The following is a 57,671-nucleotide window of genomic DNA, read 5'->3' on the forward strand; positions in this document are numbered from 1 at the left end:
TCCCGGGCCACCTTCAGTTTGAAACGCCTTTCGTATTGGATCATGAACAAATTCCAGAGGTTGGATGGGCGTCCAACTTCTGGGGGTCAGTTCAAGTGCGTGGCGCTACCCGGGGCGCTTTACCGCACCCGCTGCGCCGTGCCGTTGGCCAGGGCCTGGTCGATGGCACTGCGCACATCGCGCGCCACCTTCGCCGATGCCACGCTCTGGCGCGCTGCCAACGCCTCCTGCTGGCGGGCCAATCCTTCCTGCTGAAGCGCAAGCTGCGCCTGTTGCGCGGCGGCCTGCTCGATCTGCTGCTGGCGAACGTGCCCGCTGGCACGGCGTGCCGCGGCCGGGGCGTCCACCGTACTGCGTCCGGAGCGCGCCGCCTGGTTGGCCATTTCCGCCGCGTCGGTCGCCATGACGTCGCGGCTGGCCGCCAGCGCGTCAAGGCTGGCCTGCTGCGCGATGGTTGAGATGCGCTCGCCCAGGCGACCCTGCTGCTCGCCCAGCCGGCCCTGCTGCTCCCCCAATTCGCCCTGCGCACGGCCCAGCGCAGCGACTTCCTTCTGCGACTGGCTGAGCGAGCGGATCAGCGCCGGATCGCGGATCACGTAACGTTCGTTGCCGCGGCGCACCCACAACACGGATTCCCCCTTGCCCGTGTCGCGCTGCGACTGCTTCAGGTCAGCCATCGACGCGTCCACGAAGTTGTCCTCGCCCATCCGCAGCACGTAGGCCTGCGAGGATGAGTGCGACAGGTCGAGGCGCCCATGGGTTACCAGCGTGGTGCTGCTGTCGGTGTGATCAACCTGGTTGCGGCCCATCGCGTCCAGATGCGGGGCCGCCGGCGTGCGGGGTGCAGCCGGTGCGGCCGGCGCCGAAGGAGCGGCCGGTGCAGCGGGCGCCACTGCCGGGCGCGGTGCAGCTGCGGGTCGCGGCGTCGGCGCCGACGTGGTCGCCGCCGGTGCCGACGGTGGCTTCGGTGCGGCGGGCACGCTCGTCAGCGCCGGAACGGCCTCCAGGGTGGGCGGTGCGGGCGGTGCGGGCGGTACCGCCGCGACCAGGCGCAGCGGGGCCACGCCGATCAGCACGAACACGACCGTCACCGCCACCGACACCGCGCGTGGCAGCGAACCGGTCTGTTGCAGGGTCAGCAGTCGGCGCTTCAGCATGCGGAAGTTAGGCGATGCACTGGCCACGCCCACCGCCGGACGGGGCGCCACGCCCAGCTGCACGAGCAGGCGGCCATAGTCATGGCGGCAATGGCCATGACCTGCCACCACCGCGCTGTCGCAAGCCTCTTCGCGCGCCAGCGCGTACTCGCGCGCCGCCAGGTGTACCAGCGGATGGAAGAACAGCAGGTGCTGCGCCAGCGCGGGCAGCAGGCCCCACCACAGGTCGCGGCGTTGCAGGTGCACCAGTTCATGCGTCAGCGCCATGTCCAGATCATCCGCCGCCATCGCCGGCAGCTCGCGTGCCGGCAGCAGCAGCACCGGATGCCACGGCCCGATCAGCTGCGGCGAGGTGATCTGGGCGGAAATTTTCAGCTGCGGCGCGCTTGCCAGCCCATGGGCTTCGGCGGCCAGCTGCAGCGCCTGCTGCAGGTTGGAGTCGGTGCACGCCGCCGCGCTGCGCACCAGGGCGCGGCTCTGCCGATACGCGCGCAGGCTGTGCAGCAGCATCACCAGCACGCCGGCGGCCCACAGGGCGAACAGCGCCGTCTGCCAGGACAGCGCGGGCAGCAGCGCGCTCGCGACCGCCGGCGGCGCCACCTCCACCATCGCCCCGGTCAGTTCCATCTGCACCGGCACCATCGGCTGCGCAGCCATCGTGGCGGTGTCGATGCCCGGCGCGGGCAGCACGGCCAGTTCCAGCGGACTGCTCCACACAAGCCCCAGCACTGCCTGCAGCGCAACCAGCCACCAGAGACGGCAGCGCGTGGCCGCGGGCAGGCGCGGCAGCAGCCGGCACACGCCCCACACCAGGGCGACCAGCACGCCACTCTGCACGCTGGTCCAGGCCAGGCGGGTCAACAGTTCCATCATCGCGGTCTGCATGGCTCAGCCCTCCCGCTTGCGTGACTGCAGCTGCGCGACCAGCGCTTCCAGCTCGGCCAGTTCGCTGTCGCTGACGTCGGCCTTGTGCGACATGAACGCCACGAACGGCGACACCGAGCCCTGCAGGGTCTTCTCCACGAAGCTGGCCACCGCCCCTTGGACCACGCTGTCCTGTTCGCCGGTCGGCGAGTAGCGGTACACGCCCTCGACCTGTTCGCGTCGCAGGTAGGCCTTGCCGCGCAGGCGTTCCATCATGGTCAGCACGGTCGAACGGGCCAAACCGCGCTCCTCGCCGAAGCCGGCCGCCACTTCGCCCACGCTGGGTCTGTTCTGTTCGGTTATGTACTGCAGCAGGGCCAGTTCCTGGTCCCCGATGGTCTTGCCGCGCATGGCACACTCCATTGACTACACGTGTCGCCACCATGCCCGTGACTACAGATGTCGTCAAGTGCCGGACGGCGGCGGCCGACGAACGGTAATGGGGAAGCCGCCGCGTCGCGTGACGTCGGAAGACGCCGGTAGAGCGGACTGTTAGTCCGCTGGCTTTTCGCAGGGAACTCAATGCTCCCGCCAAAGGCAGCCGACTGACAGTCGGCTCTACCGCGTCGTTCCCTTCGGCCTGGCCTTTACCCCCTCGGACCGCCCATCACCGGCAGGATTACCCCGCTGATGTAGCTGGCGGTGACCGGCGAGGCCAGGAAGACATAGGCCGGCGACAGTTCCTCCGGCTGTGCCGGCCGGCCCATGTCGCTGTCCTTGCCGAATTCGGCCACGTCCGGCGCCTGCTTGTCGGCCGGGTTGAGCGGGGTCCACACCGGGCCGGGGGCCACCGCGTTGACGCGGATGCCGCGCGGCAGCAACTGGCTGGCCAGCGCCTTGGTGAAGGCATGGATGGCGCCCTTGGTGGACGAATAGTCGATCAGCGCCTTGCTGCCGAACAACCCGGTTTCCGAACCGGTGTTGATGATGCAGTCGCCCGCTTCCAGGTGCGGCAGCACCGCGCGGGCCATCTGGATGTAGCCGCCGATGTTGGTCTGCAGGGTTTCCTGCAGGTGTTCGTCCTCCAGGTCTTCCAGGCGTTCGCAGTGCAGCTGGAACGCGGCGTTGTTGACCAGGATGTCGATACCGCCGAACGCCTTGGCTACCTGCTTGACGGCCTTGTTGCAGAATCTGGGATCGCGCACGTCACCGGCGATCACCACGCAGCGGGTGCCTTCGGCGTCCACGTGCTGGCGGGTGACTTCGGCGTCGTCGTGTTCGTCCAGATGCAGGACGGCGACATCGGCGCCTTCGCGGGCGAACAGCACGGCCACCGCGCGGCCGATACCGGAATCGGCGCCGGTGATGATGGCGCGCTTGCCCTTGAGCTTGCCGCTGCCGACGTAGTCCGGCGCCAGGAAGCGCGGCGCAAGATCCAGTTCGTGTTCGTTGCCCGGCTTGGCAATGTGCTGCGCCGGCATGGTTTCAGGCTGCTTGCGGCTGCCGGCCTGGGTGGCCTTCTTCGTGGCCTTCTTGCTGGCCTTCTTCGCTGCGGCGCGCGCGTCCTTTGCCTTTTCCTGGTCCTGCAGGCGGCGCTGGCGGGCGGCCACGCGCGCAGCGCGCGGATCGGTAGCGGCGGCCTTGCGGGTAGCGGTCTTCACCACCGGGGTGCGCGTGCGCGCTGCCTTGGGTTCGGCGGAGGTCGCGGCGGGGGCGGTGCGTTTGCGGGTCTTCTTGGCCGTGGCCATGGTCAACTCCTTCGTAGCGTTGCCTCGATGCGGGTGGAGGGCGAGGCAAGGGCAGTGTGGCGTCCGGGCCGGTCGCATCCGGTGAATGGCATGTCGCCATGACGTGTACGGCTTCATCCGCCGCATACGCACGCAGCGGCATCGTGGGCGCCAGAATCCGCGCTGGAGTGCCCCCATGTTTCGTCCCCTGCTTGCCGTTGCCGCCGTGACCCTTCTTTCCGCCTGCAGCAGCACGCCGGTCGCGCAGGTGCAGCCCATCGATGGCGTCATCTCCGGCCAGTGCCACGTGGACAAGGTGCGTGGCGCCGTCGGCCTGGCCGCATCGGCCGCCACGGTTGAACGCGCGCGGGTGGACAGCGACAGCCTGGAGGTGGTGGTGGTGCGCGGGCAGCGCGCGGAGAGCGGTGCTACCGCCAGTGGGGCGGCGAACGCTGCGCCGGGTCCGGAAAGTGGCGGGCAGCGGCTGACCGTCGAGACTGGGCGTACCAACAACATTACCGCTGTTTTCTGCGGTTGATTGGGGCTGCCGGGCGCGGTTGGACCGCTTGGGCCGACCAACGGTCGGCGCTACCGGCCAGCCGTGGGGTTACCGGGGAGCCGTAGCGTTGCCGCGAGCCGTGACGTTACCGGGGAGCCGTGGCGTTATTTTGAAGGCGTGGCGCCATCGGGAAGCGGTGGCGTTATCCATGAGCCGTGGCATTACCGGCGAGCCGTGGCGTTATCGCGGGATGGCGGTGGACCTTGCCGGGCGGAATCAGCGGGCCTTGCGGGTCTTTTTTCGTGCCATGCGCAGGAACTTGAGCGTGGCCTGCTCCCACTGGCGTTCGCCGCGCAGGGTGGCCAGCGTCACCAGTGAACCGGCGCGCCAGCCGTCGAACACGCTGGGGTCGATGTAGGCCTTGCGGCACACCGCCGGCGTGTTGCCAAGGCGTGCGGCGACCTGGCAGATGACCTCCTTCTGCAATGCGGCCAACGCACGCTCGCTGGGCGATTCCGGCAGCGCGGTGGCCGCGAAATGGCGCAGCGCCGCCACGGTTCCGCCCCACGTGCGGAAATCCTTGGCGCTGAAGTCCTCGCCCATCGCGTCACGGAGGTAGGCGTTGACCTGGCCCGAATCCACCGGCTGCAGGGTGCCGTCGTCGTCGCGGTACTGGAACAGGGCCTGCCCCGGCAGCTGCTGGCAACGGCGGATCAACTCGACCAGGCGCTTGTCGCTGATCTCCACGTCGTTTTCCTGGCCGGACTTGCCGCGGAAGCGCATGCGCGCGCGCCCGCCGCGCACCAGTTCCAGATGGCGGTTGCGCAGGGTGGTCAGCCCGTAGGAGCGGTTGTCACGGGCATATTCGGGGTTGCCCACGCGGACCAGGGTCTCGGCCAGCAGCGCCACCACGATGGCCAGGACCTTGTCCTGGGGGAACCCCGGCAGCTTGAGGTCGCGGCGCAGGCGCCGACGTAGCTTGGGCAGTGCCTGGCCGAAGGCGATGACCCGGTCGAACTTGCCATCGCCGCGCACCCGCGCCCAGTCCGCGTGGTAGCGGTACTGCTTGCGCCGGCGCGCGTCGCGCCCGGTGGCCTGCAGGTGGCCGTTGTCCAGGGCGCAGATCCACACCTCGGTATAGGCCGGGGGGATGGCCAGCGCGCGGATCCGGGCCAGGGTGGACGCATCGCGCACCGCGTGCCCGTCGGCATCGCGGTAGCTGAAGCCTTTGCCTGCCTTGCGCCGGGCAATCCCGGGCTGGTCGTCGCTGACATAGCGCAGGCCGGCCTGGCGGGCGGCGGCGACTTCGGGGGTGGCAAGGCGTGCGGGCATGGAGGCAGCTGCGGAAACGGGCCTGCAGTGTGGTGGGTGGCGCAGCGATGCCGCGTCAATAACAGAAGACAAACACCTCACGCGGCGGCTCGGGATATGCTCTTGCCCTTCCTGGTTTCAATCTTCCGGAGTCTCGATGTCGTCCTTGTCGTCCCGCCGCGTGCTGCCCTCCACCGCTCCCAGACTCCTGGGTGCTCTCCTGCTCCCGACCGTGCTGCTGCTGTGCGCCTGCAAGGCCCCGCCGATGGACGAACAGGACGCGGTCGGTGCCCACGCACAGAAGGCGGCGGAAGAAGCCGCCGCGCCGGCCGATGCCACCGCGGGCAAAGCGACCGAAGCGCCGCCGGTCGGCAACTGCGACGCCAACCAGGTGCAGAGCCTGATCGGCCAGACCTTCAACGATGAAATCGGCGGCCAGGCCCAGCAGGACGCCAGCGCCCGCGAACTGCGCGTGCTCAAGCCGACCGACATGACCACCATGGAATTCGTGGGCGAGCGCCTGAACGTGGAGATCGACGAAAACGGCGTGGTCACCGGCGTGCGCTGCGGCTGAATTGGCAGCACCTAAAACCGGGCGGATCGCCCGGTTTCCAACGGGTTTGGTTGCGCGTGCAACCGTGTATTGCGGCGTTGCAACAACTGTGATCTAGTCGAAGCATCCGGTGCCTCCAGATGCGCTCAACGGATTGAGCGGGGACGAGTGTCGCCGCTCACCCGACTTTGAGGCAGAGATGGCCCCCCGCAACCGCCAAGGGCTTTACGACCCGCAAGACGAACGCGATGCCTGTGGTTTCGGCATGGTGGCGCAACTGGATGACCAGCCCTCGCGGCTGCTCGTGGATACCGCCATTGCCGCGCTTTCGCGCATGACCCACCGCGGTGGCGTGGCCGCCGACGGCGTCACCGGTGATGGGTGCGGCCTGCTGCTGCGCCGCCCGGATGCCTTCCTGAAAGCACTCGCAGCGGAAGCCGGCATCCAGCTCGGTGCGCGGCATGCTGCGGGCGTGGTGTTCCTGCCGCACGATGCCACTGCCGCGCAGGCCTGCCGCGACACGCTCGAACAGCAACTGCGCGACGCCGGCTGCCAGCCGCTGGGCTGGCGCGTGGTGCCGACCGACCCCAGCGTGTGCGGCCAGCTGGCGCGCGATACCCTGCCCCACATCGAACAGGTATTCGTCGATGCCGGCCATGGCCAGGACGAAGCCGCCTTCACCCTGGCGCTGTTCCTGGCCCGCCGCCGCAGCGAACAGCAGCTGCGCGAACACGCCGACTACTACGTCACCACGCTCAGCCCCAACGCGATCAGCTACAAGGGCATGGTGCTGCCGGACAAGCTGAGCCGGTTCTACCCGGACCTGCAGCGCAACGACCTGGCCTCCAGCGCCATCGTGTTCCACCAGCGCTTCTCCACCAACACGCTGCCGCGCTGGCCGCTGGCGCACCCGTTCCGCATGCTCGCCCACAACGGTGAGATCAACACCATCGAAGGCAACCGGCGCTGGGCGCAGGCGCGCAGCAAGGTGTGGAAGACCCCGCGCTTCGACATCGGCGAGTTCGATCCGGTGATCTCCATGCACGGCTCGGATTCGCAGAGCCTGGACAACATGCTGGAGCTGATGGTCAGCGCCGGCATGGAGCTGATCCAGGCGCTGCGCATCCTGGTACCGCCGGCAACCCAGTCGCTGGAGTTCAAGGACGCCGACCTGGCCGCGTTCTACGAGTTCTACGGCCTCAACAGCGAGCCGTGGGACGGCCCGGCCGGCATCGTCGCCTGCGACGGACGCTATGCGGCCTGCACGCTGGACCGCAACGGGCTGCGCCCGGCGCGCTGGATGCTGACCTCCGACCGCCACTTCCTGGTCGCCTCCGAAGCCGGCGTGTGGGAAGTGCCGGCCGAACGCGTGGTGCGCAAGGGCAAGCTGGGCCCGGGCGAGATGATGGCCATCGACCTCAAGCGCGGCGACCTGCTGGATTCGGATGCGATCGACCGCATCAACCGTGGCCGCGCGCCGTACAAGCAATGGCTGCAGCAGGGCGTGACCTACCTGCAGACCGAACTGATCGACCCGTCGCTGGTGGAAGAACCGTTCGACGAACGCACCCTGCGCAGCTACCACAAGCTGTTCCAGCTCAGCACCGAGGAAGTGGAGCAGATCCTGCGCCCGCTGGCCGAGACCGAGCAGGAAGCCACCGGCTCGATGGGCGATGACACCCCGATGGCGGTGCTCAGCCAGCAGAGCCGCCCCCTGTACGACTACTTCCGGCAGGCCTTCGCGCAGGTCACCAACCCGCCGATCGACCCGCTGCGGGAAGACTGCGTGATGTCGCTCACCACCCAGCTCGGCAAGGAGACCAACATCTTCCATGCCGGCGCGGAGACGGTGAACCACGTCATCCTCAATTCGCCGGTGCTCAGCCAGCGCAAGCTGCGCCAGCTGATCAAGATGCCGCAGTACGTGGACCGCAATCGGCTCATCGACCTGTCCTACAGCCTGGACGAAGGGCTGAAGGCGGGTATCGAGCGCATCTGCGCCGAAGCCGAAGCAGCCGCGCGCGAAGGCATCGTCATGCTGCTGCTCAGCGACCGCTACCCGGTGGCCGACCGCCCGATGGTGCATGCGCTGCTGGCCACCAGTGCGGTGCACCACCACCTGTCCAACGCCGGGCTGCGCTGCGACGTCAACCTGATCCTGGAAACCGGCACCGCGCGCGACCCGCACCACATGGCCTGCCTGCTGGGCTTCGGCGCCACCGCGGTGTACCCGTACCTGGCCTACCAGACCCTGTTCGACCTGGGCCGGCGCGGCATCCTGCAGCTGAAGAAGGGCGGCGAGCAGTCGCAGATCGGCCGCAGCTACCGCAAGGGCATCTACAAGGGCCTGTCCAAGATCATCTCCAAGATGGGCATCTGTACCGTGGCCAGTTACCGCGGCGCGCAGCTGTTCGAAATCGTCGGCCTGGACGACGAGGTCGTTGACCTGTGCTTCCCGGAAACGCCCTCGCGCGTGGCCGGTCTCGGCTTCGCACGGCTGGACGACGAGGCCCGCGAACTCACCGTGCGTGCCTGGAACGACCTGCTGCGCCCGGACGTAGGCGGCGTGCTCAAGTACGTGCACGGCGGCGAGTACCACATGTACAACCCGGACGTGGTCATGACCCTGCAGCGCGCCGCGCGCAGCGGGGATGCCGGCGACTGGCAGCGCTACTGCGAGGCGGTGCACGGGCGCCCGGTGTCGGCGCTGCGCGACCTGCTGCAGCTCAAGGCTGCACCTACCCCGACCCCGCTGGACGAGGTGGCGCCGGCCGAAGACCTGTTCCGCCGCTTCGACACCGCCGCGATCAGCCTGGGCGCGTTGTCGCCCGAAGCGCACGAAGCACTGGCCATCGCCATGAACCGGCTGGGTGGGCGCAGCAACTCCGGCGAAGGCGGCGAAGACCCGGTGCGCTATGGCACCCACAAGCGCAGCAAGATCAAGCAGGTGGCCTCAGGCCGCTTCGGCGTGACCGCCGAATACCTGGTGAATGCCGAAGTACTGCAGATCAAGGTAGCCCAGGGCGCCAAGCCCGGCGAAGGCGGGCAGCTGCCCGGGCACAAGGTCAACGAACTGATCGCGCGGCTGCGTTATGCCAAGCCGGGCATCGGCCTGATCTCGCCGCCGCCGCACCACGACATCTATTCCATCGAAGACCTGGCCCAGCTCATCTACGACCTCAAGCAGGTCAACCCGGATGCACTGGTGTCGGTGAAGCTGGTCTCGCATGCCGGGGTGGGCACCATCGCCGCCGGCGTGGTCAAGGCCGGTGCGGACCTGATCACGGTGTCCGGCCATGATGGCGGCACCGGTGCCAGCCCGGTCAGCTCGATCCGCTACGCCGGCGTGCCGTGGGAACTGGGCGTGGCCGAATCGCACCAGGCGCTGGTGGCCAATGACCTGCGCGGACGCACCCTGCTGCAGACCGACGGCGGCCTGAAGACCGGCCTGGACGTGATCAAGGCCGCGCTGCTGGGCGCCGACAGCTTCGGCTTCGGCACCGCGCCGATGATCGTGCTGGGCTGCAAGTACCTGCGCATCTGCCACCTCAACAACTGCGCCACCGGCGTGGCCACCCAGGACGAGCGCCTGCGCGCGCAGTATTTCACCGGCCTGCCCGAGCGCGTGGAGAACTTCTTCCGGCTGCTGGCCGAGGAAGTGCGCGGCTGGCTGTCCTACCTGGGTGTGCGCTCGCTGGACGAGATCGTGGGCCGCACCGACCTGCTGCAGCAGCTGGAGGTCGCGCCGCGCCCGGGCGTCAAGGTCGATCTGTCGCGCCTGCTCAACCCGGCCCAGTACGGCGGCAGCCACTGCGCCGCGCAGCGCCTGTACGAATCGCCGGACAGCCTGGCCACGCAGATGGATGGCCTGCTGGCCCCGGCCATTGCCGGCAAGCTGGGCGGCGAACACCGCTTCCTGATCCACAACACCGACCGCTCCATCGGCACCCGCCTGTCGGGCGCCATCGCGCGCGCGCATGGCAACCAGGGCATGAGCGACGCGCCGCTGACCCTGCGCTTCCGTGGCACCGCCGGGCAGAGCTTCGGCGCGTTCAACGTGGGCGGCCTGCAGCTGGAAGTGGAAGGCGAAGCCAACGATTACGTGGGCAAGGGCATGGCCGGCGGCCGCCTGGTGGTACGCCCGCCCCGCGGCGCACGCTTTGAAGCCCGCAACACCGCCATCATCGGCAACACCTGCCTGTACGGCGCCACCGGCGGTGAGCTGTTCGCCGCCGGCCGCGCGGGCGAACGCTTCGGCGTGCGCAACTCCGGCGCGCTGGCGGTCATCGAAGGCGCCGGCGACCACTGCTGCGAATACATGACCGACGGCATCGTGCTGGTGCTGGGCAAGGTGGGCTTGAACTTCGGTGCCGGCTTCACCGGCGGGCTGGCCTACGTGCTGGACATCGACCGCGACTTCGTGGACCGCTACAACCACGAACTGATCGACATCCACCGCATTTCGGCCGAAGGGTTCGAGAACCACCGCCAGCACCTGCACACGCTGATCAGCCGCCACCGCGAGCTGACCGGCAGCATCTGGGCGCAGCAGATCCTCGACGAGTTCCGCGATTACGTGGGCAAGTTCTGGCTGGTCAAACCCAAGGCCGCCAGCATCGAGTCGCTCACCGACTCGCTGCGCCGCGCCGCGTGACGCCACGCCGGTTTCCGGACCGGCCCACTATTCGGTAGCGCCGGCCGTTGGCCGGCACCAGGAAATTCCAGGGCCTACACATGAGCCGCAAGCACGCTTTCCAGTTCCTCGACCTGCCCCGGACCATGCCGCAGCGCATTCCGGTGGAGCTGCGCACCTCCGGCGACTGGGGCGAGCTGTACGGCAAGTTCGGCAAGGAAGATGCCCAGTACCAGTCCGGTCGCTGCCTGGACTGCGGCAACCCGTACTGCAGCTGGAAATGCCCGGTGCACAACGCCATTCCGCAGTGGCTGCAGCTGGTGCAGGAAAACCGCATCCACGAAGCGGCCACGCTGTGCCATTCCACCAACCCACTGCCGGAAGTGTGCGGCCGCGTGTGCCCGCAGGACCGCCTGTGCGAAGGCAGCTGCACGCTGGAGGAATTCGGCGCGGTCACCATCGGCGCGGTGGAGAAGTACATCGTCGACACCGCCCTGGCCACCGGCTGGCGGCCGGACATGACGGCGGTGGAACACACCGGGAAGCGCGTGGCGGTGATTGGGGCCGGCCCGGCCGGGCTGGCCTGCGCCGACCGGCTGGCGCATGCCGGCGTGCAGGCGGTGGTGTACGACCGCTACGAACAGATCGGGGGGCTGCTGCAGTTCGGCATTCCCAGCTTCAAGCTCGACAAGTCGGTGATCAGCCGCCGCCGCAACGTGCTCGAAGGCATGGGCGTGCAGTTCCGGCTGGGCGTGGAGGTTGGCCGCGACATCACCTTGGACACCTTGCTGACCGACTACGACGCGGTGTTCGTCGGCACCGGCGCGTACCGCTACACAGACGGTGGCCTGCCCGGCCAGGACCTGAAGAACGTGCTGCCGGCCTTGCCGTTCCTGGTGCAGAACAGCCGCATTGTCGGCGGCAGCGATGCCCACGGCCGTCCGATTGCCGGCTGGGAAGACACCCTGGCCCTGCCCGATCTGGAAGGCAAGCGCGTGGTGGTGCTGGGCGGCGGCGACACCGGCATGGACTGCGTGCGCAGCGCGGTGCGGCTGGGCGCGGCGCGGGTGACCTGCGCCTACCGCCGCGACGAGGCCAGCATGCCCGGCTCGGCGCGCGAGGTGGCCAATGCCCGCGAAGAGGGCGTGCGCTTCCTGTTCAACCGCCAGCCGCTGTCGATCGAGGCCGGTGCCGATGATGAAGCGATCGGGGTAACCGTGGTGGAAACCCATCTGGGCGAACCGGACGCGCAGGGCCGGCGCAGCGCGGTGCCGATCGACGGCAGTGAGTCGCTGCTGGAAGCGGACGTGGTGATCATCGCTTTCGGGTTCTCGCCCACCGCACCGGCGTGGCTCACCGCGCAGGGCGTGGAAGCCGGCAGCAATGGTCGCATCCTCGCCGGTGGCAGCGGCCGCCTGCCGTTCCAGACCGCCCACCCGAAGCTGTTCGCCGGCGGCGACGCGGTACGCGGTGCGGACCTGGTCGTGACGGCCGTGGCCGAAGGCCGTGACGCCGCAGCGAGCATCGTCACGCTGATCAGCGCCTAGCGCCGGCGGATATCCGTGGGCCGGCCGTTGGCCGGCCCGCGCAGCGCTCGCATCAGGCTGCTGCCCGCAAACCAGCGCGTTCGATCTCCAACGCCAACAGCAGCTGGATCTCATCCAGCTGGTCGCGGATGCGGGCATTGCCCGCGTCGTCGTCGTGGTCGCACGCGATATGCGCGTCCAGCATGCGCGCCAGCCCCACCAGCAGCACGTCGGCATCGCCGTGGGCGGCATGGCGCAGCAGGCGACCCAGCGCGCGGATGCGGGCACTGCGATCGTGGGTCAGCATCTGCACGGGCGATACGGCGGGGGAAGCGGTCAAGGGCATGCGGGAAAGCCGGGTGGCATAGGGCGGGCGCCAATGTCGGTTATGACCCCTATTGGGGGCCATGCAATTTTTACGAAAAGGCGTGAAGGCGGTCGGGGGCGCGGCGCCGCCGGGTTGTGCGTGGGACACGCATGGCGTGTCGCTACGCAGCACCGCGACACGCCCCGATGCCGGCACCCGCACCCTTGCGCGCCCGCGTAGCGACACGCCACGCGTGTCCACGTAGCGCTGGCGATCCAGGCGACACAAAATGCGCCATAGAATGTCGCTTCCAGCTCAACCAAGGATCCTCATGCGCATCGGCCTGGCCGCCAATCGGCTGCACCACCACGACAAGCACGCCGCCCTGTTCCGCTGGCTGCGCGCCAGCGACACCGGGCTGCGCGAGCTGGGCGTGGAACTGCATGCGGTCGGGCGCACCTACGATGCCATCCAGCGGCTGGGCTTCCTGCCCGACTTCCCCGCCCTGCGCCGCTATCCCAACGGACGCGAGGGCGGGCTGATGAAGCTGGTCGCCGAGGTGGTGGGCATGGGGACGCCGGAGCGCACCCTGGACGGCGCGATCTACCTGATGGACCCGGTCGACCCCTCGTCGGTGTTCCCCGAAGCCACCGCGCTCAAGCGGCAGTGCGTGATCCACGGCAAGCCGTTCATCTCCACCGTGGCCACTGCGCGCGATTGGGTGGAAGTGGAGCGTGTGCACGCCGGCCTGGCCGCCGACCCGGGCGCCAACGACCTGCATGCCTTCGAGCAGCAGACCCTGGCGCTGATCGCGCACGATGCAATGAAGCCGGCCATGCTGGCCTTCGCCGATGAGCATTTCGACCTGCTGTCGCGCTTCCGCAGCCGCATGGGCACCGGCACGACCGGCCAGCGCCTCAACGAACTGGCCTGGAGCCGCGGCTGGGCCCGGGACCAGGAATGGGTCAGCCGCTACCAGAGCGGCCCGATGGGCGGCGACGCGCAGATCGCCGACCAGGTACTGGAAGGCCGCTGCCAGCGCGCGATCTTCTTCGAAGACCCGCACGTGGCGCGCCAGCACGAGGCCGACATCCAGCTGCTGGAGCGTGCGGTCACCACCGTGACCGACCAGGCCGTGTGCATCACCGCCCCCCGCGTGGCGGCGCGCTGGGCGCAGGCGGCCGCGCTGCGCGCGCAGCCGTCGCGCTGATCGCACGCCGCATCCTCTGATTCGCGGCGGGTAGCCAAAGGCGCTGCCGTTGCATCGCCTCGCGCGGCGAAAGCATGCACGCCCTGCCCCCGCCGCCAGTCGCTTCGGCCACTGCGGCCATCGGCACTGGCGATGTAGCTGCCGCACCAATGGTCCTCGCTTTCGCGTCGATCCATCCCATGCGCGGCGATGCTGCCCTGGCGGCGCCCGGTTTCGCGGAACAGCAGGCGGAAGCGCTTGCGATGGAACACGCTGCCATACAGGCCGCCGCTGACCTCCACGCGTGGGCGTTCCGGCCCCCGCAGCGGCCGCAACGGCCCGTGGCCCGCACGCCACTGCACGCATTCGGCAACCCCTTCCACGCGCGTGCCGCTCTGCGACAGCATCACCAGGTACACCGCGTCGACCGCGCCCCCGGGCGCATGGCGGGTCAGCGTCCAGACGCCGGACACGTCCGGCACCCGCGTGCGCAGCAGGGCCACCGTGCCGAGCACGGCGGCAGCGATCACGTTGGTGAGCACGTCGAAGGCAACGGAGGCCATCGTCGACATGGGCGTTCCGGGTGACGGCAGAAGCCGCCAGCTTCCCGCGCGCCATGCAGTAATCCCATGCAACAAGGTCGAAAGCAGCCACGCAGCGCGTGGCCCGGCGGCCGGATGCGTAGTGCCACGCCCTGCGTGGCAAACCACCGAAGCCGGGTTACAGCAGCTGCCGCAGCATCGCCTTGAGCCTGCGCCCTTCCAGCTGGAAGTAGTCCCGCTCGGCACGCCAGGCGGGGAAACGCTGCTCCACTTCCGCCCAGAACGCCGGCGAATGATTGGCCTGGATCAGGTGGCAGAGCTCATGCACCAGCACGTATTCGAACGCCGACGGCCGCCCCAGCACCAGCGCGAGATCCAGCGCCATGCTGCCATCCGGCGCCAGCGAGCCCCATTGCGACGACATCACCTTCAAGCGCAGCCTTGCCGGTGCGCGCGGCAGGCTGGGCAGGTAACGCGGCAGCCACTGGCCCACGTCGGCCCGGGTCTGCGCTTCGTAGAACTCGCGCAGCGTGCGCTTGACCGTGGCATCGTTGCCGCGTGCAGGCAGGTGCAGGCACGCCCCCTCCTCGTCCAGCGCCAGGCGCGCGTAGCGCCCGGTGTCCCAGCGCAGCGGCAGCAGTTCCCCCCGCAGCGGAAGCACCCCGGCCTCGCCGATCACCAGCGGCGGCGGCAGGTTCTGCGCCTGGTAGTTGCGCAGCTGCGTGGCCAGCCATTCCCGATGCTGCTGCAGGAAGCGTTCGCCCATGACCAGGCTGGCGCGTGGCGGCAGGGTCAGGCGTACACCGCGCTCATCCACGCTGAGCTTGATACGCCGCGCGCGCGGGTCGCGCACGCGCAGCACGTCGATCTCCGCGTCATCCTCCAGCCGCAGGCGCACGGTGTCGCGCTGCAGGGTCGGGGCGGCGGCCGGGGAGATCAGGCGGCGGAGGAATCCGGGCATGGGTACAGCATAGCGCCGACAGCGCGGCGGACATGACTGCGGGGCTCTGCCCCGCTGCCGGGATCGGCGCACGGCGGGCTCCCGTGCAGCGGGGCAGAGCCCCGCTCTACGGCGTTGGGCGGGTCAATCCGCCTTGCTGAGCTTGAACGCGTCTTCCAGCAGCAGGAACAGGCGGCGCACTTCGCCGCTCTGCAGCGCGAAACGGGCGTCCAGCTCGGCGCGGCGGCCGTCTTCGTCGGCATGCTCGAGCTGGTCCAAGGCGCCGTCCAGGAACTTCAGCTTGCGCACGATCAGGTCATCCCCGAGCACGAAGGACAGGTTGTCCTCGAACACCAGCGCCAGCTTGGTCACCTGCTTGCCGGCGTCCAGGTGCTTGTCGATCTCGTCGCAGCGCAGTTCCTGGTGCTGGCACTTGACCACCGCACCGCCCTCGGCCGGGTCCTTCATCTCGCACTCTTCGCCCAGGCTCAGACCGGTAGGCAGCGGTTCGCCGGCGATCCACCCGGTCAGGATCGAGCGCGGTGCCACTTCGGCGTTCAACGGCATGGCCGGGAAGCTGCCCAGCAGGCCGCGGATGTCGGACATCATGTTTTCGCCCTTCTTGCTGCTCGAGCAGTCCACCGCCACGTAGCCGTGGGTCAGGTCGACCAGCGCGTCGGTACGCGAGCTCTTCACGAAGGCACGCGGCATCAGCTCATGCAGCAGGTCGTCCTTCATGCGCTTGCGCTCGCGGCCCCCCGGCTTGCGGCCTTCCTTTTCCTCGATTTCCTCCAGCTTGCGCGCCAGCAGGTCGTTGACCACCGCGCCCGGCAGGATCTTGTCCTCACCGCCCACGGTCAGCCATAGCGCGTCGCCGACGCGGTGCGAGAAGACTTCCTTTTCCTCCCGCCCAAACGGCGAGATGAAGCCGCGCGAAGACATTTCAAGCGGCCCCACCGGCTTGAGCAGGACCTGCGGCAGCAGGGTGTCGACCTCGGAGAAATCGGTGGCGGTGGGGAAGCGGAACAGCGTCAGGTTGCGAAAGAACATGGAGATCCGGGATGAAGTCGTGAAGGGAAATGGCGACGGCAGCGGTGGCGCTCAGGCCAGCGCGTCGGCCTCGCCAGGGTCGGCGGCGGCGTCGGTCCAGGCCGACGGCGCATCAGGCGCAGGCGCGGTGCGGCCCAACGCCATGAAATCGAACAGGGCCGGGTCGGCCAGCTGCGAGGGATGAATGTTGCCCAGCGCGCGCGCGATCTGGTCGATGCGCCCGGGGTGCTGCTGCTCCCACTGCTGCAGCATCTGCGCGACCTGGCGGCGTTGCAGGGTGTCCTGGCTGCCGCACAGCGTGCACGGGATGATCGGAAACGCGCGCGCGTCGGCGTAGGCCTGGATGTCGCTCTCGCCCACGTACGCCAGCGGCCGGATCACCACGTGCCGGCCATCGTCGCTGCGCAGTTTCGGCGGCATCGCCGACAGCTTGGCGTGGTGGAACAGGTTGAGGAAGAACGTGGCCACGCTGTCATCGCGGTGGTGGCCGAGCGCGATCTTGCTGAAGCCGTTTTCCGCCGCGTGCCGGTACAGCGCGCCGCGCCGCAGCCGCGAGCACAGCGAGCACATCGTACGGCCTTCGGGAATCACCCGGCTGACCACCGAATAGGTGTCCTGTTCGATGAGCTGGTAAGCCACGCCAATCGAGGCCAGGTACGCCGGCAGAACGTGGGCGGGGAAGCCGGGCTGTTTCTGGTCCAGGTTCACCGCCACCAGCTCGAACGCCACCGGCGCCTTCTTCTGCAGCTGCAGCAGCACGTCCAGCAGGGTGTAGCTGTCCTTGCCGCCGGACAGGCAGACCATGATGCGGTCACCGTCCTCGATCATGCCGAAGTCGGCGATCGCCTGGCCGACCTGGCGGCGCAGCCGGCGCGCGAGCTTGTCCTGCGCGGCCGCGGCCGCGCGCGGGGCGCGCGGGGTTGGATCGGGCAAGGGCAGGACGGCGGACATCCCTGCATTCTACCGGCTCGCAGCCACGGCCATCGGTGCCTGGACGTGACTGCGTTCACTCCCGGTCGCCACGCCGGGTGTGTATGCTCCATCTCTGTGGATACCTATACGCCCCAGGAGATCGCAGAGCGACTTGTCGTGCTCCGGCAGGAGCACCGCGAGCTCGACGTCACCATCGAGCGCATGGCCGCCAACGGCCAGGACGAGCTGGAAGCCAAGCGGTTGAAGCGGCGCAAGCTGCAGTTGAAGGACTGCATCGCCAGGCTGGAAGACATGCTGATTCCGGACGAGCCGGCCTAGACGGGCAACCGGGCGTCCACGCGGCATGCGGCGACCGGGACGGTCGCCACCCCCCTTCAATCCTGGGCCACCGGTTCCTCGGGTTTTGCCGCTTCCGGGCTGACCCGTTCGATGGTGTGGCGCAGCTCGCGGCCCAGGATGAACTTGGCGTCCTTCGCCCAGGCATCCAGGCGTTCGTCGAACAGCAGCTTGCTGTTCTCGTCCGGCCACACCAGGCGCAACTCGCGCATCTTCTGGATGAAACCACGGAACAGGGTACGGTCGAAGAACTCCGGCGCCGCTGGGGCGTACAACAGGCTCAAGCGCTGTGCGGCCTGCTGGCACAGGCTTTCCAGTTCGGCTGCACCGAGCGTGCCCGGGCCGTTCTTCACCAACACTGAAATCGCGATGTAATAGCGCTCGAATGCCTGCTGCAGCGAATGGCCGATGGCACGCAGGCGGAACACCTCGTCGGTCTGCCCGGTGTTGCGCGCCAGGATGCCGCCGTCGTCGTCATTGACGTTCTGCAGCAGGCCTTCGCGCACGAACACTGCGATCGTCTGCTCGATGCGCTGGGCGAACTGGTCTTCGGTCCACGGCAGGAACAGCTCGGCCTGCAGGAACGGGTACACGGTACGCCCCAGCTGCACCAGGCCGGCGCGGCTCATGCGACGGTTGTTCTGGAAGCAGCACGCCACCCACGACGACGCGGTGAACAGGTGGATGACGTTGTTGCGGAAGTAGCTGAGCAGCACCGCGGTATCGCCACTGACGCTGAGCACGTCGCCGAGCGGGTGCTTGACCCGGGTCAGCACGTTGATTTCCTCGGCGTGCGCGATGATCCGCTCCGGCGAATGCGGTGTGACCGTAACCCGGTCCGAGTACGGCATCTCGACCAGCAGGGTCTTGCACAGCTCGATCTGGGCGATCAGGTCCGCTTCGCCCATCGCGTGCTTGGGCGTGGACAGCAATGCCAGTGCCAGCAGGTTGATCGGGTTGACGTCGGCGGCGCCGTTGATATGCACCTGGATGCGTTCGGCCAGGTGGTCCACCGTGCCCGACAGCCAGGCCGGCTTCTCGTCCTCGCCCACCGGCGCGCCATCCCAGTCCGGCGCCTGCCTGGCCAGCACGTCGTTGAGCGCGATCGGCTCGCCGAAGTTCACCACCACCTGCCCATAGTTCTGCTTGAGCACCTTGGGAATGGACCACAGCAACTGCCAGATCGATTCCTTTTCCTTCGGCCGCCCGGACAGTTCGTCCAGGTAGCTGCCGCCTTCCATCAGCTTCTCGTAGCCGATGTACACCGGCTGGAACAGCACCGGCTTGCGCGGCTGGCGCAGGAACGCGCGCAGCGTCATCGAGATCATGCCGCCCTTGGGCTGCAGCAGGCGCCCGGTACGCGAACGCCCGCCTTCGACGAAGTACTCGATCGAGTAGCCGCCGGCCACCAGCTGCGCCACGTATTCGCTCAGCACCGCCGAGTACAGGGCGTTGCCGCGGATCGAGCGGCGGATGAAGAACGCGCCGCCCTTGCGCAGCAGCGTGCCCACCACCGGAAGGTTCAGGTTGATGCCGGCCACGATGTGCGGCGGCACGATGCCACGGTCGTACAGCAGGTAGGACAGCAGCAGGTAGTCCATGTGGCTGCGGTGGCTGGGCACGTAGACCACTTCATGGCCCGGTGCGGCGGCCTTGAACTTGTCCAGGTGGTGCACCAGCACGCCGGCGTAGATCCGGTTCCAGACATGGCTGAGCATGAAGCTGGCCGAACGCACCACTGGGCTGGAATAGTCGGCGGCGATTTCCCAGGCGTAGGCGTGCGCCTTCTTCCAGGCATCGGCCGGCTTGGAGTTGTCCCGCTTGGCCTGGGAGGCGATCGCCTCGCGCACGGTGTCCGCTTCCAGCACCTTGTCCACCAGCAGGCGACGGGTGGACAGGTCCGGCCCGATCACCGACTCGCGGATGCGGCGGAAGTGGGTGCGCAGCACGCGCTGCAGCTTGCGCACGGTGCGTTCGGGGTCCAGCCCCTCGTCCACGGTGGCGCGCAGCGAGATCGGCGGGGCGAAGCGCACGATGGTGCTGCGGCCATTGAGCAGCACCGCCAGCAGCCGGCGGAAGCGGCCCACCAGCGCCCAGTTTTCCGAGAACAGCACCGCGAACCAGCCGCTCTGCTTGTCCGGCGCACGGCCGACGAAGATCGATACCGGCACCAGGTTCACGTCCAGCTCGCCACGCGCGCGGTGCGCCTGCAGCACTTTGGCCAGCGAATCGGAATGGGTCTTGGCGCCACGTTGTTCGGGAATCAGCGAATTGCTGCTGCTGCGCCGCGACAGCGCCAGATAGGCGCGCCTGCGCCCGGTCGGATCGCCGGCGATGGGCACCAGCGGCGAGGGCAGGCCGGCCTCGCGGCAGGCCTTGTCCAGGATCAGCGCGTTGGACAGACCGTAGTCTTCCAGCACATACACCACCGGGCGGCCATCGTCGTACTGGCCGGGGTGTTCGGGTTCGATCTTCAGCGACAGCCACGGTTCGACCAGCCGGCCAAGCAGGCGCGCCCACCAGGGGCGGCGACCGGACGGCGCGCGGGCGACCGGGCCGAACGGGCTGGGCACGATCACCGCAGGGTCTCTGGCGTCCACCGACGCAGGCACGGTGTCGGGCGGCGCGGACGGAGCGTCCGGCGTCCTGGGCGGCTCTTCGCCGGGAAAAGGCAGGGGATTCTGGTTCGGCATCGGCTTCATTATGGCTTAGCCGGTGCGGAAGCACCTTCCTTGACCTGGGCGGCGGCCTCTGCATCGGCGGCGTTCCGTGCTTCTTGTTCAGCTTTTGCGGCCGCGGCGGTGGCTGCATCGGCCGCAGCCAGCAGCGCGTCGGTCTCTTCCAGGGTACGCGACAGGTACCAGTGGCCGTCCCGGCGGGTCATGCGGACCTGGGCCTCGATCTGTTCGCCGGCCAGGGGGTACTGGATCCGCAGCAGCGCGCTGTCGCCCTCCTGCGACACCACTTCGCCACGCAGCCCGGCCATCGCGTCGTCCAGCGACAGCCCATAACTGGCCAGCGCGGTCTTCAAGCCCTTGGCGAACGGCCCCAGCCGGCGCAGGCTTCCCTCCATGCCTGCGGCCTGCAACTGCGCGTCGGTGGACAGCCCGGCGGTGCGTGCGGTCGCGGTCAGCAGGGTGATGGTGGTCCTGGCGCGCTGCTTGTCGGTCAGCGGGGCGGCCGCGGCCCAACGGCTCAGTGCGTCCACCACCTGGCTGTAGTGGGCGCGTTCGGTCTCGCTGTAGTCGGTCTGGTTGCGAAGGTACTGCACGCCAAACAGCCCCATCGAATGCGCGGCCTGGCGCACGCCGGCGGCCTGCCCGGCGATCTGCGCGTCGAACGAGCGCTGCAGGCGCTGCGGCGCGTCCGGGGCCGACAGCGCCGCCAGCATGGGCAGCAGCTGGCCATCCAGCGGCAGGTCGGTCAGCGGCCAGCGGCTGTGGCCATTGGCCCAGGCGGCCTGCAGGCGGGTGTACTGGGCGGGCGGTACCGACGCGCGGGCGTAGCCGACCAGATCATTGTCGACCACGTGGCGGGCGATCTGCTGCAGGGCCGCGACCGGTTCGGCCGCAGGCGCGTCCGGGTCGATCGTGTCGCGCTTGCACGCGCCCAGCAGCAGCACGCCGCACAGCGACAGCGGGATCAACCAGGGTCGGTAACGCCCTGTCATCAACGGCATGGACATGAATTCGGACTTCCCCGGACCGGTCCGCATCTTGCGGCCTGCGTCCCGCAGCGGCAAGCCACCCTGCCCGCCGGGGCCGGCAGGGGGAGTGCAACGTGTTGTTTCTGCTGGAATTCAGTCACCCGTCCAGGTGGTTTGTAGGAAATCGCGCACATAGCCATGCGACAACCGCGCATACACCCCGGGCAGGCCGGGCAGGGCGCAGCCCTCACCCCAGCTGACCGTGCCCAGCACCGTCCAGCGGCCCTTGCGCTGCACCAGCAACGGGCCGCCGGAATCGCCCTGGCAGCTGTCGATGCCTTCGGCTCCGGCACAGATCACCGTACCGGCCTGCAGCTGGGGGTAGGCCCGGCGGCAGGCACTGAACGCCACGAAGGGGGTCTGCACGGTCTGCAGCACCGTGGGCCGGGCATCGGCGGGGAATTCGGTCGCGCCCCACCCGACCACGGTGAAGGCGCGCCCCGGACGCAGGTAGGCGCTGTCGCGACCGAGCAGCGGCTCGGCCGGTTCGACGCCCTTCACCGGCCGCTTGAGCTGGATCAGCGCGACGTCGTTGAGCAGGTCGCGCGCGTCGAACGCGGGGTGCACGTGGATCGCCTTGATGTTGGAGGCGCGGCGGCCGGGGGATGTCTTCAGCGTGGTCTGCCCGACCAGCACCGCCAGCTGTGCCGGCTGCGCGTCTTCCACGCAATGCGCGGCGGTCAGCACCCAGGATGGCGAGATCAGCGTGGCCCCGCAGATATGCCGCGCACGGTCGGAATCGCCCCGCCCCAGCTGCTGCAGGCTGGCCATGAACGGATACTGCCCGGGCTCGGCATCGGTGCCGCCAATGATGCGGGGCGTGGCCTCCGGCTGTGGCGAGGCGAATGCGGGAAGGGAAACAGCGGAGACCATCAGGCCGAACATCCAGGCCGGCCGGAAACAGATACGCATGCAGCAACTCCTTTGCGGAAAGTGGAAACGACAGGCACGGCACCGAAGGCGCGTGCCGGTTCGATTCGACGGCAAAGGAACGGACGGGACTGCGGTGTACGTCCCGTTTCCGCGCCGGCACGGACGTGCTGGCGATTGATGGTTTCTTTTCTGCAAACCAGCGCACTACTCAACCGGGATGGCGTTCCATCCCGGCGCGCGCGGATCAGCCGCGCGCGCGGCGGATTTCGTCCTGGATGGCCAGGGCGGCGGCACGCGGATCGCTGGCCAGACGGATCGGGCGGCCGACCACGATGGCATCGGCGCCGTCGGCAAACGCCTGGGCCACGCCCACGGTGCGCTTCTGGTCATCGCCGACCGGGCCGCCGGGACGGATGCCCGGGCACACGATCGAGAACCCCGCGCCGGTGGCGGCGCGGATCGGGCCGGCTTCCTGGCCGGACGCGATCACCCCGTCGATGCCGGCGGCCTGGGCGGCCAGCGCGCGCTCGACCACCACCTCCACCGGCTCGCGGTCGATGCCCATGCCGCGCAGGTCATCCCGGCCCATCGAGGTCAGCACGGTCACTGCCAGCAGGCGCATGTCGCTGCCGTTGGCGGCCGCGCAGGCCTCCATCATGGCCGGGTGCCAGCCGTGGATGGTGGCGTAGCTCACCGGCCACTGCGACAGTCGCTTGATCACCGCCGCAGCGGTGGCCGGGATGTCGAAGAACTTCAGGTCGACGAACACCCGCTTGTCGCGTGCGGCCAGCGCGTCGAGTACGTCGAAGTACTCGCCCGATGCCAGCAGCTCCATGCCGATCTTGTAGAACGACACCGCGTCGCCCAACCGGTCCACCCAGGCCAGGGCTTCGTCGCGGCCTGGCACATCGAGCGCGAAGATCAGCCGTTCCTCATCGCCCAGCGTCAGCGGCGCCCGGCTCACGGCGCGTAGTCCAGGGCTGCGCGCTTGGCGTCATGGCGGGCCTGGCGCGACTGGCTGTAGTCGTTGTTGAACTGGGCCGGCTCGAAGCCGCCGTAGGTCGGGTTGGGCAGCATCCACCAGCGCTCGCCGAACCAGTCGTGGTATTGCTGCAGCAGGGCATCGCGACCGTCGTTGGTGTTGGCGGTGACTTCCACGAAGTCGCCCAGCTGGTCGCCGAACTGCATCAGCACGCGGTACTGCTGTCCGGCCAGGCGGCGGCGGCAGTTCTTTTCGCTGCCGGCCTGCTCGCAGTCCTTGACCACGGTGCCCAGGCCCAGGAACACGCTGTCATCGGCCACCGGCAGGCCTTCGGCGCGCAGGTTGGCCAGGGTGGCGTCCTTCAGGTGCACGGCGCGGTTGGAGATGTACAGCAGGGTCACGCCCTTGGCGTTGGCCGCCTTGGCGAAATCGACGACGCCGGGAATGGCCCTGGCCTTCTTTTCGGCCACCCACTGGTCCCAGCTCATTTCGTCGTACTCCCTGCCGTCGCGGACCAGGCGGGCCTGGTAGGGCGAGTTGTCCAGCACGGTCTCGTCCACGTCCAGCACCACGGCCGGCTTCAGGCCCTTGGCGGCATTGCCGCGTTCCTCGGGGACCAGCGCATCCCAGTTGGCTTCCTTCAGCGCCTTGTCCAGGTGATCGGCGGCGGCGCGGTAGGTCTGTTCGGTGATCGCCCGGTACTCCTGCGAACGCTGCATCCACAGGACCGCGTTGAGGTTGTCGTTGGCAGCCACGGCGGCATCGGCCTTCGCGGCCGGCGCAGCGGCAGCGGCAGCCGGGGCCGGCGGGGCGGCGTCGGCGGGGGTTTCGGTGCGCTTGCACGCCGCCAGCGCCATCACGGCACAGGCAAGCACGGACAGGGAAACAGCGGTACGACGCATGGGAATCACCAGAACGGAGTGGCGCCAGTTTACCGGCTTGGCCGCTGCGGTTCATGCCGGTCGCGGGGCTCGGCTATGCTGCACGCCCCAGAAACACCCGGAGCGCCCCGATGACCGATGACACCCAGACCCCTGCCCTGCCCGTGCTCAGCGCGGCTCAGGCGCGCGCCTTGGGCTGCCTGATCGAGAAGGAGGCCACCACCCCGGACGCCTACCCGCTCACCGTGAATGCCACCCAGGTGGCGGCCAACCAGAAGACCGCGCGCGAACCGGTGATGCAGCTGTCCGCCGGCGATGTGCATCACGCACTGCGCCAGCTGGAAACCCTGGGCCTGGCCCGCCAGCAGTTCTCCTCGCGTGCCGAGCGCTACGAGCACCGCGCCGGCAGTGCGCTGGACCTGACCCGCCAGCAGCTGGCGATCCTGGGCCTGTTGCTGCTGCGCGGCCCGCAGACGGTGAACGAACTGCTGACCCGCAGCGAGCGCCTGTTCCAGTTCCAGGATGCGGACGAAGTGCGGCATCACGTGGAGCGGATGATCCAGCGCGGCCTGGCGGTGCAGCTGCCACGTGCCGGCGGCCAGCGCGAAGACCGGTACATGCACCTGCTGGCCGGCCCGGTGGATGTGCAGGCGCTCGCCGAGCAGTACAAATCCGCACCCTCCAGCGGCGGCGGCAATGCCGCGCTGGAAGCGCGCGTGCAGGAGCTGGAAACCACGGTGGCCGCGCTGCAGGAACAGGTGGCTTCTTTGAAGGATCAGATTGGTCCCGTACACTGAACCAATCACTGGAGCAACAGCGACCATGAGCCGAAAAAATGCAATTTCGAAGCTCACTATCAAAGGCTTTAAATCGATTCGCTCACTCGATCGATTTTCCTTGTCCGATCTGAATGTGTTGCTCGGCGCAAATGGTGCCGGCAAGAGCAGCTTCGTGTCTTACTTTCAGATGCTTAGTGCCATGATGGATGGTCAGCTGAAGGCGTGGACGCTGAAGCAGGGATCCGCGGATCGGGTACTTAGCTTTGGAGTGAAAGAGACACAGGAGATTAGCTCCTTCGTCAAGTTTGGCCTAAATGGCTACAAGTTCACGTTGCACCCGACCAGCGAAGAGACATTCGTTTTTGAGCGCGAGCGTCTCTTCTTCGACGGCCCACTCCATGGACCAACGTGGATTCCTCTGGATGCCGGTTACACCGAAGCACGCCTACCCAAGGTGTATGAGAAGGAAACGCTGGAAGCCGGATTCAGACGGGATGCCGCCAAGTATTGTTATGAGTCCATCTCGAACTGGAAGGTGTATCACTTCCATGACACTAGCGACACCGCATTGGTGAAGAGATCCAGCTCGGTTGCCAACGGTGAGGAACTTGACTCAGATGCAGGGAACTTGGCTGCCTTCCTTTATCGTCTCCAAGAGGAGGAGACGGAGGTGTACGAGAACATCCGGCGCACTATCAAACTGGCGATTCCGTATTTCGAGGATTTCCGCCTTCGGCCCCGCAAGGGTAAATCCGACGACGAAGTGGTACGGCTGAATTGGCGACAGACTGATAGTCGGTATATTTTTTCGCCTAGCCAGCTTTCAGACGGCTCAATACGCTTCATTTGCCTTGTCACCGCGCTATTGCAGCCCGACCCACCTTCAACGATCATCATTGACGAGCCGGAGCTTGGCTTGCATCCCTATGCAATCACTCTGCTAGGGGCGCTTCTTAAGTCCGCCGCAAGTCGTATGCAGGTAATTGTTTCAACTCAGTCAGTTCCACTCGTGAATGAGTTCTCGCCGGAAGATCTGATCATCGTTGAGCGCGATCAGGGAGAGACTGTCTTCAAACGGCTGGATGAAGATAGCTTGGCGAGTTGGCTGGAAGAGTACTCATTAGGCGAGCTTTGGGCTAAGAATGTGCTTGGGGGGCGGCCAAGGACATGACCAGGGTGCACGTAATCTGCGAAGGCCAGACCGAAGAAACGTTCGTAAATGAAGTTTTGCAGCCGGCTCTTTCTCCGGCGGGCGTCTACCTGTTCCCGGCTCTCCTTGGCCGCCCAGGCCATAAGGGAGGAAATGTGGGCTTTGAAAGGGCCCTCCGCGATATACGGCTTCGTCTGTTGGGTGATGTTGAAGCTCACTGCACCACATTTTTTGACTACTACGGAATAAATCCCGCTTTCCCCGGACGGTCGGAGGCGCAATCCCATTGGCCTGCTGAACAAAAGGCGCGTCTGCTGTGTGAGAGCTTTGCGGCAAGGGTTCACGAAAGACTTGGGGACGGTGCTGCCAGCCGATTCATCCCGTATGTACAGATGTACGAGTTTGAGGGTCTTCTCTTTTCCTGCCCCCGTAGATTTTCCATCGGAATCGGAGAGCCCGATCTTGAGACGTCGTTTACCCAAGTTCGGCAGAGTTTTACGACGCCTGAGCACATCAATGACAGTATTCACACGGCACCGAGCAAGCGTGTAAGCGAGCTTTGCAGGGCGTACCAGAAGCCAGTCCACGGAGTCTTGGCTGCGCTCGAGATCGGCGTTGATGACATTCGCTTGCAGTGCCCGATCTTCGATGGCTGGCTGGCCGAGATAGAATCGCTGGGCCAGGCGGTGTAGTAGCGTCCGTTCACACCGTCGGCGCACCGGGCGTGGCGAACAGGAGCAACACTTCTTTATCGCGCGGCGCCGGCAGGCGCAGGTCGCCGCGGTCTTCCATGCCCAGCTTGCGCAGCAGCGCGGCCGAGCGAAGGTTCTCCGGGGCCACGATGCCGTACAGGTCCGGGTAGCCCAGCACGTCACGCGCGTAGTGCATCACCCCGCGCGCGGCTTCGAACGCGTAGCCGTTGCCTTCGTACCGTGCCAGCAGCGCATAGCCCACATCCGGCGCGGGCAGCCCATCGCGGCGCACCAGCCCGGCGTTGCCCATCCATGCCCCGTCACTGCGGCGGATGATGGCGTACATGCCGAACCCATTGAGCGTGTAGCTGCCCAGGACGCGTTCGGCGGTGTAATCACGCGCCTGCGCCAGGGTACGCACGCCACGGTCGGCGATATGGCGGATGAAGCCCGGCTCGTTGAGCAGCGCCAGCATGTCCGCGGCGTCATGGTCGGGATCGATCAGGCGCAGGTGCAGGCGTTCGGTCTGGATCACGGCGGACATCGCGTCGCTCGCAGGCAGGAATTGGCCGATTGTGCAGGCTGTCGGAACACGTGGGTAGAGCCGACTGTCAGTCGGCTGCCTTCTGCAGGCGCCGCGCGTAAGGCAGCCGACTGACAGTCGGCTCTACAGCGTCGGCGGCTGATGCTGGATGACGTCAGTCGAACAAGGCTTCGATCGCCGCCAGCCCGGCGCTGGCGCGCTCCTTCTTGCGCGCGGCATCGGCTACCGGATCGGCACCATCGCGCTGCATTTCCTCGGCCGGAATCTCGTCGAAGAACCGGCTCGGCTTGAGCCGCACGTGCTCGCCGAACTTCCGGGTCAGCTTGCTGTGGCTCATCCACAGCTGCACCTTGGCGCGGGTGATGCCCACGTACAGCAGGCGCCGCTCTTCCTGCAGGTTGCCTTCGTCCAGGCTCACCTGGTGCGGCAGCACGCCGTCTTCGCAGCCCACGATGAACACATACGGGAACTCCAGGCCCTTGGACGCGTGCAGGGTCATCATCCGCACCTGGTTGCCACCGTCGTCCTTGTCATTGCGCGACAGCAGCGCCAACTGCGCGGCCAGGTCGGCGGTAGAAGCGCCACGCGGGCCGCCTTCGAACCACTGCGCCAGCTCTTCCAGATTGGCCAGCCGGCGCTGGTACACCGACTCTTCCTTGCAGGTGCTGCGCAGTTCGGACACCAGCCCCGAATCCTTCACCAGCTTGCGCACCAGGTCGCCCGAGCTCAGCTTGGGCATTTCCGCGCGCAGGTCTCGCAGGATGTCGGTGAAGCGGCTCAGGCTGTTGGCGGCGCGCGGCGGCAGCTGCGCCAGCGCGCCGATCGCCTCGGCCGCATGCGCCATCGGCAGCTCCTTGTCCGAGGCCAGCTCGGCCAGCTTGGCCAGCGTGCCGGCGCCCACTTCACGCTTGGGTGACTGCACCGCGCGCATGAAGGCGGTGTCGTCGTCGGGATTGACCAGCAGGCGCAGCCACGACAGCGTGTCCTTGACCTCCTGCCGTTCCAGGAACGCGGTGCCGCCGGTGATGTGGTACGGCGCGCGCACCAGCTGCAGCGCCTTTTCCAGCGGCCGCGACTGGAAGTTGCCGCGGAACAGGATGCAGAAGTCGCTCCATGGAATCTGCTTGGAGGTGGCCAGGTAGGAGATCTCGGCGGCGACCTTCTCCGCCTCGTGTTCGCTGTTGCGGCACTCCCACACGCGGATGCGTTCGCCGTCGGCCTGGTCGCTCCACAGCTTCTTCAGGTGTTCATGCGGGTTGTTGGCGATCAGCGCGTTGGCCGCGCGCAGCACGCGGTTGGAGCAACGGTAATTCTGCTCAAGCTTGATGATTTCCAGCGCCGGGTAATCGCGCGCCATCTGCTGCAGGTTTTCCGGGTTGGCCCCGCGCCAGGCGTAGATGGACTGGTCATCGTCGCCCACGCAGGTGAAATTGCCCGCGCTGCCGGCCAGCTGCTTGAGCAGCCGGTACTGCGCATCGTTGGTGTCCTGGCATTCGTCGACCAGCAGGTAGCCGATGCGTTCGCGCCACGCCAGCGCGATGTCGGGGTGTTCTTCCAGCACCTGCACCGGCAGCCGGATCAGGTCATCGAAGTCCACGGCATTGAACGCGGTCAGGCGCAGCTGGTAGCGCTCGTACACGCTGGCCGCTTCCTTCTCGCGGTTGCTGCGCGCCGCCGCCATCGCCTGCTCGGGCGAAAGGCCGGCGTTCTTGGCCCGCGAAATCAGGTTCTTCACGTCCTCGATGTCGTCCGGCTTGGCGCCGTACATCAGGTCCTTGACCTGCGAGGTGGAATCGTCGGCGTCGAAGATCGAGAAGCCGCGCTTGAGCCCCACCGCAGCATGTTCGATCTGCAGGAACTTCAAGCCCAGCGCATGGAACGTGCAGATGGTGACGTCCTCGGCATCACCGCCCTGCAGGCGCTTGGCCACGCGCTCGCGCATTTCCTTGGCGGACTTGTTGGTGAAGGTGATCGCCGCGATGCGCTTGGCCGGGTAACGGCGGGTGCTGATCAGCTGGGCGATCTTTTCCACGATCACGCGCGTCTTGCCGCTGCCCGCACCGGCCAGTACCAGCAGGGGACCTTCGCAGTGCAGCACTGCCGCGCGTTGGGGGGGATTGAGACCGTGCATGCCTTCTCCGTGGGTGCCGCATTGTAACGGGCGGAGGACCCGGCTGGCCGGCTGCGGCGGCGCCGGTGAACCGGTTCAGGGTCCTGCATCGGGAGGGGGGGCGGATTAGAATGGCCCATGGCCAAGCTCTATTTCTATTATTCGGCGATGAACGCCGGCAAGACCACCACGCTGCTGCAGTCGGCGCACAACTACCGCGAGCGCGGCATGCGCGTGGCGATCCTGACCCCGCGCCTGGACGACCGCGCCGGGCGCGGCGTGGTGGCCTCGCGGATCGGGTTGAAGGCCGATGGCATCGCGTTCGACCGCGACACCGACCTGGAACAGTTGATCCGCGCCGACATCGACGCCCACGGGCCGCTCGGCTGCGTGCTGGTGGACGAGGCGCAGTTCCTCAGCCGCAGCCAGGTCTGGCAGCTCAGCGAAGTGGTCGACCAGCTGCGCATTCCGGTGCTGTGCTACGGGCTGCGCACCGACTTCCGCGGCGAGCTGTTCGAAGGCAGCCAGTACCTGCTGGCCTGGGCCGACGAGATGCAGGAGATCAAGACCATCTGCCACAGCGGCAAGAAGGCCACCATGACCGTGCGCGTGGACGAGCACGGCCACGCGGTGCAGGACGGCCCGCAGGTGGAGATCGGGGGCAACGAACGCTACGTGTCGGTCAGCCGCGCCGAGTTCAAGAAGATCACGCGCGGCGAAAGCCGGATCGACCCGGCCCAGGCGCGGCTACCCTTGTAGACGCGCCGGTAGGTACCGACCGTTGGTCGGTACCCCCTCTCAATACAACGTCCGCTCCGGCGCCCCCGCCGGCGGCGGGCTGTACTGGTACAGCCAGGTTTCCGTCAGGGTCTTGCCACCGCTGCGCAGGTACAGGCGGATGTCGATCTGGTCGGTGCTGTCGTCCGGTGGCACCAGGTCGAACATGGCGCGGTACCCCTTGATCTCGCGCAGCGGGCGCGCGGAAATGGTCTCGGTGCGGCCACGGCTGGCCTGGACCACCGCTTCCACCTCGCCCTTGTCGATCAGCGCGGCCAGTTCGCCGCCGGCAAAATCCACCGCGAAACGCCACGAGAAATACCCGCGCTTCTTGCCGATCACCCCGCCCAGCCCGGTGCGGGTGGCCACGGCCTGCGCCAGCGGTGGGCGGGCCGGCGGTTCGGCCCCCCAGTACAGCCGGTAGCCGATCAGCATTTCCTGCCCCGGCTGCGGCTTGGCTTCCGGGTTCCAGAACGCCACGATGTTGTCGAAGGTCTCGTCCACGGTGGGAATTTCGACCAGCTGCACCGAGCCCCTGCCCCACTGCCCCTTCGGCTCCACCCACAGGCACGGGCGCTTCTCGTAGAACACGCCGTCGTCCTGGTAATGGTCGAAGTTGCGGTCGCGCTGGAGCAGGCCAAACCCCTTCGGATTGTTGTCCACGAACATGTTGAAGCGCAGCTGGCGCGGGTTGGACAGCGGTCGCCAGATCCATTCGCCGGCACCGGTCCACAGGGACAGGCCGTCGGTGTCGTGGATCTCCGGGCGCCAGTCCCAGGCCATGCGGCGATCGTTCTCGCCGACCTGGTACATGCTGGTGCACGGCGCGATGCCCAGGCGCTCGATGGCCTTGCGCGGGTAAAGCGCCACGTCCACGTCCATCAGCAGCACATCGCCGTTGGTGATCGCGAAGCGATAGGCACCGGCCACGCTGGGCGAGTCCAGCAGCGCGTACACCACCAGGGTGTTGGAATCGGCGGCAGGCTGCTCGAGGAAGTAGGCGATGAAGTCCGGGAATTCCTCCGGCCGGTCCATGCCGGTGTCGATCGCCAGGCCACGCGCGGACTGGCCGTACTGGCCTTCCTTGCCGACGGCGCGGAAGTAGCTGGCACCCAGGAACGCGGCGAAATCGCGGTCGGTGTCCTGGCGGGTATTGAGCCGGAACCCGGCGAAGCCGAGGTCGGCCGGCAGCTGGCCGTTCTTCAGGCCGCTCTTGCCGTAGTTGAACGCCGCCGGGTCATAGGCCAGTTCCTGCGCTTTGCCATCGACCACATCGAACATGCGCACCGGCGAATGGAAGTACAGGCCCAGGTGGAAGAACTTGGCCTGGAAACGGCCCGGCTGGTCGGCCCACAGCGCGTGGTCCTGACGGTAACTGATCGACTGGTACTGGTCCCAGTCCAGCGCTTCCAGCGGGCCCGGCAGGGTGCGGCGATGGGTCTTGTACGGCGCCTCGGACAGCGCGCGCGCCTGGCCCTTGAGGATGGCGAAGTCGAACGGCTGCGGCTGCCCCAGCCGGCGCAGGCCTACCTGGCTGCCTTGGGCGGCGCAGGCCGGCAGCGCGGGAAAACCAAGGGCGGCCAAGGCCAGGGAGGCGTTGCGGATGAAGTCGCGTCGTTGCATGCAGGCAGCGATGGGCAGGAAAGGTCGGCCATCATAGGCACGCAAACGTTAATTCGTCGCCGTGGCGCGCCATTCGCGTTCAGGCACGCGGCCGCAGCGCTTGAGCGCCTCTTCGATCTGGCGGGAAAGGCGGCCCCCCTGCGGGCGCTGCCCGCGCACCTCGGCCTGCAGGTGCAGCAGGGCGTCGCGACCGCGTGCCGGGGCCTGCGCGCACTCCAGCTGGCCCAGCGCTACCCGCGACAGCCAGCGCAGCTGTACGCTGCGCGGGTCCAGGGCCTCGCCCTGGGTCAACGGCTGCAACGCACGCTGCGCTTCCACCGGCTGGTCCATGCGCAGCAGGTTGCGGGCCCAGGCCAGCTGCACCGCCTGCCGCTGCAGGCGCGCGTCCGGCCCGCCGCGCGTGGACTGGCGCATCAACGCCGCCAGCCGGTCGCCCGCCTGCCAGGGATCGACATACTCGCCGATGATCTCGGCCATCCTGCGGTCGGCACGCTGCACCTGCGGATCATCGTCGCCGCGTTGCGCGGCCTGCCACTGCCGGCCCTCGCGAAGCGCCGCCAACGCGTCCTGCCAACGCCCGGCTTCGGCCAGCGCGTTGCCGTAGTCGTACAGTCCCTGGGGCAACAGACCGATGCAGTCCGGCTGCCGCCAGATCGCCACCGCACGCGCGAAGGCGTCCACCGCCTGCGCCGTCTCCCCGCGCTCCAGCGCCACCCGGCCCAGCGCGTGCCAGGTCTGGCCGGTGTCGCGGTGCTGCTCCCCCAGCGCCTTGCGGGTCAGCCGGTGCACCTGCTGCAGCGCCTGTTCGGCCTGGGCCAGGTCGCCGCGCTGCAGGGCCAGGGTGGCGCGCAGGCGCCGGATGGTCAGGGTTTCGGGATGGTCGGCACCGTACAGCGTGACCGCGTCTGCCAGCGCCGCGCCCAGGGCCCGTTCGGCGGCGTCCAGGTCGCCCTGCGCGGCCAGGGTCTCGCCCAGGTGGCGATGCAGGGTGATCAACTGCGGGTGGCGGTCGCGGGTGCCCTGCGCCAGCAGCTGCAGGGCCTGACGATACCCGTCCAGCGCCGCCTGTGCGTCGCCCTCGTCGCTGTCCAGCGCGGCCAGGTCGGCCAGGCTTTCGGCGGTGCCGGTGGCATCGTGGATGCCGTCGCGGCGCAGTGCCAGTGCCCGTTGAAACGCCTCGCGCGCCTCGTCGCGGTACCCGAGCAGCTGCTGGCAGCGACCCAGCTGCGCGTGATACTCGGCCACCAGCGACGGCAATGCCTCGCGCTGTTGGTCGGCCAGCACCTGCAGCGGCAGCATGTGCGCCACGCACTTGCGCGAACGGCCCAGCATGCGCAGCGCGCGGCCGCGCTGGGTCACCGCTTCCAGCTGCAGGCCGGGCGGCACCTCCTTGACCTGCTCCAGCAGCGCGCGTTGCCGGTCCAGTGTCTCCAGCGCCAGCGCGTAGTCGCCGATACCGATCCGCAGGCGCCCGATCACCCCTTCCAGGTCGGCCAGGGACAGGGGTTGGCCGGCCAGTTCGGCCTCGCCGCGCTGCTGCCCGGTGGCCAGCAGCTGGCGGACATCGAAACTGCCGTGGCGCACGCTGGCGGCGCGGTCGAACAGGCCGATGGTGAACTCCTGCATGGCCTGCGCGCGCGCGATTTCGCGACGTGCCTGCTGCGTCTGCCACGCCGCCAGCGCGGCCAATGCGGCCAATGCCAGCATCGCCACGGCGGCCAGGCCCACGCCCCAGCGATGCCGGCCCAGGTACTTGCGCAGGCGGTACAGCGATCGCTGCGGGCGCGCGTGGATGGGCCGCCCCTCCAGGAAGCGCTGCAGGTCCTGGGCCAGTGCCTCCACCGAGGCATAGCGCTGCGCGGGGTCCTTCTGCAGCGCCTTGAGCAGGATCGTATCGAGGTCGCCGCGCAGGCGCCGGGCCAGGCGCCGCGCCGCCGGCGTGGCCGCCGCGTCGGTGATGTCGCCGCGCAGCAGCACGCTGGAGGCGCGTGGCGCATCCACCTCCAGGATCGACCGCTCCCACTCCGAGTCGCTGTGCCGGCGCAGGCGATAGGGCTTGCGCCCGGTGATCACCTCGAACAGCACCACCCCCAGCGAATACACATCGGTCAGCGTGGTGACCGGCTCGCCCCGCACCTGCTCCGGTGCGGCGTAGTGCAGGGTGAAGGCGCGCGCTTCGGTCGGCGGGTGCGCGGCGTTGGGGCGCGCCTGCTCGTCGTCGAGCAGCTTGGCGATACCGAAATCCAGCAGCTTCACTTCACCAGCGGCGGTGACCAGGATGTTGGACGGCTTCAAGTCGCGGTGCACGATCAGGTTGGCGTGCGCGTGGCTGACCACCGCGCAAACCTGCAGCATCAGCTGCAGGCGGCGTTCCAGCGGCAGCTGCAGGCGCTGGCAGTAGTCAGTGATCGGCTCGCCTTCCACGTAAGCCAGCGCCAAGTAGGGCTGGCCCTGCAGGTCCACGCCGGCGTCGAGCAGCTGCGCCAGGTGCGGATGCTGCAGACGCGCCAGGATTTCGCGTTCGCGGCTGAAACGCTGGCGCAGACCGGGGTCGGCGTAGCCGCTGCGCAGCAGCTTCAGCGCTACCTGGCGCTGGTACAGCCCGTCGGCCCGTTCGGCCAGCCAGACTTCGCCCATGCCGCCTTCGCCCAGCTGTCGCAGCAACCGGTACGGACCGATGTGGGTGCCGGCGCGGCTGTCTTCCGGTGCGGCGGTCCACAGCGGCTGGGCCAGGAATTCCTGGCTTTCCTGCTCGTGCTCCAGCAACCGCTCCAGGTCGTCGGCCAGCGTCGCGTCGGCCACGCGCAGCTGCGCCAGGCGTGCGGCGCGCTGGTCGTGGGGTAGTTCCAGCAACTGATCCAGCAGCGTCGACAGCTGCCGCCAGCGCACTGCGTCCATCGTCCCTTCCCCGGGCGCTGTGTTGCCACCGTGCACATCCGCCCGCGCCCTCGCGCGGGAACCCGACTGCCGCCGTGCTCAGTCCTCGCGGACCGACGCCAGCAGGAACATCCGTGCCTTCTGCCAATCGCGCCGGATGCTGCGCTCCGAGCGCTGGCACAGATCGGCGATTTCCTGTTCCGACAACCCCGCGAAGTAGCGCAGTTCCACCACCTTGGCTAGGTGCCCGTCCACCGCCTGCAACCGCGCCAGCGCCACATCCAGCGCCAGCAGGTCTTCGTCCAGGCGCACGCCGCTGCTGCTGTTTTCTGGAATTTCCGCCACGCGCTTGAGATCGCCACCGCGCTTGCGCGCCAGCCGGTTGCGCGCGTAATCCACGACCACGCTGCGCATGGCCGAGGCGGCATAGGCAAAGAAGTGCGCGCGGTCTTCAAAGCGCGCCGCGCCGCGTGCCCCCAGCAGCTTGAGGTAGGACTCGTGGACCAGCGAGGTGGCATCCAGGGTGCGCCCCTGCTGCCCGGCCAGCTGGCGCCGGGCCATGCTGTGCAGTTCCTGGTAGAGCAGGGTCAGCACCCGGTCCAGCGAGGCACGGTCGCCCGACCGGGCCGAATCCAGCCATACGGTGATATCCGGGCTTTCGTCCATCGCACACCCCCGCCGGTGACGTTGCGCCGACTATACCGCCGGTTCCGGTCCGTGCGTACGACGGGTCAGCGCTGGCAGTGACCGCACCAGACGCTGGCGCGCTGGCCGATGGTGGCGTGGCGCAGCAGCCGCCCGCACTGGCGGCAGGGCTCGCCTTCACGCCCGTAGACCAGCAGTTCCTGCTCGAAATAGCCCGGCGCGCCATCGGGATTGATGAAATCGCGCAGCGTGGTGCCGCCGCGGGTGATGGCATAGGCCAGAATCTGCTTCACCGCCGTGGCCAGGCGCTGGTAGCGCTCTCGCGAGATCTTCCCCGCCTCGCGCAGCGGGTTGATCCCGGCCATGAACAGGCTTTCGGCGGCGTAGATGTTCCCCACCCCCACCACGATGCCCTGGTCCATCAGGAAGGTTTTCACCGGCGCCTTCCGGCCCCGGCTGCGCTGGAACAGGTAGTCGCCGTCGAAGGCGTCATCCAGCGGTTCCGGGCCCAGCGTGGCCAGCAGCTCATGGGTTTCCCCCGCCGGCTGCCAGAGCAGGCTGCCGAAGCGGCGCGGGTCGTTGAAGCGCAGCAGGCGGCCGTTGTCCAGGCTGATGTCCACGTGGTCGTGCGCGCGCACGGGGGTGTCACCGGGCAGCACCCGCAGGCTGCCGGACATGCCCAGGTGCAGCAGCGCGCTGCCGATGGCCGTATCCAGCAGCAGGTACTTGGCGCGGCGGCGCACGCCCTGGATGGCCTGCCCCGGAAGCAGCTGGCTGATTTCGTCGGGAATCGGCCAACGCAGGTCGGGCCTGCGCAGGATCACGCCGTGGATGCTGCGGCCTTCCAGGTGCGGGGTAAGGCCGCGGCGGGTGGTTTCGACTTCGGGGAGCTCAGGCATACCCACATTGTAGAGCGGGGCTCTGCCCCGCTGCTTCACCCCGACTCAGGCGCCCTCGCCCTCCACAGCCGCCGCCGGCACCGCAACCTCGGCGGCCGCAGCAGGAGCAACCGCCGGTTCCTGCGACACCGGCGAGCGGTCCGGGAACAGCGTCGGCAGCGCGGCAACGAACTTGGCCGCACACGCATCGGTGTAGCGCTGGGCAACCTGCCTGGCCATCGCGTAGTCGTCGGCCTGCCAGGCCTCCAGCGGCGCGGAAACCGGTTCGGCGACACTGCAGTGCGCACCTTCACCGCCGGTCAGGCGCAGCAGCTTGCGGCGGTACGGGAAGCCCACATGCATGGTCTGGCGCAGCTCGTACTCGGTCTCCGCGTTGCCCAGTTCCTTGTAGACCAGCGTGAACTCGCCCACGGTGGACATCACCCAGACCTCCTCGTCCGGCACCGCGCCCGGGTGCGCTGCGAAGTAGACCCCCAGACTCTCGCGCATCCTGTTGTTGAGGTAATTGAAGGCCGGGTTGGGGACGCTTTCGACGCGGGTGCCGTGCAACTGGTGTTTGTTGAAGGTGCTGCCGCCCACGGTACCGGACAGCAGCGAAAGGACCGCCTTGCGCGCAAGCGCACCGCCCGTGGCGGAGCGCTGGACCAGACGAAGCTCGCGGTCGCTGACCGGCTGACCGTCCGGGCCGGGCTGCGATTCGGCGCTGACGCGTACCCGGCCGACCCACGGCGGCACGACATCGGTAACGACTTCCTCATCAGCAGATGTGTCCTCCGCCACCGCGGTGTCAATGTCGTCGGCCACGCTCTCGACATCTGCGGGTGACGCAGCACCGTCCACGGCCACACCGACCGGTGCCGCCGGCACCGGTTCATCAGCATGCGCTGGACTGTAGAGGGCGATGCCGCCCAGCAGCAGGGCGACAGAAAGGGGATGGGGCATCTGCATGGAAATGAGGTCCTGGTAGAGGAAGTCTTGCGCCAACCCAGGAACGTCGGTCGTAGCAGCGGCATTGCGTCACGTCCATGTCCCATCCACCGCGATCCGTCGCGGTCCACATGCCGAGCTGCAGCACACACTGATCAACCGGCATGCGCCGGGATCCTGTTGCCATCCGCCTGTCGCCAGGCGGCAGTACGCCGGGGTGCCAAAGCAACCTCCTTGCGCATCGATCATTATCGGCCGGAGCGCAGGTTTATTAAGTGGCATTTACGACATCTGATCAGCGAATCAGTCCGCATCATCAATCGCCACTTGCGTGCCAGCGGCATCGAGTCGTCAGACGATGCCATGAAGGCAAATGCGGCCTCTGCACCCGAAAGCGTGAAGCGTCCGGTGTGGGCCTCATCCTCCTTTGAAAGCGGCAACGACTCCGGAGCAACTTCTCCAGTTGCAAACTCGTCGTCCCAGAGGGGATGGGTCTTGTACTCGGGCATCACCTTGATCTTCATCTCGTACCACCTCCTGCCAGAAGAGCGCCGATATCAACTACGCGGCACAGGCATCGAGTCGTCAGACTTCGCCATGAAAGCAAACGTGTCGTCGTACCTCGACAGTGGCGAAATGGGCAGCCACTCCTTTGGAACCAAAGGGGACTCGACCTTCACCGGGAATCCGTGCCGCCAGGCAATTTTTGCGTAGACGATGGCAAAGGTGCAGATGAGGTCCTGGCTGTATCCGCTCTCTTCCTGTCGGCGGCGTTTCAATAGCTTGGGTTCCACCATCTCGGCCAGGGCGGACTGCATCCCATCCACATCGCCGTCGGCCAGCGAGAGATGAAAACGATGGTCCGCCTGGTACGCCGCCTGCTTCGCTGGGAGGTCGTTAAGGAATACGCGGCAGCGGGCTGCAAGCGGCTCCCAGTCTCCACGAAGTGCAAGCCACGTATTGTAGTGATAGTACTCATCCATCCTCGGATTCTTCAGGCGTGTCGCAGCGAGCGTGCCGCTCCCTGACGAAAACGGATAGGCGAATTTACTGAACCAATCGATGAGAGATGGCTCGTCCGAGAGCAGCGGCATCAGGTGCACCGGAGTGAAGTACACGCCCCTCGGGTCATCCTGGTAGGTGGTACGCTTTAACTTGGCCGATACGTACGCCCACTGCTTAAGCGCATTGATATCTCCGCCTTCGAACCAGACCAACAAGGCTTTCACCATTGCGTATTCGTGGAGCAGCGCCTTACAGATATGGGGATCGCCAGTGCCATCTTCGATGTGTGCGATGTACGTATCGGCGTCAAGGCCGATGCTGGGATCAAGAAATAGCTTTAGACGCTCCATTCCAGCTTCGAAGCTTGCCATATTCATTCCATTTCTCAGCGTTCATTTCCATCGACCAAGCGTGAAAATTACCAATTCACCGAATGTCTTGTCTATGCCCGCTACTGCGAAGAGATTGATCACTCTAGTGGTGCTTTGAAAATCTAGCCTTGGTGATCTGGAGCCAGTGAAGCTTGGCAAGGCCAGATCAGGTGGCGGCAGCGGTAGAGTGTGGTGATCTAATCGAAGGTAACGACACACTCACCCAGCGAATAAGCTCGTCCGTCGGAAATCCTTAGCACTCCTTGATCGAACCAGGCAAGAAGAAGTCCAAGCCCTTGCGCTCCTTCCTCGATATCCAGACTCCAACCCTCGAGGTCACCGTGGTAGTACATCGCACGGAACAGCTGGCTATCCGGAGTGAGGATTGCGCATGAATGGGATGAGCGTCCGCCTCGCTTCGCCCTTCTATTCGGAACCTCTTGCAGGAGACGCTTGAACAGCGTGTCAGGAGAAACGCGCTTATCGTCTTGGTAATAAATGGCTTCCTGACCGTCAACCGGATACAACCCGGGAATGATCCTATCGTCCAGACGCTCTAACCTACCGCCCAGAATTCTTTCTAGATCACCCAGCTCTTGATTATCGTTCTCATCGATCATTTTATTTGCGCTACGAGCAGTCTGAGGTTACCGATTTCCGCCCCCTTGCTACTTGCTACTCATCGTATGCGGAGGGAGAAGTTTGCTTGTTCAGTATGGTTCTCTATAGCCAGTCGGATCGTGCTAGTACCTGACCCAACAGGCGGCCCCCAACTCCTTGGCAACCCTTGAAGTCAGAGCTCGGCCTTTCGCCTCGAAATCCAGTTCTTCGGCTTCGGTCCAATGGTAGGCGGCGGGGTCTTCCCAATCCAGCTTCTGCTCGAAGAACTCTACCCAGCGATTGAGGTCTAGAACGAGCTCCTTTGAAAGCGGCAACGACTCCGGAGCAATGTCTCCGGTCGCAAACTCGTCGCCCCGGAGGGGATAGGCATTCTACTCGGGCATCACCTTGATCTTCATCTCGAGCCGCCTCCGCCCGGATGCGCCGATATCAGCCATGCGGCACCCGCATCGACTCGTCAGATTCCGCCATGAACGCAAAGGCTACTTCGTACCTCGGCAGCGGCACTATGGCCAGCCACTCCTGGGGAACCCAAGGGGAGTCGACTTGAACCTGGAACCCATGCCGCCGGGCAATCTTTGCGTAGACGATCGCAAACGTGCAGATGAAGTGCTGACTGTAACCACCCTCCTCCTGTTGCCGGCGTCGCATCAACTTCGGTTCAAGAAGCTCGGCCAACGCGGACTCCATGCCCGCTACATCGCCTTCGCTGAGCGCAAGATGGAACCTGCTATCGGCTTGGTACGCCGACTGCTTTGCCGGGACATCGTTGAGGAAGGCGCGGGAACGTTCTGCAAGCTTCTTCCAGTCTCCCCGGAGTGCCAGCCACGTGTTGTAGTGGTAGTACTCGTCCATCCTCGGATTATTGAGCCGCGTAGAGGCGGGGCTCCCGCTCTCTGACGAGAACGGGTACTCAAAGTTGCCGAACCATTCGATGAGAGAGGGTGCGTCAGAGAGCAGGGGCATCAGGTACACAGGTGTGTAGTACACGCCGTGCGGCCGCATCTGATACATGGCGCGCCTCAACTTCCCCGCGACAAAAGACCATTGCTTCAGTGCTGACAGGTCGTGGTGCTCGAACCAAGCCAGCAATGCTTTTATCATTGAAAAATCATACAACTCCGCTCTGCATGCATACGCATCCCCTGTTCCCGCCTCAATGTGAGAAATACACGCGTCGGCATTGAGGCCCAGCGCAGGATCCAAAAAGAGCTTCAATCGCTCTATGCCGGCATCAACGCCGTTTCGATAATTACTGCAGTTCATAGTTCACACGCCCTGGATGGCCTGCCCCGGAAGCAAGTGGCTGATTTCGTCGGAAATTGGCCAGCGCAGGTCAAAACGCAACGACGCACTCGGCCAGAGAATAGGTTCGTCCATCGGAGAGTCTAAAGACTCCTTCGTCGAACCAAGCAAGGAGGAGTCCAAGGTCCCGTGCACCTTGCTCGATATCCAGTCTCCAACCCTCAAGGTCGCCATGGTAATGCATCGCACGAAATAGCTGGCCATCCGGAGTGGTCCAGACTAACCATCCATCTGCGGCTGACACCGAACGTATATACCGTGTCAGCCTGCTACAGCGGGATTGAATCATCCAGCTGTGCCATGAAGGTGAACGGATCCTCATAGTCGTCTAATGGTGCGATTGGCAGCCACTCTGCAGGAATCCATGGAGAGTCCATTTCAACGCGGAAGCCATGCCACCATGCGATCTTTGCGTAGACGACGGCGGCAGTGCAGATCAGGTTCTGCGTGTATCCGCTTTCTTCCCGGCTCCTTCGCCTCATCAACTTCGGATCGACCAGCTCTGTTAAAGCTGCTTCCATGCTTGAAACATCCCCCGTCGCAAGTGCGATGTGGAAGCGACTATCCGCTTGGTAAGCTGCCTGCTTGGTAGGTACGTTTGATAGAAAACTGACACAGCGCGGCATCAGGACGTCCCATGCACCGGACAACGCGAGCCATGTGTTGTGGTGATGAAACTCATCCATCCTCGGATTGTCGAGTCGCGTAGCAGCGACAGATGCTCCCCCAGGAGAGAAGGGGCGCTCGAACAAGGAGAACCACTTGATCAATGCGACGTCGCTCGAGATCAGCGGCATCAGATACGTCGACGTCAGACATACGCCGTCGGGGCGTTGCTGATACATCGCGCGGGTCAGCTTGCCTGACGCACAAGCCCACCGCTTAAGCTGATCGATGTCTCCTTGCTCAAACCAAGCAAGAAGCCCTTTAACCGTCGAGTAGTCGCTTAGCAGCGACTTGCACATGTAAGGGTCGCCTGATGACCCCTCGATGTGCGCGATGTAGGCCTCCGGCTTGAGTCCCCACTTGGGATCCAGGAAAGTCTTGAGGTGCTCAACCGCCGCTGTAACGCCCTGGATGTAGGAGTCTGTGTGCATTCAAATTACCATCGTTGGACATTTACCATTACGAGCTCACCGGTCTGTTTGTTGACGCCAGCGACGGCAATTTTAAGGGTACCGTCCGCCAAGGCGTTGGTTACCGCACTGCGGGCAGGACCCGGCGGCAGTCTTCCAGTTACATCCGATATCCATGCATTGGAAAGTTGGACCCCGCCATTGCTCGCTCCAAGCTGAATGGATTGGCTCAATGCTCCACTTGTCCCGCAGCTTAATTTTGCCTGCATTGAGCTCTTCCAACCGGGCACCCTGATTGATCATGGCCTTCAATTCCTTGTGGAAGGTGGTGGCGCCGTCACTTACCCGTGTGGCCGCCCGGCTGTCCTGTAGGGGGTTGGGCCACGTTAGTTCGTCAGTCAATGTCCTGAAACGCTCTACTTCCGTCATAGATACACCCCACGCCTTGAACAATAGCGCGGAGGAAACGCCCGGCCACTGGATAGAGCCGCCGGCATTGTGCTTGCTGCTGCAGCGCTTTAAGCAGTGGTTCGTGCACCGTGAAGCGAGTTCAGTGCAGCTTGGCAAGCTCAGATCAGGTGACGTCAGGTTTGGGTGCAGGCTCTTCCCCAATTCGGAACCTTCCGGGGCGATACAGGCTCTTGAGCTCTGCGCGGCGGAGTGAGAAGGCATTGAAGTTATTCTTCACGTCCTCCAACTTCTCGGTCACGGTGACGAGATATCCATTTAAGCGCTCGTCTACAGAAAAGCCACGTTGGCGCATCCCCTGTCGATCACCCTCATCGGAGAATTCATCTCCGTAGTACATCGCCCAAGCGATGTTGGCGATGTCTGGATTCAACGCCGCACCAAACGACCCCGCTTCGAAAGACGACCAGGGACTCGGCCGTCCTATCTCGGGAGCAGTGAAAAGGTGAAGCATCGCCAAGCGGGGGGGGAAGACGTCGATTAGGGCCCGAAAGACCTCAAACCATTCCACCTTCGAACTCCACTGGCACGTGATGTTGACTGTGCCTGGCAGCACGGCTCCGCGGTTGTTTCGCATGGTATGGCAAACATAACCGTTCGACTTCACCGCCGCCTTTCTCCTCCACGCAAAGTCGAGACTGAAGTCAGAGATGGCGCCTTCCACGCGAATTTGCGCAACCTCATTCCACCACACATCCAAGGTATCGGGGCCAGAGAATGCGTCCTTGAATCTATCCGGATTGTGAGACACCTGCTCCGGATACAACTGTCCGTCGCCGAGCGAAAGAACGTCCAGCAACGCTCGTCCGACCTCTAGCGGCTTTGTCTCGACCCGAGTGCGAAGTGCAATCTTTACGTATGTCTTCATCAGAATTCCGTCAAAAGCCCACTCTTGGGATCATAGCGATAGATCTCGCCACCCGCATCTCTGATCTGATCGAGGACGTTCTGCGAAACAGACTGCGTGCGGGGGCTAACGACAAGATTGATTGGCTGGCCAGTTTCGTTAGCCAGCCGAATCTGCGCCCGGAGTTGGTCCGTCATTCGCAACTGCTTTACGTTCTTTATCTCCAGCAAGCCGCCAGCCTCTCTTCCCCAAGCGTCAGGTATTGTCGTCACCTTCTGGCCGTTAGGGAGCGTCACTTCGACGACGGTCGTGTTCTTGCCCACGCCGTTGTGCGAAAGAGCCTCGATAACTTGTCGCTCGAACTCCGCACCGGCTGCCTGATTCATACGAACGTTGACAGACGCCCAAGCCCGCGCCTCCGTCTCGTAGATTTTGCCAGTAGGTCCCTGCACAACCACTTCGCCTTGCGGGTCGATTACACGACGGTAGCCATCCGGCAGGCCACCCGTCTCGTTGAAGGCAGCACCTGCGCTTTGACCGCTACGGTAGCCAGGCGGCAGATCGGGCGCGGCGAAGTCGGTGCGGATGGCATCGGACCTGCCTACGTCCGCTGCAATGTCGTCCGCGCGCGTTGCCGTGCGCTCTCCAAGCGTGCTTCCTGGCGCAGGTGTCTCCGGGATGGCTTCGGCAACCGGCCTGCTTGGCGCGGTCGTGGATTCCTTCACAGGGATGAGCTTGCCGAGCTGCCCCGCCAGCTTTGCCATGGCGAACGCCGTGGCCACATCCTTGACAGCTCCCTCAACGTCGCCAGTCGCGACCTTTCGCGACACTTCCAAAGCGAAGCCAACGTCGCCTGTGAATGTCGTCAGGATTGTCCACGCATCTCGGCTGACGACATCGCTGACGAAGTCGTCGCGCCAGCCAGCGTCCACTCGGTTCAACGCTTGGAGCAGATATCGACGTTCGTCCTCGGTCTTGCCGCTGGATATGATCACACCATAGAGCTGCGAGAGCTCCTGGGTTCCACGCAGCTTGTCGGCAAACAGCGTGCTGTCTGTGTACTGCGCATAGTCGGCACTGAAGTAGGTGAACTCTCCGGTTGTTTTGCTGGTCGCTTCGTACAGGAACGTCTGCGCGGGGCCATCTTGGGCGGTGAGCCCTTTGTGGCCCAGCATCTTGTTCCAAGCCTCGTCGACCTGGCGAACCGCCTGGATCATCAGGCGCTGGCGAGCCGCGCTGACCTGCTCGGGCGTGCATTGCTCGGCACAGCCGAATTCACTTTGCGCGAACGCCAAAGCGTGAGCGTTGATGTACCTGATCTCATCCGGATGCAGCTGACGGTTGTACTGCTCACCGGCCAGTCCGGTTGCCACGCCGACGTCTCCACCGACAGCACCCAATGCAGCACTGACAAGTTGCTGAATCATGCTGCCTTCTGCAGCAGACAAGGGACGGCCAAGCTCGGCAGCGCCTGCCCCAAGCGCACCGGACAGCACATCCGAGCCGCCCGAACCGGCCACAATCGCGCCTGCCACGGCGTGGAGTAGCGTTTTGCCAGCACCGCCGTCCTTCCATAGGTCGTACTGAGTCTGGTTTGCCGCTATCACGGCATTGGCGTCGGCTATATCCTGCTGAAGCTGTGCTCTCTGCTCCGGAGATGCACTATCGCCCAGAAGGTCCAGCTGAGATTGCGCAATCTCTGCCTTCATCTCTGCCTGACGGTACGTATCCGTCAGTGCTTTGGTGATGTCGCCCGTCGCTCGGAACGCGACCTCCCCTGCGATCTGTCCCGCGACAAGATCGCGCTGGACCTGCTCGGCATCAAACTTGTTGTCCAGGCCTTCCTGCTGAAGGTCGGTGACTTTGCGCTCCAGGCCATCCAGTGCGGACGTATCACCATTTCGTACCGCCACCGTACCGGCAGAGATATCGCTCCGCGTCGTGCTGCTTGCAGATTCGCTTTGCGGAACTCCCAAGCCGGGATTGAAGCCAGGCTCATTCCAGCGTGTTCCCGTAGGAGCACCCGCGTTGGCACCCCCATTGCTCTGATCACCAATCGAACCACTGAACCCGGCTGACCCTCCAAAGCTGCCACCGCTGTAGTTGGCGTGGTTGCTCAGGTCGGTAACCCCCAGGCTCTCTGTCGAAAGGAGGTTCTTCGACGGATCAGCGGTGCTGGCGATGACCGCCCCATCCAGCTGGGTGTGGTTGCCCACATTGATCTGGTAGCCGCCCGCACCCGCCGCGATACCGGTCTGCTGGGTGGTGCTGTTGTAGTTGTTGTGGATGTCGGTCTGGCCGTAGCTCACGCTGCCGCTGCTGGCGCCGAAGCACAGCGGCGGAATGCACAGCGAGACACCGAAGCCGCCGTTCTGGTCCTTCTGGTCGTAGTACTGGCGGTCCTGGCTGCTGGTCAGCGTGAGGTCGCGGCCGACGTCGGCCAGCACGCTGTCGCCCACGGCCTGGGCGCCCTGCAGGGTGGTGTCGCGGCCGCTGGCCAGCGACAGCTGGTTGCCCGCCTCCACCTGGGTTGCCTGGTGGGTGGTGCCGTTGCCCTGCATCTGGCCCTTCGCGGCGGAGGCGGCCAGTTCAATGGTGAAGCCGTTCTGCGAGCCGCCCAGGCCGAAGCCCACGCCCACGCTGCCACTGCCGCTCTTGCTGGTACCGTCCTGCTGGTTGCTGCTCTGGCTGGACAGGAAGTTGATGTCGCGCGCCGCGTCGAAGCTGGCGTTGTTGCCGGCGGTGATCTGCGCGCCACGCAGGGTGATGTCGCCGTTTGCGGCGTAGCCATCGGCGCCGGTGGTGCCGTCGCCGGTGGCGACGACGGTGACGTTGCGCCCGGCCGACACCGTGCTGCCCTGCTCGATGGACTGCTGCAGGGTGTTGCTGCTGGACCCGCTGCTGCTGCCCACGCTTACGGTGACCTTCACCGCCGCGCCGGTGCCCTGCATGGCGTCCTTGGCGGCGTAGCCTGCCTGCGCCGCATACAGCGCCGCCAGGCGGTCGTCGCCCGCTTCAGAGGCACGCTGTGCAGACTCGGCCGCCTGCGCAGCCTGCACGCCATACCCGGACAGCGCGATGGTGCCGCCGGCCTGGTTGACGCGGTGACGCTCAGCCTGGCTCAGGGTATCGGTGGCTGCATCGAGGATGACATTGCGACCGACCAAGGTGACGTCGTTGCCTGCCGCGATGTCCGCGCCGCGGGCGACCAGGTCTTCCTTGGCAACCAGGCTGATGTCGCCGTTGGTGCTGCTCAGGCTGGTGCGCACGCTGTTCTGGTCGGTCTGGCGACCATTGACGTCGTGCAGCTCGTTGCGCACACCCGTGCTGCCGGTGTAACCGTCGCCGCCCAGATCGCCGATCTGCTTGCTTCGCTGGGTTTCCTGCCAGGTGCGGGTGATCTCGCCCGGGAGCAGTTCGATGCCGCCCTTCTGGGCCAGCACGTTGAGCGCGTTTTCGGCGGCCACCTGTGCACCCTGCAGGGTGATGTCGCCTTCGCGGCTGACCAGGTTGATCCTGTCGGCATTGATGGTGCTGCCGGTCTGGCCGATCACCTGCTGGTTGCTGCTGCCGTCGCTGTTGCCGCTGTTGTACGGCGACATGCGCACGCCGCTGCTGTTCGGGCCGCCCTGAATGTGGCGGAACATGTCGCCCAGCGAGATGGAGCTGGCGCCGTACTGCTTGGTGCTGGATGAGCCGTTCTGGTCGTTGGACTGGGTATCGACGCTGGTGAGCAGCATCACGTGGCGCTGGGCATCGAGCGTGGCGGTGCCGCCGGCGGCGATGGAGCTGCCCGCCACGGTGATGTCGCCTTCGGTGGCGCGGATGCTGATATTGCCAGCGGCGTTGAGGCTGCTGCCGCGCTGGGTGGTGGTGTCCACCGCCACGCTGCCCTGGCTCTTGCTGCTGCCGTAGCCGACATTTATGCCGGGTAGGGTCAGCGAGGCCGCGCCCAGTTCCTTGATGTAGCCGCCGGCCTTCTCCGCGCTGCTTCCCGAGCCGTTGCTGACCTGCTGCAGGTTGCGGATCGTGTCGATCGGGGTACCGGTGAGCGTGGCGGACACGCCACTGCTGCGGCTGCTCTGGCTGGCACGGTAGCGCTCGGTTTCCTCGGCCGGATTGATGGTGACGTTCTTGCCCTGGATGGCGATGTTGCCGCCCAGGCCCAGCACGTCGTCGGCCGCACGGCCGGCCAGGACGTCGCTGCCACTCAGGGTGACGTCGCCGCCGGCGATCATGCTGACGTTGCCTTCCAGGCTGCCGATCATGCTGCCGGAGCGGGTGGTCTGCTCCAGCGAGGTCGCCGTGCTGCCCTTCTGGCTGCCGGCGGTGATGCCGATGCCGCCGAATCCGCTGGCACCGCCGCCACCGAAGAGGCCCGACTTCTTTCTGCTCTGTTCGAAGGATTCGCTGTGCTGCTCGGTGGCCGCCTCCACGGTGATGTTGCGATCCGCAGCCAGCAGCACGTCGCCGGTGGCGCCGATCTGCACGCCGGTGGCGCTGATGTCGCGGCCTGCTGCGATCTGCACGCCGTCGCCACTGAGCGTGGTGCCCACCGCGTAGGTGTCCGACGAGGTCTCGCGGGTGGTGGTGGTGGTGCTGGAGAAGGTTTTCTTCTTCTTGCTCCAGGTGTCCTGCTCGAAGCTATGTTCTTCATCGGCGGTGGCCAGCACCACGTCACGGCCGGCAGAGACGGCAACCGTACCGCCGTCGCTGTACACGCCTGCCGAGGTAAGCGTGGCGTCCTGGCCGGCGACCAGCGCAATATCGCCACCGGCCTTGAGGGTGCTGCCATGGACGGTCTGGTCCAGGGTCTCGGTCTGCTGGGAGTAGCGCTTGCGACGGATGTCGGTGCTGCTGGTGTCGGTGGTGGTGACTTCGCCCACGTTGAGGTCGCGACCGGCCACCACGGCCAACGCGTTGCCCGCCGTGAGGTTGGCGGCGTTGAGGTTGACGTCCTGCCCCGCCTGCAGCGCCATGCTGCCGCCGGCTTCCAGGCCGCTGGCCTGGAGGGTCTGGCGGGTGCTCTCGGTATTCCTGTAGCGGCTGGTCTGCTCGGTGCTGAGCACGTTGAGGTTGATGTCGTTGCCGGCCACTGCGCTGAGACCGTTGCCGGCCTTGACCTGCACGGCGGTCAGCGTGAGGTCGTTGCCGGCCTGCAGGCCCAGGCTGCCGCCCACGTCCAGGGTGGTGCGGTTGAACAGTTCGCCGTTGGCGCCGCTCTGCTGGGTGGTCAGGTTGAGGTCGCGCCCGGCCTGCAGCGCGGCATTGCCCTTGGCGCTGGTCTGCGCGCCCACCAGCGACAGGTCGCGGCCGGCAACCAGTTCCAGGCCACCGGTGGACTCGATCCGCGCCACGCCGAGGCTGGCCACGCTCTGCAGATCGCGGCCGGCCACCAGGCTGATGCTGCCGCCCTGGATGAGGCCGTCCTTGTTGATGATGTCTTCGACGGCGGACACGCGCAGGCTGCCGCCGGAGGTCATCGCGCCGCGATCGTTGAGCAGGCTGCCGGCGTCGATCGACAGACGGCTGTCGGCGGTGATCATGCCTTGGTTGTTCACGTTGCCGGCGCGGATCTCCACGCTCTCGCCGGCAATGGCCGCGCCACCCAGCTGCAGGCGGTCGGCCGTGGCCTGGCTCAGGTACACCACCGGCACCAGCACCTGCTGGCCGCCAATGTTCTGGGCCACCATCCAGACGATATCTTCGTCCAGGGCGGCCATCTGTTCGGCCGACAGCGCGATGCCCACGGTCAGCTGCAGGCGGCCGGCCTCGGTCACGCCGCCGTCCATCATGGCGCGGTACTGGTCGATGCCGTTGTCCAGGTCGGCGTCGAGGTACTTGCGCCCGGTCAGGCCGGTGATCTGCTCCAGCACGAGGCGCTGTTCGTAGAAGTCATCGCCCAGGCGCTTCAGGCGCTGCTCCGGGTTCAGGTTGAGCTTGTCGAACATGTAGTTCGAGCCCAGCCATTGGTCGTGGTTGGCGAAACGGGGGTCGCTCTCGACCAGCCAGCGCTGGTTGCCCGGATCGACGGTGTACATGCCGCTGGCCGGGGGCAGCAGGTTCGGCAGCGGGTTCTCTGCGGTGCCCACCACCTGCGGCGGCTTGACTACGCCGCTGGTGCCCGGTGCTGGCGCGTCCACGTGCGGGAGCTGGCTGTTGCCGCCTACGCTGCCCGTTGCCGGGCCGCTGGCCACGCCGGTTACCGGGTCCGGCGCGCCGACGCTGCCGGTAGCGGGGCCGGCCTGGCTGCCGCTGCCCAGACCGGGCACATAGGCGCCCACGCCGTTCCAGCCGCCTACGTCGGCTGCGGTACCTCCGCTGCCGGCGTTGACCACGGTGTTGTTGACCTCGCGGGCTTCGATGAGCACGTTGCGTCCGGCGGTGATGGTGGCATTGCCTCCCGGCACCGCCACTTCCTTGGTGACCGTGGTGGTACCCAAGCTGCCTGACGCCCAGCGCGGCTCTTCCTGGCAGTCCAGGTCCCACCGGCAGGTCTGGTACTCGATTTCGTACTCGGAGACGCGCTGGATGATCTTGGTCGCGGTCAAAGCGACGTTGTTGATCACGCCCGCCCAGTCGGCCGGGTTGTCACTGTTGGCGGAGCCCCGGCCATTGACGGTCAGGTTGGTACCGGCGGCGATGGCCGAATGGATGTTGTCCACGCTGCCGCCGCTGATCAGCATGTCGCGGCCGGACAGGAACTGGCTGGCCGCGCTGGCCGCAGTGATGCGGGTGCCTTCCAGCACGGTGTCGGTGTGGGTGACGCCGTGGTCGATACGGATGAAGCAGGGGGATTGCGTGCTGCCGCAGTAGCGATCCCAGATATCGGCAGGGGTATTCCCGCCGTCGAAGCGACCGGCGTCCGGATCGCCGATCTGGTCCTCGGCGGTGTAGGTCTTCTGTTCGTACTGCAGCACGCGACGCTCGTTACGCACGCCCAGTGCCAGCAGCACCAGGTCGCGCTCGGCCTGGATGCGGCCGGAGCGGTTGATGATCTGCTGTGCGTTGCCACCCTGGCGCCCGCCAATGCGGATATCGCCGATGCTGTACAGCTCGCCGTCGAGGTTGTTGAAGACGTCCGCGTTGATGGCCAGGGTGCCGGTGGTGGCCAGCAGCCCTTCGTTGTAATCCCGCACGGGGATGGTGGTGCCAAGATCGCGGCCGTTGGTGACCGTACCGGCCGTGAGCGTCACCTCATCGCCCATCACCGTACCGGTGTTGGTGAACCAGCCGCTGCTGGTCTGCACACGGTCACCGTCGATGCGGCCGAGATTGTTGATGCCCTGGCTGGCGGTCAACGTCGCGCCGGCGGTACCGGCGCTGTTGCCGGCGCTGATGGTGCCAGTCGCGGTGTTGTCGATCTGCGCGGCATTGAGCTCCAGGGTGCCGCTGGTCTCGATGCGCCCCTGGTTGGTCAGCGTGCCAGCGACGTTCAGCGCCAGGCGCCCGTTGCTCTGCAGCTGCTGTGCGTTCTGGTGCAGGTAGTCGCCGGCCAGATGAAGTTCCAGGTCGGCACCGCCGAAGAGGCGGCCGTTGCTGCCCTGCAGGGCCTGCAGCTGCGCCCACAACTGCTGGTACGCGCTGATCTCGCCATTGCCGTTGTCCAGGGCGCCCACGTAGAGGGTGCTGCTGCGGGTGATCAGGCGGCCGCCGGTATTGTCCAGGTTCGCCGCGCGCAGGGTGAAGAGATTGCCGGCGGAGATCTCGCCGCCGCCGTTCAGCACCGTAGCCGAGGCGTTGTCCAGGGTCAGGTCTGCACCGGCATGCAGGCGACCGCTGCGGTTGTCCAGCTGGGTGGTCTGCAGGGTGGCGTTCTGGCCGGCGACCAGCTTGCCGCGCTGGTTGGCGACGCTGGCAGCGGTGAGGGTCAGGTTGCCCTGCGTGCTCCCCAGCACGCCGTCACTGTTGTCCAGCGCACCGCCGGTGGTGACGGTCAGGGCGTTGCTGCCATCGACCACCAGGCGGCCGTTGCGGTTGTCCACGGTGGCTGCCGTGACGCCCGCTGCGGCATAGGCCTCGATGCTGCCGCCCTGGTTGTCGAGCAGGCCGTCGGCGTCCAGCTGCAGCTGCCCGCCCGAGTAGAGCAGGCCACCGCCGTTGCGCAGGTCGCCGTTGACGTCCAGGGTAAGGTTCTGCCTGGCGTAGAGAGTGCCGTCCTGGTTCCCCAGGTCGGCGGTGGTGAGGCTGGCATTGCCCTCGGCGCCGACCAGGCCGCTGCGGTTGTCCACGCTGGCGGCCTGGATCTGCAGGGTGCCTGCCTGGCGCTGGGCCACGGTACCGGCCACGTTATGCAGGACGTCGGTGGCGCGCAGCTGCAGGTTGCCTACGGCATCGATGCGGCCGCCGCTGTTGTCGATCTGGCGCGCACGGATGTCCGCGCTGCGGCCGGCGCTGATCTGGCTGCCACCGGTGTTGGTCAGATTATTGGAAACATCGAGCAGCAGGGCCCCATTGCCCACGATCAGGCCGGCGTTGGCGTTGCTCAGCTGGCCGGCACGCACGGTCGCCGTGCCGGTACCGGCGTGCTCGATGCGGCCGCCGCTGTTGGAGAGGGTGGCCGCTTCCAGGGAAAGGTCGGCGGCGTTGGACGCAATGCGGCCGCCGTCATTGCGCAGCGCTCCGCTGAGTACAAGCGACAGCGCATCGTTGCCGGTCTGGATCAGCTCGCCGGCGCGGTTGTCCAGCGCCGCCGCCAGCAGGCCGAGGCGGGCGGCCTGCAGCGAGCCGCGCTGGTTGGTCAGTTCGCCACTGGTTTCCAGCTGCAGCATGCCGGTGGCAACCAGCGTGCCGTCGCTGTTGTCGAGCGCGCCGCCGATGGCGCGCGCCACCAGGTCGCCGCCGGACCAGACCAGGCCGTTGCGCAGGTCCAGGCCACTGCCCTGCAGCGCCACGCGCTGGCCGGCGTGCACCTTGCCCGATTGCAGCAGCAGCGTGGTCGCGGTCAGGGTGACCTGGCCGGTGCTGCCCAGGGTGCCATTGGCGGCCAGGCCGCCCACGATCTGGCCGCTGTTGTCGATGGTGCCGCCGGTGACCACCACGTTCCCGCTGGCCAGCAGGCGGCCGCGGTTCTCCACGGCGGCGCCCTGCAGCGTCACTGCGGCGGCCTGCATGCTGCCGGTGTTGCGCAGCACGGTGCCTGCGCCGGCGGTGATCGCACCGCTGGCGTACAGGTCGCCGTCGCTGGTCAGCGCCTGGCCGGCGTGCAGGGCGATGTCCGTGCTGCTGTCCAGGTTGCCGGCCAGCACCAGGTCGCGGTCGGCATGCAGGGTCACGCCATTGGCGGCGTAGGCCTTGCCGCCCTGGCGCAGCGTGCCGCCGGCCTGGGCGTTCAACTGCGCAGCGGCGATGGTCTTGCCGGTCAGGGTCATATCGCCGGCAGTGCGCAGGTCGACGCTCGACTGCTCGCTGCCGAGGTCGCCACGGCTGTCGAGCGTGGCGGCCTGGATGCCCAGCGCCTCCACCGCCACCAGGCTGCCCTGGTTGGTCACCGCGTCGCCGGCCACCAGGCGGGCGCTGCCGGCGCTGTAGACGGCACCGGCGTTGTCGATGCGCGCCGCACGCAGTTCCAGCGCGCGCCGTGCGTACAGGTTGCCGGCATTGCTGGCTGCCTGCAGGACCTCGATATCGAGCAGGTCCGCACTGGAGATGTCGCCGTTGGCGAGGTTCTGCAGGGCCTGCGCGCGCAGGACAACGGCCGCGTCACTGGCGATGACACCGGCATTGCGCAGCGTGCCGGTGCTGTCCAGGCGCAACGCATGGGTGCTGTAGACGGTCCCGCTGTTGTCCAGGTTGCCGGCGTTGAGCGTCATGCGCTCGGTGGCGTGCAGGCGGCCGGCGTTGTCGAGCAGGCCGGTGGCGGTGGCCGTGAGCTGGCGGCCGAGCGCCAGGCCGTCGCGGGTCTGGGTGAAGGTGCCGGTCGCGAGCTGCAGCTGCTGGGCGGCTTCCAGTCGCTGGCGGTTGACGATGCTTTCGGCATTGATGCGCAGGTCGCCATCGCTGATGACCTCGCCGGCGTTGTCCAGCTGCGCCGAGTGCAGGGTGATGGCCTGCCCGGCACGCAGGCGCGCGCCCGCGGCGTTGTCGATGCGGCGCGATGCGTCGATATCCAGGGTGCCCGAGGCCAGTACCGCGCCACGGTTGTCCAGAGCGCCCAGCGTGAGGCGGGTGTCGCTGGCCGCGGTGGTGCCGGTGTTGGTCAGGCGGTCGGCGTTGACGTCCAGGGCACGCTCGGCGATCAGCTGGCCGCCATTGGCCAGCTCGCCGGTGACCTCCAGGGTGACGTCGGTGCCGGCGGACAGTTCGGCCGAAGCGGCCTGCTGCAGCGCGCCGGCGTTCACGGCCAGGGTCTGCGCAGCGCCGATCAGCCCGCTGTTGTCGATCCGGCCGGCGACCGCCAGCGTGGTGTCGCGTTGGCCGTAGACCTGGCCACGGTTGGCGAGGCTGCCCGCTTCGATCCGGGTGCCGGTACCGCCGATCACCACGCCAGCGTTGTCGATGTGGCCGCCCGCCTGCACCTGCAGGGCGCCCTGCGCTGCCAGGCGTGCCCCCTGCTGCTGGGCGATGCTTGCCGCGCGTGCCTGCAACTGGTTGGCGGCGATCACCTGGGCGGCATTGTCCAGCTGCTGCCCGGCACGCAGGTCGATGTCGCTTCGGCTCTCGACCTGGCCGTCCAGCCGCAGGTTGCCGTCGGCACCCAGCTGTACCCTGCCGGCCAGCAGGTTGCCCGAGGCCTCCAGTCTTCCGGTCGCACGTGCATCCAGGGTGCCTGCCGCGTAGCTGGTGCCGCCCAGCTGGACGTCACGTCCGCCCAGGCGCACGTCGGTGCCGGCCTGTACCGCACCGGTGCTGGCCAGCGTGCCGCCACTCTCCACGGTGATGCTGCCGGCGGCCGCGGTGCGACCGGTGAGCTGCACATCGCCTGCGTTGGTGAGCACGAAGTCGCCGCCGGTGGCGACCAGCGCGCCCGCACTGCGCACGCCGACGCCTGCCTCGGTGCCGATCAGGCGGATCTTCCCTGCGTACATGCCGCCCAGCGCGGCCACGTCCAGGCCGAAGCCCTGGGTAGCGCCCTGGCCCTGGATGGCACGGGCCGCCAGGCTGTCGTAATCGATGTGGTTGGCCCCCACCACTACGTTGGCGTCCTTGGCCCACAGCCCGGCGTTGATCTCCACCGCGCGCGCGAGCAGATCGATGCGCTGCAGGTTGTCCGCGTCCAGGCCGGCACCTTCAATGCGGATGCTGCCGCGGCCGACCTGGAAGGCCGACAGGCTGCCGTCGCCGCCGAACAGGGGCGTGCCGGTGGTCAGCACGCCACGCGTGGTGTTGATGAAGCCGCAGCCGTCGCAGGTGATGCCGTTGGGGTTGGCGATGATCACCTGGGCCGCCGCGCCGGCCACTTCCACGTGGCCCTGCAGCAGCGAGCGGTTGCTGGAGGTGACTTCGTTGAGGATCAGGCGCGCGGACTGACCCGGCTGCAGGTTGGTGTTGCCCTGGATGTAGCCGGCCAGCTGGGTCTGGGTGGTGGACGCACTGTTGTTGAGCACCTGCCCCTGGCGGCCGACGTTGTACTGGTCGTACTGGTTGTGGGACACACCGGCCGCGTTGGGGGCAGCGATCTGCACCACCGGGACGCCGTTGGCCGAGGCCTCCTGCCGGGTCTGGCTACCGGCCTGCGGCTGTACCTGCGCGAACGAACTGAAGGGCCCGCCGAACACCGCCGTGACCAGGGCCGTGAGCATACCCATTCGCCACCGGGTGTTGATGGGCGAGGTGACGGAGGGGCGGTGCTGAACAGCGTGGCGGGTCTTCATGACGGATCTTCCATGTCGGATGCGGGGTACTGCGGTGTCACCTGCGCGGCATGCGCGGGGTACTGCTGCGTTACGCCGAACTAGAACTGCGTGGCCAGGCGGAATCCGACGACGCGCGACGGACTCTGTTCACGGATGGCACGGGGTGCATCAAGCGGGAAGCCGACGAAGGCGTCCCAGTCCAGGCCCACGGCCTGGCCGCGTGCACCCACGTGCACGCCGCTCATGTTTCCGCCGGCAATGCCCTGCGCGGCGTTGGTGGCGATATGCCCAACGTCCACGCCGGCATACGGCGAGAAGCGCCGGTGCAGACTGAAGGCGAGGCTGTTGCGCCAGTAGCCGCCGGTCGCGCCCCCCATCATCAGTTCGCCGTCGAAGCCGTTGATGGTGTAACGGCCGCCGATGCTGATGAATTCCGAGCCGTAGAGCGGGTCGGAGGTCCACTGGTAGCGCAGTGCGCTGTTCCAGTAGATGGGCCGGGGGCCCTGCAGCAGCGGTGCGCCGACGCCGATGTCGAGCACGGTGATGCCATAGCGGAAGGTGGGTGCTTCGGGATCGCGGCCGGGTGCGTCATCGTCGCCGCCAAGCCAGGGCAGGCCGCGGCGATGCGCCAGGCGCAGGTCGGCCTGCAGGCTGCCGAGATACTGGCGGTGCAGCAGGGCCAGTTCGGCCGAGGTAGTGCGCCTGCGCTGCCCCTGCAGTTCCACCTCCTCCACGAAGCTGCGCGAGTGGCGCTGGGCCACGCGCAGCTCCATCCCGGTCCGGTAGCTCTGCCCGCGCGCGATCAGGCGCTCGATGGCCAGGTCGACGCTGCGCGAACGGCCGGTGCTGCTGAAGTCTTCGTTGTTGCCCCGGATGATCTGCGCGTAGCGCGATCCGTAAGTGCTGGTGGAGAACCGCCAGTTGCCCAGCGGCGCGCTCCACGACGCGTTGTAGCCATGCGTGCCCTTGCCGCGCTCGGCGCTGCCGTCGCTGTTGACGCCCACGCTGAGCAGGTCGTTGATGCCCAGCAGGTTGTCGGCCCACACCGTGGCGCCGGCCTGCTGCTTGCCCGTGCCCGTGCTGCCGGCATCGTCCAGCGACAGTGCACCGCGCCAGCGCCGGGCCGCCTTGAGGGTGATCACCACATCCGATTCACCCGGCTGTGCGCCCGGCACCAGCTCCATTTCCACGTCCTGCGACGGCACGCGCTTGAGCTGTTCCAGGCCCTGCTCCAGGGCGCGCAGGTTCAGCACGTCGCCCGGGCGCGCCGGGAATGCACTCTTCCACATCGCATCGCCCGGGCCCTGTTCGGCGAACCGGATCTGGCGGATCGTGCCCGCCACCAGTTGAAGGCGCAGGGTGCCCGCGCCCAGGTTCTGTTCGGGCAGGCCGATGCGGGTGGTCACGTAGCCCTTGGCCAGCACCAGGTCGGAGGTGCGCCGCACGATCAGCGCGATGCCCTGCTGGCCGATGCAGCGTCCGCGGTAGGCGTCCAGGTAGCGCTGGGCGAAGCCGAACCGATCACGGTGCTCACCGTCCAGCACGATGGCATCGATGCGGAAGCAGGGCGAGTCGTCGGGCAGGTCGGTCGCGCGGTGGTCGCCGGCGGCTGGCGCCGCAGGCGCCGTGACTTCAGGAATGGCCTGCCGTTCGGCACGCTCGCGCGCTTCACGCTCGGCGCGATCGCGCAGCTCCTGCTGGTCGGCAAGGGTAGGCTGGCCTTGCTGCGCCCACGCGTTGGCCGGGCAGGCAACCCCTGCAACTGCGGCCAACAGAAGTGCCCCCATCGGGCGCCATGACACTGCCACTGCATCCATACCGATCACACCGTCCTTGTGCGTCCGGGAACGGTCGCGGTCGCGAGAGCGGTGCAGGAACGCCAGCCAAGGTGACGCGCCTGGAACTTCCGCTGCTCAACCGGTCCGGAACCGGACTCCTGTTATGCCGGCAGTCGCAGCCTCCACGTCCAGGACGTGAGGCGACTCCGTTGCTGCCCCCTGTTTCACTACGTTCCCGCGTGCCAGGCCGGCGAACCCCGTTGTGCTCGTCGCGGCAGCCTGACAACGCCCATCTTAATGATTGTTAAGGATTTGTAAACACGCACCGCCCATCGAGGCGGTCTGGAGCGCTATCGGCCGGGGCCGGCAAATCTTCAGGGCTCACCGTGGCGGGGCAGATAATTCCTTCGCGCTCAGGAAGCCGTCGCCGTTGGCGTCCTGCTTGTGGAAGCGTTCGATGAGGGTCTGACGCTGCTGGTCGCGGGTGATCGGCCTGCCCTTGCCGCCGGGCAGTTCCTCCGCAGTGAGCACGCCATCGCCATTGCGGTCCATGCGGTCGAACGCGTACATCATCCACGCCACGTACTCGTCGACGCTGACCTTGCCGTCGCCGTCGCCGTCCATGCGCTGCAGGTAGGTGCCGGTGTCGGCCACCTGCGCCTGCGCGCCCAGCGCGAACAGCACCAGCGCGGCGCAGGAAAAACGCCGCGCAGGGCGGCGTTTTCGGGGACGCGGGAACAGGCGCACCGGTCAGTGCGCCGTCAGCGCATAGCCCTTCAGGCGCGCGGCGTAATTCTGCAGCGCGGCGATGCCGCTGGCCTCGGCTTCGTGGCACCAGGCCTGCAGCAGCTTCAGGCGCTCGGCGGCGTCGTTGCCGCGGGCTTCGAGCAGGGCCGCCAGGCGCGCGCGGTGTTCGACCAATACGCGGATGCGCGGACGCTGCTCGACCCAGGTGCTGAGTTCGGCGCGGCAGTCCGGCTTCAGCCAGCGGCCATCGTTGACCAGCCCACGGCGCATGCGGCGCGGCAGCAGCTGGCGCAGCTTGGCACCGGCCATCGCCGCTTCCTCGCGCAGGGCCGGTACGAACACATTGCGCTGGTAGTCGGTCATGGCCTGGAAGCGGTGCGACAGCAGCGCCTTGAGCGTTTCAGCATCGGGCACGGCAATGTTCGGGCGTACGTCCATGCTCGGCGCCACGCGCAGCACCTTGGCCAGGCCCACGGCCTGCAGGCCACGGATGGCCGCCCAGCCGATATCGAATTCCCAGCGGCGCATCGAGAAGCGTGCCGAACTTGGGAAGGCGTGATGGTTGTTGTGCAGTTCTTCACCGCCGATCCAGAACGCCCACGGGGTGAGGTTGGTGGAGGTGTCGG

Annotated in this window: 41 protein-coding genes (1 of these 41 running past the window's edge); 10 read left to right on the forward strand and 31 right to left on the reverse strand. The window is 66.9% G+C overall.

Annotated elements, in window-relative coordinates; translation table 11 throughout:
* Positions 1 to 119: 119 nt before the first annotated feature.
* The 3 genes from ACIGII_RS09585 to ACIGII_RS09595 form a co-directional block, all read right to left on the reverse strand.
* Positions 120 to 2,042 (reverse strand): M56 family metallopeptidase, encoded by a 1,923-nt coding sequence (locus ACIGII_RS09585; RefSeq protein ID WP_399637119.1) that lies wholly within the window; start codon positions 2,040 to 2,042, stop codon positions 120 to 122.
* A 3-nt stretch (positions 2,043 to 2,045) separates the two neighbouring features.
* The gene (locus tag ACIGII_RS09590; protein ID WP_399637121.1) at positions 2,046 to 2,444 is read right to left on the reverse strand and encodes a BlaI/MecI/CopY family transcriptional regulator; all 399 of its coding nucleotides are present in this window, start codon (positions 2,442 to 2,444) and stop codon (positions 2,046 to 2,048) included.
* A 224-nt stretch (positions 2,445 to 2,668) separates the two neighbouring features.
* The gene (locus ACIGII_RS09595; protein ID WP_399637122.1) at positions 2,669 to 3,769 is read right to left on the reverse strand and encodes an SDR family oxidoreductase; all 1,101 of its coding nucleotides are present in this window, start codon (positions 3,767 to 3,769) and stop codon (positions 2,669 to 2,671) included.
* Between the two features lie 175 nt (positions 3,770 to 3,944).
* Between ACIGII_RS09595 and ACIGII_RS09600 the strand changes: the two genes are divergently transcribed.
* Positions 3,945 to 4,286 (forward strand): hypothetical protein, encoded by a 342-nt coding sequence (locus ACIGII_RS09600; RefSeq protein WP_399637125.1) that lies wholly within the window; start codon positions 3,945 to 3,947, stop codon positions 4,284 to 4,286.
* 237 nt (positions 4,287 to 4,523) lie between these two features.
* Here the strand turns inward: ACIGII_RS09600 and ACIGII_RS09605 are convergent, their stop codons facing one another.
* Positions 4,524 to 5,579: a DNA topoisomerase IB gene (locus ACIGII_RS09605; RefSeq protein ID WP_399637127.1), complete on the reverse strand. Its 1,056-nt coding sequence runs from the start codon at positions 5,577 to 5,579 to the stop codon at positions 4,524 to 4,526.
* A gap of 136 nt (positions 5,580 to 5,715) precedes the next feature.
* Between ACIGII_RS09605 and ACIGII_RS09610 the strand changes: the two genes are divergently transcribed.
* The 3 genes from ACIGII_RS09610 (at position 5,716) to ACIGII_RS09620 (ending at position 12,291) form a co-directional block, all read left to right on the forward strand.
* A complete protein-coding gene (locus ACIGII_RS09610; protein ID WP_399637129.1) occupies positions 5,716 to 6,132 on the forward strand; it encodes an I78 family peptidase inhibitor in 417 nt (138 codons plus the stop codon).
* 178 nt (positions 6,133 to 6,310) lie between these two features.
* A complete protein-coding gene (gltB, locus tag ACIGII_RS09615; protein WP_399637132.1) occupies positions 6,311 to 10,765 on the forward strand; it encodes a glutamate synthase large subunit in 4,455 nt (1,484 codons plus the stop codon).
* Positions 10,766 to 10,845: 80 nt separating this feature from the next.
* A complete protein-coding gene (locus ACIGII_RS09620; protein ID WP_399637135.1) occupies positions 10,846 to 12,291 on the forward strand; it encodes an FAD-dependent oxidoreductase in 1,446 nt (481 codons plus the stop codon).
* Between the two features lie 52 nt (positions 12,292 to 12,343).
* Here ACIGII_RS09620 and ACIGII_RS09625 read toward each other — a convergent pair whose 3' ends face one another.
* Positions 12,344 to 12,616: a hypothetical protein gene (locus tag ACIGII_RS09625; RefSeq protein WP_399637137.1), complete on the reverse strand. Its 273-nt coding sequence runs from the start codon at positions 12,614 to 12,616 to the stop codon at positions 12,344 to 12,346.
* A 292-nt stretch (positions 12,617 to 12,908) separates the two neighbouring features.
* Between ACIGII_RS09625 and ACIGII_RS09630 the strand changes: the two genes are divergently transcribed.
* The gene (locus ACIGII_RS09630) at positions 12,909 to 13,787 is read left to right on the forward strand and encodes a methylglyoxal synthase (RefSeq protein ID WP_399637138.1); all 879 of its coding nucleotides are present in this window, start codon (positions 12,909 to 12,911) and stop codon (positions 13,785 to 13,787) included.
* Positions 13,788 to 14,486: 699 nt separating this feature from the next.
* On the opposite strand, the gene ACIGII_RS09635 is transcribed toward ACIGII_RS09630, so the two are convergent.
* The 3 genes from ACIGII_RS09635 to ttcA form a co-directional block, all read right to left on the reverse strand.
* Positions 14,487 to 15,269 carry a M48 family metallopeptidase gene (locus ACIGII_RS09635; RefSeq protein WP_399637141.1) on the reverse strand — a complete coding sequence of 261 codons (783 nt, stop codon included), beginning with the start codon at positions 15,267 to 15,269 and terminating at the stop codon, positions 14,487 to 14,489.
* Between the two features lie 123 nt (positions 15,270 to 15,392).
* Positions 15,393 to 16,298 (reverse strand): recombination-associated protein RdgC, encoded by a 906-nt coding sequence (locus ACIGII_RS09640; protein WP_399637144.1) that lies wholly within the window; start codon positions 16,296 to 16,298, stop codon positions 15,393 to 15,395.
* A gap of 51 nt (positions 16,299 to 16,349) precedes the next feature.
* Complete coding sequence (ttcA, locus tag ACIGII_RS09645) at positions 16,350 to 17,249, reverse strand: tRNA 2-thiocytidine(32) synthetase TtcA (protein WP_399637147.1); 900 nt, start codon at positions 17,247 to 17,249, stop codon at positions 16,350 to 16,352.
* Between the two features lie 96 nt (positions 17,250 to 17,345).
* Here ttcA and ACIGII_RS09650 point away from each other — a divergent pair, with 96 nt between their 5' ends.
* On the forward strand, positions 17,346 to 17,549 hold the full coding sequence (locus ACIGII_RS09650) for a YdcH family protein (protein WP_399637149.1): 204 nt from the start codon (positions 17,346 to 17,348) through the stop codon (positions 17,547 to 17,549).
* Positions 17,550 to 17,605: 56 nt separating this feature from the next.
* Here ACIGII_RS09650 and plsB read toward each other — a convergent pair whose 3' ends face one another.
* The 5 genes from plsB to ACIGII_RS09675 all read right to left on the reverse strand — a co-directional run bounded on the left by plsB (position 17,606) and on the right by ACIGII_RS09675 (position 24,030).
* Positions 17,606 to 20,269 carry a glycerol-3-phosphate 1-O-acyltransferase PlsB gene (plsB, locus tag ACIGII_RS09655; RefSeq protein WP_399637151.1) on the reverse strand — a complete coding sequence of 888 codons (2,664 nt, stop codon included), beginning with the start codon at positions 20,267 to 20,269 and terminating at the stop codon, positions 17,606 to 17,608.
* Entirely contained in the window at positions 20,269 to 21,252 is a 984-nt protein-coding gene (locus ACIGII_RS09660; protein WP_399637154.1) for a hypothetical protein, read from the reverse strand. Before ACIGII_RS09660 ends, plsB begins: the two co-directional genes overlap by 1 nt.
* Positions 21,253 to 21,366: 114 nt before the next feature.
* Positions 21,367 to 22,185: a S1 family peptidase gene (locus ACIGII_RS09665; RefSeq protein WP_399637156.1), complete on the reverse strand. Its 819-nt coding sequence runs from the start codon at positions 22,183 to 22,185 to the stop codon at positions 21,367 to 21,369.
* A gap of 205 nt (positions 22,186 to 22,390) precedes the next feature.
* Positions 22,391 to 23,110 carry an orotidine-5'-phosphate decarboxylase gene (pyrF, locus tag ACIGII_RS09670; RefSeq protein WP_399637159.1) on the reverse strand — a complete coding sequence of 240 codons (720 nt, stop codon included), beginning with the start codon at positions 23,108 to 23,110 and terminating at the stop codon, positions 22,391 to 22,393.
* Positions 23,107 to 24,030, reverse strand: a complete 924-nt coding sequence (locus ACIGII_RS09675; protein WP_399637161.1) for a 5'-nucleotidase, lipoprotein e(P4) family — start codon at positions 24,028 to 24,030, stop codon at positions 23,107 to 23,109. The genes pyrF and ACIGII_RS09675 overlap by 4 nt, the downstream gene beginning before the upstream one ends.
* A 110-nt stretch (positions 24,031 to 24,140) precedes the next feature.
* Between ACIGII_RS09675 and ACIGII_RS09680 the strand changes: the two genes are divergently transcribed.
* Genes ACIGII_RS09680 through ACIGII_RS09690 form a run of 3 tightly spaced genes read left to right on the forward strand, consistent with a single transcriptional unit; the run spans position 24,141 to position 26,630 of the window.
* Positions 24,141 to 24,806 (forward strand): YceH family protein, encoded by a 666-nt coding sequence (locus ACIGII_RS09680; RefSeq protein ID WP_399637163.1) that lies wholly within the window; start codon positions 24,141 to 24,143, stop codon positions 24,804 to 24,806.
* A gap of 25 nt (positions 24,807 to 24,831) precedes the next feature.
* On the forward strand, positions 24,832 to 25,959 hold the full coding sequence (locus tag ACIGII_RS09685; RefSeq protein ID WP_399637165.1) for an AAA family ATPase: 1,128 nt from the start codon (positions 24,832 to 24,834) through the stop codon (positions 25,957 to 25,959).
* Entirely contained in the window at positions 25,956 to 26,630 is a 675-nt protein-coding gene (locus tag ACIGII_RS09690; protein ID WP_399637168.1) for a DUF4276 family protein, read from the forward strand. The genes ACIGII_RS09685 and ACIGII_RS09690 overlap by 4 nt, the downstream gene beginning before the upstream one ends.
* 10 nt (positions 26,631 to 26,640) lie before the next feature.
* On the opposite strand, the gene ACIGII_RS09695 is transcribed toward ACIGII_RS09690, so the two are convergent.
* Together ACIGII_RS09695 and ACIGII_RS09700 are read right to left on the reverse strand one after the other, a co-directional pair.
* Positions 26,641 to 27,174, reverse strand: coding sequence for a GNAT family N-acetyltransferase (locus ACIGII_RS09695; RefSeq protein WP_399637171.1), 534 nt, complete (start codon positions 27,172 to 27,174; stop codon positions 26,641 to 26,643).
* A 154-nt stretch (positions 27,175 to 27,328) separates the two neighbouring features.
* Positions 27,329 to 29,305, reverse strand: coding sequence for a UvrD-helicase domain-containing protein (locus ACIGII_RS09700; protein ID WP_399637174.1), 1,977 nt, complete (start codon positions 29,303 to 29,305; stop codon positions 27,329 to 27,331).
* Between the two features lie 117 nt (positions 29,306 to 29,422).
* Here ACIGII_RS09700 and ACIGII_RS09705 point away from each other — a divergent pair, with 117 nt between their 5' ends.
* A complete protein-coding gene (locus ACIGII_RS09705; RefSeq protein WP_399637177.1) occupies positions 29,423 to 30,043 on the forward strand; it encodes a thymidine kinase in 621 nt (206 codons plus the stop codon).
* A 39-nt stretch (positions 30,044 to 30,082) separates the two neighbouring features.
* Here ACIGII_RS09705 and ACIGII_RS09710 read toward each other — a convergent pair whose 3' ends face one another.
* The 16 genes from ACIGII_RS09710 to ACIGII_RS09785 all read right to left on the reverse strand — a co-directional run.
* On the reverse strand, positions 30,083 to 31,684 hold the full coding sequence (locus ACIGII_RS09710; protein ID WP_399637178.1) for a glucan biosynthesis protein: 1,602 nt from the start codon (positions 31,682 to 31,684) through the stop codon (positions 30,083 to 30,085).
* Between the two features lie 48 nt (positions 31,685 to 31,732).
* On the reverse strand, positions 31,733 to 34,582 hold the full coding sequence (locus ACIGII_RS09715) for a protein kinase (RefSeq protein WP_399637180.1): 2,850 nt from the start codon (positions 34,580 to 34,582) through the stop codon (positions 31,733 to 31,735).
* Positions 34,583 to 34,660: 78 nt separating this feature from the next.
* A complete protein-coding gene (locus ACIGII_RS09720; protein ID WP_068848134.1) occupies positions 34,661 to 35,227 on the reverse strand; it encodes an ECF-type sigma factor in 567 nt (188 codons plus the stop codon).
* A gap of 65 nt (positions 35,228 to 35,292) precedes the next feature.
* Positions 35,293 to 36,105, reverse strand: coding sequence for a bifunctional DNA-formamidopyrimidine glycosylase/DNA-(apurinic or apyrimidinic site) lyase (gene mutM, locus ACIGII_RS09725; protein ID WP_399637182.1), 813 nt, complete (start codon positions 36,103 to 36,105; stop codon positions 35,293 to 35,295).
* A gap of 45 nt (positions 36,106 to 36,150) precedes the next feature.
* Positions 36,151 to 37,053 (reverse strand): hypothetical protein, encoded by a 903-nt coding sequence (locus tag ACIGII_RS09730; protein WP_399637185.1) that lies wholly within the window; start codon positions 37,051 to 37,053, stop codon positions 36,151 to 36,153.
* A 227-nt stretch (positions 37,054 to 37,280) separates the two neighbouring features.
* Complete coding sequence (locus tag ACIGII_RS09735) at positions 37,281 to 37,556, reverse strand: hypothetical protein (protein ID WP_399637187.1); 276 nt, start codon at positions 37,554 to 37,556, stop codon at positions 37,281 to 37,283.
* 33 nt (positions 37,557 to 37,589) lie between these two features.
* Positions 37,590 to 38,408: an Imm49 family immunity protein gene (locus ACIGII_RS09740; RefSeq protein ID WP_399637190.1), complete on the reverse strand. Its 819-nt coding sequence runs from the start codon at positions 38,406 to 38,408 to the stop codon at positions 37,590 to 37,592.
* A gap of 197 nt (positions 38,409 to 38,605) precedes the next feature.
* Positions 38,606 to 39,028 carry a hypothetical protein gene (locus ACIGII_RS09745; RefSeq protein WP_399637192.1) on the reverse strand — a complete coding sequence of 141 codons (423 nt, stop codon included), beginning with the start codon at positions 39,026 to 39,028 and terminating at the stop codon, positions 38,606 to 38,608.
* 430 nt (positions 39,029 to 39,458) lie between these two features.
* Entirely contained in the window at positions 39,459 to 40,295 is an 837-nt protein-coding gene (locus ACIGII_RS09750) for an Imm49 family immunity protein (RefSeq protein WP_399637195.1), read from the reverse strand.
* Positions 40,296 to 40,298: 3 nt separating this feature from the next.
* Positions 40,299 to 40,538 (reverse strand): hypothetical protein, encoded by a 240-nt coding sequence (locus ACIGII_RS09755; protein ID WP_399637197.1) that lies wholly within the window; start codon positions 40,536 to 40,538, stop codon positions 40,299 to 40,301.
* Positions 40,539 to 40,603: 65 nt separating this feature from the next.
* Positions 40,604 to 41,431, reverse strand: a complete 828-nt coding sequence (locus ACIGII_RS09760; protein WP_399637199.1) for an Imm49 family immunity protein — start codon at positions 41,429 to 41,431, stop codon at positions 40,604 to 40,606.
* 553 nt (positions 41,432 to 41,984) lie between these two features.
* Positions 41,985 to 42,746 (reverse strand): hypothetical protein, encoded by a 762-nt coding sequence (locus ACIGII_RS09765; protein ID WP_399637201.1) that lies wholly within the window; start codon positions 42,744 to 42,746, stop codon positions 41,985 to 41,987.
* Positions 42,746 to 54,466, reverse strand: coding sequence for a hemagglutinin repeat-containing protein (locus ACIGII_RS09770; protein WP_399657507.1), 11,721 nt, complete (start codon positions 54,464 to 54,466; stop codon positions 42,746 to 42,748). The genes ACIGII_RS09765 and ACIGII_RS09770 overlap by 1 nt, the downstream gene beginning before the upstream one ends.
* Before the next feature lie 152 nt (positions 54,467 to 54,618).
* On the reverse strand, positions 54,619 to 56,292 hold the full coding sequence (locus ACIGII_RS09775) for a ShlB/FhaC/HecB family hemolysin secretion/activation protein (protein WP_399637207.1): 1,674 nt from the start codon (positions 56,290 to 56,292) through the stop codon (positions 54,619 to 54,621).
* Between the two features lie 387 nt (positions 56,293 to 56,679).
* Positions 56,680 to 56,985 (reverse strand): EF-hand domain-containing protein, encoded by a 306-nt coding sequence (locus ACIGII_RS09780; protein WP_399637438.1) that lies wholly within the window; start codon positions 56,983 to 56,985, stop codon positions 56,680 to 56,682.
* A 63-nt stretch (positions 56,986 to 57,048) separates the two neighbouring features.
* Positions 57,049 to 57,671, reverse strand: partial view of an acyl-CoA desaturase gene (locus tag ACIGII_RS09785; protein WP_399637208.1) — the 3' portion only. 580 nt of this gene lie beyond the right edge of the window; the window shows 623 of its 1,203 coding nt (coding positions 581–1,203); its start codon lies off the right edge, out of view — the gene reads right to left on this strand; it ends in the stop codon at positions 57,049 to 57,051.

Source organism: Stenotrophomonas sp. NPDC077420 (genome assembly GCF_044543385.1).
Lineage (GTDB): Bacteria > Pseudomonadota > Gammaproteobacteria > Xanthomonadales > Xanthomonadaceae > Stenotrophomonas.

What these genes read in the sequence shown, in the direction of transcription:
- ACIGII_RS09640 (WP_399637144.1), bottom strand. Translation starts at nt 16,298, where the DNA reads ATGTTCTTTCGCAACCTGACGCTGTTCCGCTTCCCCACCGCCACCGAT.
- mutM (WP_399637182.1), bottom strand. Translation starts at nt 36,105, where the DNA reads ATGCCTGAGCTCCCCGAAGTCGAAACCACCCGCCGCGGCCTTACCCCG.
- ACIGII_RS09715 (WP_399637180.1), bottom strand. Translation starts at nt 34,582, where the DNA reads ATGGACGCAGTGCGCTGGCGGCAGCTGTCGACGCTGCTGGATCAGTTG.
- ACIGII_RS09585 (WP_399637119.1), bottom strand. Translation starts at nt 2,042, where the DNA reads ATGCAGACCGCGATGATGGAACTGTTGACCCGCCTGGCCTGGACCAGC.
- ACIGII_RS09720 (WP_068848134.1), bottom strand. Translation starts at nt 35,227, where the DNA reads ATGGACGAAAGCCCGGATATCACCGTATGGCTGGATTCGGCCCGGTCG.
- ACIGII_RS09690 (WP_399637168.1), top strand. Translation starts at nt 25,956, where the DNA reads ATGACCAGGGTGCACGTAATCTGCGAAGGCCAGACCGAAGAAACGTTC.
- gltB (WP_399637132.1), top strand. Translation starts at nt 6,311, where the DNA reads ATGGCCCCCCGCAACCGCCAAGGGCTTTACGACCCGCAAGACGAACGC.
- ACIGII_RS09700 (WP_399637174.1), bottom strand. Translation starts at nt 29,305, where the DNA reads ATGCACGGTCTCAATCCCCCCCAACGCGCGGCAGTGCTGCACTGCGAA.
- ACIGII_RS09755 (WP_399637197.1), bottom strand. Translation starts at nt 40,538, where the DNA reads ATGGCCAGCTATTTCGTGCGATGCATTACCATGGCGACCTTGAGGGTT.
- ACIGII_RS09590 (WP_399637121.1), bottom strand. Translation starts at nt 2,444, where the DNA reads ATGGAGTGTGCCATGCGCGGCAAGACCATCGGGGACCAGGAACTGGCC.
- ACIGII_RS09635 (WP_399637141.1), bottom strand. Translation starts at nt 15,269, where the DNA reads ATGCCCGGATTCCTCCGCCGCCTGATCTCCCCGGCCGCCGCCCCGACC.
- ACIGII_RS09765 (WP_399637201.1), bottom strand. Translation starts at nt 42,746, where the DNA reads ATGAAGACATACGTAAAGATTGCACTTCGCACTCGGGTCGAGACAAAG.
- ACIGII_RS09680 (WP_399637163.1), top strand. Translation starts at nt 24,141, where the DNA reads ATGACCGATGACACCCAGACCCCTGCCCTGCCCGTGCTCAGCGCGGCT.
- ACIGII_RS09685 (WP_399637165.1), top strand. Translation starts at nt 24,832, where the DNA reads ATGAGCCGAAAAAATGCAATTTCGAAGCTCACTATCAAAGGCTTTAAA.
- ACIGII_RS09705 (WP_399637177.1), top strand. Translation starts at nt 29,423, where the DNA reads ATGGCCAAGCTCTATTTCTATTATTCGGCGATGAACGCCGGCAAGACC.
- ACIGII_RS09730 (WP_399637185.1), bottom strand. Translation starts at nt 37,053, where the DNA reads ATGCAGATGCCCCATCCCCTTTCTGTCGCCCTGCTGCTGGGCGGCATC.
- ACIGII_RS09710 (WP_399637178.1), bottom strand. Translation starts at nt 31,684, where the DNA reads ATGCAACGACGCGACTTCATCCGCAACGCCTCCCTGGCCTTGGCCGCC.
- ACIGII_RS09660 (WP_399637154.1), bottom strand. Translation starts at nt 21,252, where the DNA reads ATGTCCATGCCGTTGATGACAGGGCGTTACCGACCCTGGTTGATCCCG.
- ACIGII_RS09740 (WP_399637190.1), bottom strand. Translation starts at nt 38,408, where the DNA reads ATGGCAAGCTTCGAAGCTGGAATGGAGCGTCTAAAGCTATTTCTTGAT.
- ACIGII_RS09610 (WP_399637129.1), top strand. Translation starts at nt 5,716, where the DNA reads ATGTCGTCCTTGTCGTCCCGCCGCGTGCTGCCCTCCACCGCTCCCAGA.
- ACIGII_RS09625 (WP_399637137.1), bottom strand. Translation starts at nt 12,616, where the DNA reads ATGCCCTTGACCGCTTCCCCCGCCGTATCGCCCGTGCAGATGCTGACC.
- ACIGII_RS09675 (WP_399637161.1), bottom strand. Translation starts at nt 24,030, where the DNA reads ATGCGTCGTACCGCTGTTTCCCTGTCCGTGCTTGCCTGTGCCGTGATG.
- ACIGII_RS09735 (WP_399637187.1), bottom strand. Translation starts at nt 37,556, where the DNA reads ATGAAGATCAAGGTGATGCCCGAGTACAAGACCCATCCCCTCTGGGAC.
- ACIGII_RS09770 (WP_399657507.1), bottom strand. Translation starts at nt 54,466, where the DNA reads ATGCTCACGGCCCTGGTCACGGCGGTGTTCGGCGGGCCCTTCAGTTCG.
- ACIGII_RS09750 (WP_399637195.1), bottom strand. Translation starts at nt 40,295, where the DNA reads ATGAACTGCAGTAATTATCGAAACGGCGTTGATGCCGGCATAGAGCGA.
- ACIGII_RS09595 (WP_399637122.1), bottom strand. Translation starts at nt 3,769, where the DNA reads ATGGCCACGGCCAAGAAGACCCGCAAACGCACCGCCCCCGCCGCGACC.
- ttcA (WP_399637147.1), bottom strand. Translation starts at nt 17,249, where the DNA reads ATGTCCGCCGTCCTGCCCTTGCCCGATCCAACCCCGCGCGCCCCGCGC.
- ACIGII_RS09760 (WP_399637199.1), bottom strand. Translation starts at nt 41,431, where the DNA reads ATGCACACAGACTCCTACATCCAGGGCGTTACAGCGGCGGTTGAGCAC.
- ACIGII_RS09605 (WP_399637127.1), bottom strand. Translation starts at nt 5,579, where the DNA reads ATGCCCGCACGCCTTGCCACCCCCGAAGTCGCCGCCGCCCGCCAGGCC.
- ACIGII_RS09665 (WP_399637156.1), bottom strand. Translation starts at nt 22,185, where the DNA reads ATGCGTATCTGTTTCCGGCCGGCCTGGATGTTCGGCCTGATGGTCTCC.
- ACIGII_RS09600 (WP_399637125.1), top strand. Translation starts at nt 3,945, where the DNA reads ATGTTTCGTCCCCTGCTTGCCGTTGCCGCCGTGACCCTTCTTTCCGCC.
- plsB (WP_399637151.1), bottom strand. Translation starts at nt 20,269, where the DNA reads ATGAAGCCGATGCCGAACCAGAATCCCCTGCCTTTTCCCGGCGAAGAG.
- ACIGII_RS09630 (WP_399637138.1), top strand. Translation starts at nt 12,909, where the DNA reads ATGCGCATCGGCCTGGCCGCCAATCGGCTGCACCACCACGACAAGCAC.
- ACIGII_RS09745 (WP_399637192.1), bottom strand. Translation starts at nt 39,028, where the DNA reads ATGATCGATGAGAACGATAATCAAGAGCTGGGTGATCTAGAAAGAATT.
- ACIGII_RS09695 (WP_399637171.1), bottom strand. Translation starts at nt 27,174, where the DNA reads ATGTCCGCCGTGATCCAGACCGAACGCCTGCACCTGCGCCTGATCGAT.
- ACIGII_RS09620 (WP_399637135.1), top strand. Translation starts at nt 10,846, where the DNA reads ATGAGCCGCAAGCACGCTTTCCAGTTCCTCGACCTGCCCCGGACCATG.